This is a genomic window from Microbulbifer sp. TYP-18 (assembly GCF_040932045.1).
Classification (GTDB): Bacteria; Pseudomonadota; Gammaproteobacteria; order Pseudomonadales; family Cellvibrionaceae; genus Microbulbifer.
This window is the reverse complement of sequence record NZ_JBFRBC010000005.1, coordinates 115343-173013: the sequence shown is the minus strand read 5'-3', so window position 1 is coordinate 173013 and position 57671 is coordinate 115343. Positions and strand designations below refer to the sequence as shown.

The following is a 57671-nucleotide window of genomic DNA, read 5'->3' as shown; positions in this document are numbered from 1 at the left end:
GGTCATTTGTGTACAGTGCACGTCTGGATGGCCGTACCGAAATTGAAACACAAGGAGATGTAGGCCTAAGTATAGTTTCTCCGGAGCAATACCGCTATGAAATCCTCGGTAAAATAGCAGAGGAAAATAACAAAATAACAGAGGTTGTTGGCGGTACTTGTAAGATAACAGTTGCCGGTCTTGAAGGCCGTGTGGAGTGGGAGAGATCAGATGTTTCTGAGCTGACACTATATATTCCATATGCAACCGAGATAACTTGTTAACCATTAAAAAAGCTGAGGGCTATATCTTATGCTCAGTTCAATGCCATTATTCCTGATTATGACCTGCTCTCCACTTTCTAGTCTACCGCGATCCTAGTAATGTTCGTCACCAACGAGGAAGGTGAACATGAAGAAACGATTCGCCGAAGAGTAGTTCATCCCAATCCTAAAGAGGGCCGAGGCCTGCGTTCTGGTCAGAGAGATTTGCCGCGAGTACAGCATCCCAAATGCCACCTTCCTCACCTGGCGGAAGAAGTACGGTGGCCTGGAGGTGCCTGAATCCCGACGTCTCAAGGCTCTTGGGGAAGAGAATACCCATATTGGTTCGGCCACCAGCGGTAGGCTGCCGACTCGAAGTGCGATATCGAAGCGCAGCTGTTCGTGGTCATTCAGGTCTTCGTAGCCAGTAGCGATGACCAGCAATCGCCGGCGCATCAGTTGTTCACTGGGGTACTCGACACAAGCTTGGCGACGCGAGTCATTCTCGACTTCGGCCAAAGGGCGAGACATATTAAGCCGCTGGTCGCACTCACACAACAGCAGCGGGTCGGTATTGGAGGTCAAATCACCACCTGTGAAATCTACGGTGAGCTTACGGCGGGAAAAAGATGAAAAAAGGAGTTCAGGCTGGTAGTATTCTGTCACGGCGGAATTTCTTATCGGGCTGACTTATACACCGATAATGCTAAAACTTTCCGCCGCTTTTGTGCCTGGGATCATGCAAACTTCGAACTAGAGGAGTTCAGAAAAAATCAGGTTATAAAATGCTATTACCTGAATAGAACCCAATCGCTGAAAATTATTGGCATTGCGGACACATATCGTCCCACTCAACCTCTTTATATAGCTGCAATGAAAGCCGACCGCGCGTTAATAACGGAGACTCGATATTAAAGGTAATCTTCGGCTCTATACTGTTGTAGTGATCATAGCCAAACCACAGTTGAAGAAATCCAAAGTTTGTGATGTTCTCCCATTCACTTTTGAGTTTGTCTTCAAGCTCGATTCTGATATCCGCTGGTACCCAATCGGGTAAATAATCAATAATTTCATGGATGCCAAACACAGAGTACTCAGGCTGAGGTAAATCGTCGATCGCAGTCAGGATAATTTCGTTAATGTTATCCTCGTAATAGTCAATGAAGTTTTCCATTTGTGAAGAAAAATTTTGTGTTTCCAAGGTCAGCACATCGAGAATATCTATAAACAGGCTGGTGTACCATGGAACGTCGATGTCGAGGTTGAATCGAAGATCATCATTGACTCGGAAATTGCTAATTTCTCCCGTATAGGTATTGTAACTACCAATCAACCAAAATTTATTTAGCGTTCTAAAGTGTACATTAGCCTCCAGAATGCCATATTTTTCCACCTCGCCTTTTACGGTGAAATCAAATCCGCCAACTCTAATATCGATAATACTTCCACCAACAGTGCCGTCTAATTCAACACCGATATAGTTGGTCATAGTAAATCTATAGCGTTTAAAATCTACACCACTGTCATCGGCCGCTTCATCAATGGTTGCTTTGATCGCAGCGGATAATTTTTTCTTGATTTCGTAGTGCTCGTGGTAGGGTTTATCCAGTATTCCTGTGTCGCTAACGAAGCCCAAATTTAAATCCCAATAATCGTTAAGGTAGTCGTCGCGTTCTAGAACCAATCGATTAATGGATGAGTCGCCGTAATTAAACGTTAACAAATATCGCTCTTCAACAGGCACCTCATCCCGTGGCCCAGCGAGTGTATAGTTGTTAAGTGTCGTTAAGATAATTAAAAAAGTGAATGACTTAAACAGTCGCATAATCCCTCCTGATCTTGCGAATGTATTTGTGTGGCGCGTACATTATAATACAAACGGTGAAATTTGGTTGGTTAAAAAGAAAGAAATACTTTGGCGGATTATTTTGTTATCGTCGGTGGAAATTGGTGATTATAAAAATGTCGAAATTGTAATTGGTTGTTTTCGACAAAACTGTCGTATAGATACAGTAGCGGAATCTGGATTAGCGCCGCGGGTCGTTCACGAGTTTAGCCAAACAGTGAGACAAACCAAGCCGTTGGCCGTACTCACGCAGCAGCAGAAGACCGGCATTGGATATCAAATAATCACTAGTGAAATCTGCCGTGATTTTGCGGCGAGAAAAAGATGAAAATTGGAGTTTAGATTGGTAGCATTCTGTTACGGCGAAATTTCGAATTGGGCTGTCTTATATATCGGTAATTGTAAGATTCTCTAGCGTCGTGGGTCTGGGACCATATAAAATCTGGGATAAAGGATCAAATGATAGATTCTGAATTGAATCGGTTGCTCCCATGCCATTACAAAGTTGCTAGGGAACGTCTGAATAACTCAACAATCGCTACGGCAGTATCAGTATTTTCTGGTGCGGGCCTGAATTTGACCAAAACAACCCTGAGATTGTTTGTTTTTTCACCTGGAATCTACTTCTCAGCAGATTCCAGGTGCACTGGCCCTAAGCCAGAAGATATTTTTGACTGCGAAGCAGGTTTGACAGACCAGCTAGTACATACAACCGGTTGGTGTTCTTTGCCAACCCACGATANGCATGTTCTACCTTCGCGCGTACGCTTGCCTTGGTCGTTTCAGCTCGCTCAATGTCTGCAAATTTTAGCTGCTTTCGCCTACCAGGCCGCATCGCAATATGCCAATCCAAATTCCTTGATGAGAGTGCCTTCCGGCTTTGTGCACCTGTGTAACCCGCATCCGCCCAGACGCGTTTTTCTTCTCCATGAAGTAGCTTGTCCGCCACATTCAGATCATGCTCGCTAGCTGGTGTGGTTTCGATACTATGAATCAGGCCGAGCGATTCATCGACGCCAATGTGCATCTTCATACCAAAGTGCCATTCGTTGCCCTTCTTTGTCTGGCGCATTTCCGGGTCGCGCTTACCGTCTTTGTTCTTTGTCGAACTCGGGGCTGAAATGATACTGGCATCCACTATACTGCCTTCTCGCAAAATCAGACCGTGCCGGTCTAAGTGCTTATTGACCTTATTAAACAGTTTTTTGCCAAGTTGGTGCTCTTCAAGCAGGTGACGGAAGTTCAGGATCGTTGTCTCATCCGGCACGCGATCCAATCGAATACCGGCAAAGCGACGCATTGACTCTATTTCATACAGAGCGTCTTCCATGGCTGGATCACTCAAGTTGTAGGCCAACTGCATAATATGAATACGCAACATAGCGGGCAGCGGATAAGGTGGCCGACCCATGCCGCCACGGGCATAATACTTGGCGATGGATGACTCCAACTGTCTCCACGGCAACAATTGATCCAGCTTTTCGAGGAACAGTTCACGCCGTGTTTTGCGTTTCTTGATAGTGTATTCGGCTTCAGCGAAGGTCAGTTGGCTCATGATTGAATCTGTGTATGTTGGAAATGGGGTAAATTATGCCAGACTGGAGCAGTTTTTCAGAGGTTCCCTAAGGCTCTACCCTTGTCTGATTACGGTTACCATCCTGCTCTAGTAAATTAATCATTTCCTTTGCCACCAGTGCCGCGGAAGGTAGAAACATTGTTGAGACAATGCGCTGGTCAGAAACAATATCGTGCTTGTCAGGAATATTACTCTTATTGATTACAATGGCTCCGCTTTTTCGCAGTTGAGATTCCACCAGAAATGGCAACAAAGTGCCCTGCTTTGCCCAGGATTTTTCTTTTTCTGTCGAATCAGGGAATCCTGCAATACGCTTTCCCTGCACGAGAAATTTTTCCTTAGCAAGCTTCACCTTGGCAAACACACCGGCTCCATGCCCACAACTTCCTATTACGCCATCCGCCTTGTATATTTCTGCGATAAGATCAAGTAGCTCTTTATTCGACGCCACATCAAACAAGGTGCCATAACCGCCACCAACATATACTGCCTTATATTCCCCCGGATCAACTAAATCTGGAGACAAAGAAGAGTTCGCTTTCTCCAGGAACCCCTCGTACTTTATGGTGTAACTGCTGATACCCAGAGGATCCATCATAAATGGCACCGCACCCCCGGAGGGCGATACAAAATCCACATCATACCCATGAGATATAAAGATATGATACGGTGGAGCATACTCCCAGAGATTATTTCTCGCATCATGCTTTTCCGGGTCTCCCATAGCTTTAATATTTGATGCAACAATTAAAATTTTGTTAGCATCCTCCCCATACACAGGGTAGGCGATAATGCAAAATAGAAGCATGATTGGCACTGCGGTTATTTTTCTCATTATGACTTTAAATCCTCTTCTTTAAGTTAAATTGAATTCAATCCACTTTTGCTCTAGCGAGTTGAATCCAAGATACGTAAATCTGGTATCTTTCTTCTTCGGTCAGCTGGTGGTAACTCATCAGTGCTTCGTCTCTTGGTCGGGAGAAGCGCAGAGTCTACCAGCTGGCTCCTCTCCTTATCCAATTGCACTTATTATCCGAAACCGCGAGTTATGTGGTTCTCAGAAATACAGAATATCCTTCATCTCGCATATCCCGCTCTTTATTTTATTGGTTTAACCCAGAACATAAAATAGTTATTCAATACTCACACTTTTGATTGCGCTTTAATAAAGCATGGTCGGTTTTGCGCTGACCTAAATCGTTCTACACTCCATTTCTTTTACCGGCATCCAGGATTTCGGAAAAATTTCTTTCAGAGATAAAATGGTTTTATCTAGTTCGGCAACCTGCTTTGGATCTTCCCGATCAACTTGAGCTATATGCATCAGGACCAAATTATCAAACTCCCATGCTTTTTTAATAGCGTCGGCAAAGTCGGGGTTATTTACGGAAAAATAGGGGACCAGCAAATAATTGGTCTTGGTGTTTGCAATACCTGCCAGTGAAAGGAGCCCAACCGTTGTCTTTGCATCACCAAGGTGGGTAAAGCTGGCGCCATCTATCTCCACATTATAAATGGAATGATTCTTTTCGGCCTGCGCTACCCCTTGGGCCTCTCTGCCACCATGGTTAACACTGTAGATGGTTATATCAACCCCATTGATCCGGCGCTTAACAGCTTTGCCATTGTGAGTGGGGACCTCCGTCACCAAGCGGTCTGCCAGACCATGGTCTGCCGCGGCAGCATCGATATCAGCCTTGGCCTTGGGTGGCAATACATAAACCGTTTTGTTCCGTCGAGCATGCTCCAGCAAAACATCTGCCTGGAAGTGATCCAAGTGATTATGGGTAGTTAAGGCAACATCGATATCATCAAAGGGGGCGCTTCCCTCTATAAATAGCTCGTAAGCGTCACTGCTTAATGCCGGATAGCCATACATGGCTTTTTTAACCATTGCATCCAAGACTACTGATTTATTTTTTCCTTTAATCAAGAAACCATTATTTGCCAACAGGCAAAGCTCTGTGGCTGAAACGGCAGACGATAGAAAGATGGCCCCGGCCGCAAACAACTGTTTTTTGTTCATAATTTCTCCGTATTGTGATACCGCGAAAGACGGTACACTTTTTCGAAGTAAACACTATAAATTTGCGATCAGCGCCCGCCTGTGATCGATAAAATGCCCAGGTTTACAAAGATAAGAGGCTTTCGCGATAGATAAAACAACGGAACAGTTCGCAGCAGTATTAAGCTATGACGCGTATTTCATTCTTGAAACCAACCTATCAGCAGCTGACCGACGTTATTGGCAGTACCCGAGTAGTCTGTCGGTGGTTCGTCCTTGTGCCATATTAAGCTGGCAATTTTGTGATCTACCGGAATAATATTTACCAAAGTATCAGATTCAGAAAGTAGATGGTGCAGAATTGCCAATATCTGTGACCTTGAGCGCCGCATAGCTGCGGTAATGCTGTTCCTTATTGGAGGAGCCAACTGTGCAAACGCTATGAGCTATTTTTCTCGGATATCGAATTGCTGTTCGCGGCAGATCTGTTTTACTTCCTGTTTGCTCATAACTGCGCCAGTCAAACCACACTGGCACAGAAAGCTTCTTAAACCCTTTGTGCCGCGCTTTGTACAGCCTATGCGAGTTGGCAGTATTTGCTTTTGACGGAGTAACCTCTGGTTTACGTGTCAATGAAAGCGCTCCCGCGCCCTTGCTATGTGTCGGGGATGCTTTTGACGTGGCTTCGAGTGACCTGTCCCTGCCCGGAAAAATGTAGTAATGGCAAAGCCCAAACCCTCTGTCCGGCATTCCGGGCGGAGGATCCTAGGAGCAAAGTAGTCATGGCGGAACTGACAAAAGCACCTGAACTCTGCGTGCAAACCTGGCTGAATACGGATACTGCTCTGTCACTGGATGATTTCCGTGAAAAAGTTGTCGCTCTTTTTGTATTTCAAATGTTGTGCCCAGGCTGTGTGCAACACTCTATACCCCAGGCCGGCCGTGTTCACTCCCTGTTTGATCAAAACGATGTGGTCGTTATCGGTTTGCATTCGGTATTTGAACATCATGCGGCCATGACGGAAGTTTCTCTAAAAGCTTTTTTACATGAATTCCAGATTGAATTTCCAGTGGCTATTGATATGCCATCAGGCAGCGTAGGGGATCCCATTCCAAAGACCATGCGCGCCTATGGTATGGGGGGCACTCCAACACTGATACTGATTGACCGGCAGGGGTATTTGCGCAAACAAAAAATGGGTTATGAGCAGGACCTGACCGTTGGTGCCGAGTTAATGGCCCTGATACGGGAACCATAAGGTAGGCGGGCGACGTGGCTGCAATTGAATATCCACGCTACAAACAATTGCGGCTGGTCCGACAGCCTCTACCGAGCCAATCCTATGGGGTCGATGAACGCCGGGACAAAAGCCCCGGCGCACAGTACTCTGTATGAGCGGAGTTAAAAACTCTCAGCTTGCATCCGGCCCATAGATCACACGGCTGTTCACCTTGACCGTGAGTGGGTGATAGCCGGCCTTGGCCTCTTCAAAAATCCGTACCGCCATCTCCTGTTTGCCACTGTCCACCAGATTGCGGTAGAGGGGGCGCAGGAATTTATTGCGGCCGATGCTGGTGAGGAAGTCTTCCAGGCGCGCAAACGCTGGCTGATAGTCATTGCGCACCGCGATCATCAACCAGCTAAAGGCGATCTCGTTATTTTTTGAATCGGTTAGACCGAAAGCGCCATCCAATTCCCGGAGCTGGGATTCGCTCAGTTTTTCCGGCATACCATCGAGAAAGTATTTCCACTGGTGGAAGGTCCAGTCACTGGTGTCTATATCGGCAGCGGCGATTTCACCGCTGAGCCACTGATCGCGAAGGGGGTCGAGTTTGGTAAATGCATCGGAACGAGGGTGCGGGGCGCCCTCAGGAATCCCCGGCTCGTAAATCCACTGGCGAATGCGCGCTTCGTTCAGCTGTTGCGGGTACTGCTGCAATAGCGTCTGCTGCAGATAGGCTAGAAAATCTTCGGTGGTAATGCTTTCGAATGAGAAGTGGTTGAAGTAATCCAGCAAAAACTGATCGAAGGCTTCGCGGCCTATCTTTTGCTCCAGTTCGTAGAGAAACAGGGAGCCCTTCTCATAGGGGATATTGGAAAATACATCGTCGGGGTCGCGGCCACGGAGGTCGATGGCCATGATCTCATCGCGGTCCTCACGGTCGGCAAGGTCGGCTTCCAGGTCGTCGTAACCCAGTGCCATTTCCATCCGGTAGCGCTCGTCGCCGTAAATGTTCTGCATGATGCGGTTGGTGAGGTAAGTGGTAAAACCTTCGTTCAACCACAAATCACGCCAGCTGGCGTTGGTCACCAGGTTGCCGGACCAGGAGTGGGCGAGTTCGTGGGCAATCAGCGCCACCAGGCTTTTGTCGCCGGCGATGACGGTGGGCGTGATAAAGCTCAAGCGGGGATTTTCCATTCCACCAAACGGGAAGCTGGGCGGCAGGATCAGGAGATCGTAGCGGTCCCAGCGGTAGGGACCATAGACTTTTTCAGTGGCCTCCAGCATGGACTCTGTATCCTCGAATTCTGCCGCTGCGGCATCGAGCAATTCCGGCTCGGCGTAGACGCCAGTGCGCTCGCCCATGGGCTTGAAGTCGAGATCACCCACCGCCAGCGCGATAAGGTAGGAGGGAATCGGCTGCGGCATGGAAAATTCATAGACACCGTCTTTCGCCGCCTGCGGGTCATTGTTGGCGCTCATAACGGCGCGCAGTTCCGGTGGTGTGCGAATAGTGGCGTTGTAGGTCATGCGCACTTTGGGGGAGTCCTGCAAGGGTATGAAGCTGCGCGCGTGGATCGCCTGCGCCTGGGTGAACAGGAAGGGGAAGTCGCCACCGGCCGTTTGTTGCGGCTCCAGCCACTGTACGCCGGAGGCATCGGGGGAGGTGCTGTAGCGAATCGCCACTGTGGTGGCGTTTTGTGGCAATTCGATCGACAGCGGCGTGCCCAGGTGAGGGTCGGTCTTACCCAGGGTGAATTTGACCGGCTGCAGTTGGCTGCCATGCCCGGCCCGCACCGACTCTATATGGAGATCGCGGGTATCCAGGATCAGGGGTTTCTTCTGGTCAGTCAGGCGCTCAAGCTGCAGTTTCGCCTCCCCTTCGATCACTTTGCGATCAAAATGAACCTCCAGATCGAGATCCACATGTTTCACCAGGAAGTCGTCGGTATTGGCGAAGGAGTGGTAGTCCACGCCGGATTCGGGGGCGGCCTGGGCCTGCTGTTGGTCGCCCGGTGATTTGCCCTGTACCGCATCGGCGACTTGGGCAGAACTGGACTCAGGTTCGGATTTTGTACAGCCGCCCGCGAAAGCGAGGGCGCCAATCAACAGGGTGGTATATAGAATTCGGGGCGACATGAGCTGGCTCCAGAAAAGTGTGCTTGTTGACAGGCGCTACAGCATACCCAAAGCGGCGCACCGGGGGAAAGATATCCAGTTCACCGAGCCGCCGCCCCGCGCCGCAGGGCCGCTATTGGGAATCAGTCGAGGCTGAAATCGAAGTCCATTTTTTCGGCGGGGGCCTGGACGTAATAGCCCTGAATATAGTCGGTGCCGGTCTGCCACAGGGTCGGCAGCATACTGGCCTGCTCCACGTGCGGCACTATGACCTTGGTATTGGCGGCGGCCAGCTGCTTGACCAAACCGGCCAGAGTATCACTGCTCTCCCCTTCGTCCTGCACTTCACGGACGAAAGACGGGTCCACCTTGGCGATATCCACCCGCACATGCTCAAGCATCTTGAAAGGATTGAGCCCAGTGCCAAAATGGCAAACCGCTACGCGGCAACCCAGCTCCTGTACCTGCTTGGTAAAATCCCGCGCAGCGTGCAGATGGCTGTCGATATCCTCCTGGCGCAGCTGGAACGACACCAGCTTGGGCGGCACCTTGGCAGCCCTGAAAGCCACCCCCAGCCAGGGTGGCAGCCCGGTGTCTACCAGCGAAGCGACGCTGATGTGCAACAGCAGGGAAACCTCCCGGCCGGCCGCACGCTGGGCGGCGGCGGCCTTGATAGCGGCGAGAATCACCCAGCGGTCCAGCTTGCTGGAGAGGCCGGCGTCGCCCAGGGTCTGCAGGAAGGCTACCGGCGACAGTTCTTCGCTGTTGGCGTCAATCAGTCGCACCAGCACTTCGTAAAGCTGTTCACCGCTGCCCTGCAGGCTGAGTACCGGCTGATACAGCAATTTCATGCTGCCGGATTCCAACGCCTGAATCACGCGGGCCCGGTGATAGGTGTCCGCATCCCCGGCCTGCTCGATGTCCGGCTCGTACAGGGCGCAGCCATTGCCCTCGGTGTGCTTTTTCAGCACCTGGTGATGGGCCTGCAATGCCTGCTCGAGCACTTTTTCCACGCCGGCGGACGCTTCGCTCAGGAGTGAAATACCCACAGAGACAGTTGCCCGCACTGTTTTGCCGGCCGCGTCGAAGATGGTATCGGCTATTTTGCCCAGCAATTCCACCGCGCGCTGCTCGGCGTTGTCCGGTGTGGTCTCCGCCAGCATGAGACTGAAACTCTGCTCGCCGTAGCGCGCCAGTTGGTCACCCCGGCGCAGGGTGGATTGCAGAATCTCCGCCATTTTTTTCAGCACCGCATCGGCCCCCGCCACACCGACGGCTTTTTGCACTGCCTCCTCAAAGCGGTCCACCTCGATGTACATGAGACCGCCGGTGCGGCGCGACCCGGCATTGGATTTAATTGCCGAGTCCAGCATGTGCAGGAAATACTGGCGGTTGTAGAGGCCGGTCAGGGGGTCGCGGTTTTTGATGTCGCTGAGCTGCGCCTCCAGCTGCCCAGTGTCAGCCCCTTTGGCGGCGATGCGTATTTGTATACAGGGTTCATCCTCGTAAACGGTGGCGAGCACCTGGGCGCGAACAGGCAGTGGTTTGCCGGATGCGGTTTTTGCACTGAATTGCCACTCCCGCACTTCCACTTCATTGTGGTCCATCGCACACTGCCGGAGAAATTCGCGCGCCCCTTCCTGCTCGCCGCTGGGGAGCATATCGATCAGCGGCTGATACTCGATCTCGTCGTTGGAATCATAACCAAATCGCTCGGCAAAGGATTCGTTGGCGTAAACGATAAGACCGTCCGAGACATAGGCAATGCCGTCTTTGGAGCTGTCGAGCAGCTCCTTGGCGCGCTGCAGTGTCGCATGGTAACGGCGGTCGTGCAGGCGAGCCTGGCGGCGGTTATCGAGCGCTCCCATCTCGCGCTGAATGACCAGCAACAGGTGTTGATCTTCATCCACGGTAACCACTTCGCGGGCGCCCAGTTTTAATCCCTCGACCACCGGCTGCGCACCGTTGCGCTCGGTCAGCAGCACCACGGGAATGTCCTTTTGCAGTTTATTGATGGTGCGCAGTGCCACCGCGGCAGGAAGCTCCTGACTGTGTTCGGCAGCAATCAGCAGATCCCAGCTTTTGTCCTGCAACAATTTCACCAGGGCCGGTTCGCTGGCCACACGCTGGGCGCGGTTGGGCCGGCCGGCGTTGTTCAGCATGCTTACCAGCCGCTGGGCCTCGGACGGTGTATCGTGAATCAGGAGGAGTCGGATAGTATCGCTGCTGCTCATTATTTTTGCTCTCGCTGCCCACTGCCACAGCGGCGGGGCCGCCACCGACGGTACCGGCCGGAAAAACCCTAAGTTTAGGTCGCCGCCTCGGTCACTTACAAGAGCCCGGTCGCTGCCGGTAGGAGACGGATGTCACAAGCGGGCGAGGAGAAGTAAACAGGATTGGGGGAGCAGCAAAGGTTTTCACCGGCGCACAAGCCCCGAGCAACAATGCCCTCTCGGGAATGGACCCAAGGGCTGCCGGCGGGGCAAGGGATGGTTGAGCGTTAAGTTTAGTGACCGGCATTCATTAAGATGATTTTTGCGCCAATCCTCTTTAGGCTTTAGGTGTAACCACCCGCATTGTGCACGGGGAAGTCTGCCCTCCCGGTGAGATTATTAACCCGGCGACCCAAAATAAGTTGCCAGATTGGTAACCCCTGCATGATCAATCACAGAGGGGTCTTGGACGCTTTTGCGGGAATCTCCCGCACCAGCCTTGGCACCAGATAGCCAGGCAGACACCCGCGCAACTGCTCCAGTAACTCCACCGCCCGGCGGTCCGGAACCTCGAAGTGGGCAGCGCCCTCCACGCGGTCCAGTTGATGGAGGTAGTAGGGTAGAACGCCGGCATCAAACAACGTCTCGCTGAGTCTGGCCAGTACTTCCGCTGAGTCATTGACACCCTTGAGCAACACGGCCTGGTTCAGGAGCGTCACATTACCCCTGCGCAGTCTCTCCAGGGCGGCCCGAACCTCACTGTCGATCTCGTTGGGATGGTTGCAGTGCAGGACCAGCACCGGTTTCAGCCGGGTACCCGCAAACCACTCCAGGAGTCCGCCGGTGACCCGACTGGGTATGACCACCGGCAGGCGCGTGTGCACCCGCAGGGTGCTCAACTGGGGAATAGCGGCCAGTTCGTCAGCCAGCCAGCGAAGCTGTCGGTCGCCGAGCACCAGTGGGTCGCCACCGCTCAGAATGACTTCACGCAACTCGGGCCGGGCGCGGATATAGTCCAACGCCGCCCGCCACTGGGTGCGGTCTGGATGATTCTGGGCGTAGGGAAAGCGGCGCCGAAAACAGTAACGGCAGTTGACTGCACACTGCCCCGCGGCAATCAGCAGCAGGCGGCCGTGGTACTTGTGCACCAGGCCGGGAATCGGGTTAGCGGCCATTTCCGCCAGGGGGTCGGCACTGAAGCCGGGGGTCTGCTCCAGCTCCGCCGCACCGGGCAGCACCTGCAACAGCAGCGGATCGCGGGGGTCTCCGGGCTTTATCCGCTTCAGCAAAGGGCGCGGAACCCGCAACTGGAAATCGCCGCTGGCCCGCAGGGCATCAGGCAGGCTGGCTGGGTTCAGCTGCAGCAACCGGATCAGCTCAGCCGGGTCGGTGACAAGGTCGGCCAGCTGGTCCTGCCAGCGGGGTATATCGGCTGCGGCAGACGATTCGCGGGCGACTATTTCACCGGAAGCTGGAGCGTGCGGTATCATTAAGGACTATTTCCGTTGCGCGAAACGCGCGATTTTTAACCAGCTAGGCAAAAATTGAAAGGGCCGCCAACAGTTCCGGCCCCGCATTTTGTTTGAATTAGAGGATTCCATGGCAAGTTACTCCACCAACGAATTCAGGGGCGGTCTCAAGGTAATGCTGGACGGAGACCCATGCTCCATCGTCGAAAATGAATTCGTCAAACCCGGCAAGGGGCAGGCATTCAACCGCGTCAAGCTGCGCAACCTGAAGACCGGCCGCGTGTGGGAACGCACCTTCCGCTCCGGCGAGAGCCTGGAGGCCGCGGACGTGATGGATCGCGATATGGAGTATCTGTACAACGATGGCGACTTCTACCACTTCATGGAGCCGGAGACCTTTGAACAGCACCAGGCCAGCGCCGACGTAGTGGGCGACTCCGCCAAGTGGCTCAAGGAGCAGGATGTCTGCACGGTTACCCTCTACAACGGGGCACCACTGGCAGTGACCCCACCCAATCATGTAATCCTGGAAATCAGCGATACGGACCCCGGCGTGCGCGGCGACACCGCCCAGGGCGGCACCAAGCCCGCCACCCTGTCCACCGGCGCCGTGGTCAAGGTGCCTCTGTTTCTGGAAATCGGCGAGACCATCAAAGTGGATACCAGGACCGGGGAGTATCTCGGTCGCGCCAAGGAAGACTAAAGCCTGCCGCACCGCTGCTTACGGAGGGCGGCAACCGCGGCCAGCCAGCCCGCTGAGATCAACGCCGGATACACTATGTGGCAACCCACCGCCGGACCGGAAAGCCTGCGCAAGCGCGGGGCATTATTGGGGGGCATCCGCCGCTTCTTCAGCGACCGGTCCCTGTTGGAGGTGGACGTGCCGCTGTTGTCGCGCCGCGCTACCAGCGACCCCCATATCGCGTCGATCACCGCCCAGTGCAACGGCGCGCCCGCCTTTCTCGCCACCAGCCCGGAGTTCGGCATGAAACGACTGCTGGCCGCCGGCGTCGGCGATTGCTACTACCTGGGCAAGGCGTTCCGCGAGGGGGAGTCCGGCGGACGCCACAATCCCGAATTCACCATGCTGGAGTGGTACCGCTGCGGCTGGGATGACCGCCGCCTGATGACGGAAGTGGGGGAGCTACTCTGCAGTTTACTGCACATAACCGATGTGCATGCGCTGAGCTATAGGGATCTGTTCGCGCGGGAACTGGGTCTGGACCCCCACAGCGCCAGCACCGCCGAACTGTGCCACTGTGTGCAGCGAGAAGTGGATGCGGACTATGAGCCAGCCAGCCGCGACGAGTGTCTCGATCTGCTGCTCAGTCACCGGCTGGAGCCCTCCATGGGTGAGGGTATCACCCTGGTGTACGACTTCCCCGCCAGCCAGGCGGCCCTGGCCCGGCTGTCCGAAGACGACCGCGGCACCTTGGTTGCACGCCGTTTTGAGGCCTATGCGGGCGGGATGGAGCTGGCCAACGGCTACTGGGAACTGACCGATGCGGAGGAACAGCAGCGCCGCTTGCGGGCAGACCACAAGTACCGCAGGGCTCACCAGTTGCCGCTTTACCCCTTCGAGGAGCGCCTGGTGCAGGCGCTCCGGGCCGGTATGCCGGAGTGTGCCGGAGTGGCATTGGGGGTCGACCGGATGCTGATGCTGGCGGGGGGTTACGATTCCATCGAGGAGGTCATCGCCTTCCCCATAGAGCGGGCCTGAAACCGGCGCATCCCAATCGAGATGGGGCCCCTAGCGGGCTGTCAGGGCTCGAAACGATACTGGGCAACTTCCCCCACGGCGAAAAAACCGGCTTCCAGCAGCAGCTCCTGTTTATCCGGCGCGGTGAGTGCCACCGCGTGCTTTTGATGGCTGTGGGATGCCTGCTCCAGCAGATGGCAGAAGAGCGCCTTACCGATCCCCCGTTCGCGGTAGGCCTCCAGAGTCAGCAGGTCGTAAAAGCCGAGCGCGTCCGCTGAGGCAAACAGGCAGCCACCGGCTACAGGCTCACTCCCGAGGCGGGCGAGAAACAACTTGAGGCGGCTGCGCTTGGACTCCGGCAGACCGTGCAGGTGATGGTAAAACTTCTTTAGCTGCGGGCCCTCCCGCTCACCGGCAAACTGCGCCGCCTGCAAATCGCCGTACTCCATCAGGTTATCGGCGGTCACCGGCGCTATCTCCAGCCCTCCCCGAAGGTCCTCCGTCAGGCTCTCTTCCATCGCCAGCCGCTGTACCTCCGCCACCATGGCCACCATCGGCTCCCGGCGCGTAAACCCCAGCTCCTCCATCTCGGCATCATCCAGCGGTTTGTTCGCGCAGTGCCAGAGGGTGAAGGGGCTGTGGCGTTCGGCAAAGTATTCCACCACGAAGCGCCGCAAAATCCGCGCCGGCATCACCGTGTTGGTGACTGTGCGGTTCAAGCTGTAGGAGAGCAATCCACTGTCAACGCGCAGTATCCCGGTAATCTCTCTGGTGTGATCCGGGTTGAGCAGACCCGCACAATAGCTGGCATGGGTTTCCAGATTGCGGCAGACCAGATTCTTGGCACTGAGACTGTACTTCATACCCATAAGAATAGCGGCTGTGGGAGAGCGCGACACCCGGGGATGGCTATCACGGCAGCTGCCGATCCACCTGGGTCAGGGCGCAGTGATCCATGGACAGCGCCGGCTCGGCACAGGTCGCCCGGCCTATTTCCCGTGCGGGCACTCCCGCCACCAGTTTCCTGGCCGGCACCGACTTGAGCACAACGCTGCCGGAGGCGATCTGGGCACAACTGCCAATTTCAATGTTGCCCAGCACCTTGCTGCCGGCCCCGATCAACACACCGCAGCGCACCTTGGGGTGACGGTCACCGCTCTCCTTGCCAGTGCCACCGAGGGTGACCGACTGCATGATCGACACATTGTCCTCCACCACCGCAGTCTCACCTATCACGATGCCGGTGGCATGATCCAGCAGTATGCCCCTCCCCAACTGTGCCGCCGGGTGGATGTCGACACTGAACACCATCGAAATCCGGTGTTGCAGGAACAGCGCCAGCGAGCGGCGACCTTCCCGCCACAGCCAGTGGGCCACCCGCCAGGCCTGCAGAGCGTGGTATCCCTTAAAATAGAGAAATGGCTCGTACAGGGATTTACAGGCGGAATCCCGCTGGTAAACGGCTGAGAGATCGGTGCGGGCCGCGGCGCCAATGGCGGGATCCCCCGCCAGTGCCCCGTCGATCACTTCGCGAATCAACAGCGCCGGTGCTACCGGGCTGTCCAGTTTGTTGGCCAGGTGAAAGCTCAGCGCCGCTTCCAGCGTCGAGTGATTGAGAATGGTGGCGTGGAGAAAGCTCGCCAGGATCGGCTCCCGTTCCACCTGAAGGGTCACTTCCGCGCGAATTCTCTGCCACAAGGCCTCCTCCGCAGCAGCCGGTGTGTGCGCCTGCATCAATACCCCTCCCTATCAAACTGCGCCCAGCACCAGGGGCGGCTCCTGCAGTGCCGCCTGTTGCTCGCGCAGAGCCAGAATGTGTTCCGCCCAATAGCGCGGCGAGTTGAACCAGGGAAATGCCAGCGGAAACGCCGGATCCTGCCAGCGGCGCGCCAACCAGGCAGCGTGGTGTATCTGCCGCAGGCAGCGCAGGGGCTCAATCAGTTGCAATTGTTGCGGATTGAATTCGGTAAAGGTTTCATAGCCCTCCACCACGGTATCCAGACAGGCGGTCTGCTCCGCGCGGCTGCCGGAAATCAGCATCCAGATATCCTGGATCGCCGGGCCGCTGAGACAGTCGTCCATATCCACAAACCAGGGAGTGCCGTCACGCCATAGAAAATTGCCACTGTGGCAGTCACCGTGCAATCGCAGATTTTGCCACTCGCGCTCAAACAGTGGCCTGATGGTATCGATAATATCCGCGCTGATGGAGGCGTAAGCATCGCGGTTCTCCCGCGGCAGGAAATCCCCCTGCAGAATAAACGCGCGGCTGTCCACGGCAAAGTGCTGCAGGGTGAGTCCCGGGCGACAGCTGAAGGAGCGTGCCGCACCGACGGCGTGAAGGCGACCGAGCATGGTGCCCACCTGCTCCAGGTGCTCCAGATTGTCCAGTTCCAGCTGGCGCCCGCCGCGGCGCGGGAAAAGAGCAAAACGGAAGCCGTTGAATTCCATCAGTGTCCGCCCCTCAAACTGCAGCGGGGCCACCACGGGGATCTCGGCTGCCGCCAGCTCCAGGGAGAATTCGTGCTCTTCCAGTATTTGCGCATCCGTCCAGCGGCCGGGACGATAGAATTTGGCGATCAGCGGCTCGCCCCCCTCGATCCCCACCTGGTAGACGCGGTTTTCATAGCTGTTAAGGGGAAATATTCGCGCGTCTGACAGCAGTCCCAGGGACTCCACACTGTCGATCACTACATCGGGTGTCAGCGTTTCATAGGGGTGATGACTTTGGGACATTGCGGCTACCGACGGGGTTGCGGCTCGCTATGCTACGCCTTTCCCCCCGCGGGAACAAACAGAACCCGAAACTGCCGGGTGCTCACCCCACCGGCTGCGCCTCCTGGCTCTCTAGCAGGTTGTTGAAAAAGGCATCCTGCCTGTTTCAAAATACGAAAAGCGAAAAATGTGATTTTCACTTTTCGCCCAAAATCAACGACTTAGGCGTCGTCGATTTTGCCGGAACATCCATATTCCGGTAGCAGGGCTATCTCAGTTAGTGTCAACAGACCCTAGCAAGCGGGCAATTTTGTCGCGGCCGAAAACCTGCGCGAAACCGGCAGCGGAGTTGCCGGCCTTGTTGCGGTGCTGCAGGTCGCAATCCCGCTGAATCAAGGTGCGGGCCAGAGCGAACTCACCGCGAAAGATCGCCGCCATCAGAGCGGTATTGCCCCGGTTGTCCTCGGCGCAGGCGTCGGCGCCCTGGGCCAGCAGATAGTTCGCCGCTTCGCTATTGCCGTGGTAGGTGGCGATCATCAGTGCCGTGTAGCCCTTGGGGTTCCTGACATCCAGGGGAAAGCCCGCCTCGGCGAACTCACTCAATACTTCGATATTGTCGCTGCGCGCCGCGGCGAAATAATAGGGCAGCAGGTCCTCAAATCGGGACTCTGACCCCCCCTCAGCGGCATGGCTGCTCAGGGTCAGCAACAACAGTGTGACTAATAGGCTTCTCATCGCTACATCTCCTTAAACAGCCGGGCGGGCCCGCCGCCCGGCCTCGGCATCAGGTATTGCTGAGCCGTTCAACTTTTTTCAGATCGGCACCGACTGCCTTGGTCAGGCGCTCACCGAAACCCTTGTCCGCGCGATAAAAGAAACTGAGCATAATGTGCTTGGTATCGCTGTCGCGTACCCTGCTCAGATCACTGGCCAGGTTTTCGATCAGGTGCTGTTGCTGCTGGCTGTCGAAGCTGCGGTAGAGCACACCGGCCTGGGCGAAAGGCTGCTGCTTGGCAATCGCCTGCTGTTGAGTGCTGCCCGACAGCGCCGTGGGAGTGTAAAGTCCGCGGCGATCCTCCAGGCGCGGCTCCAGACGGCTCGGCTGATAGTTGACATCGGATTTCTGATGCCCGTGGTTACCCGCACCATCCTGATTCCAGTTGGCCACCGCTACCCGCGGGCGATTGATCGGCAACTGCTGATGATTCGGCCCCAAGCGATACATCTGGGTATCGGCATAGGAAAATATACGACCCTGCAGCAGGCGATCTTCCGAAGGTTCAATACCGGGCACGAGATTGGCCGGGGCGAAAGCCGACTGCTCTGTTTCCTGAAAGAAATTGTCCGGTGTGCGGTTCAAGGTCATGGTGCCGACTTTCATTTCTTCCACATCGAGCCACATTTTGGTCGCGTCCAGCGGATTGTAATCAAAGTCATCCAGTTGCGACGGCTTCAGCACCTTGATATACAGGTCCCACTGTGGGTAATCGCCCCGCGCAACCGCATCGTACATATCCCGTGTGGCATGGCTGAAATCCCGCCCCTGAATGTCCGTCGCCTCTGCTGCGGTCAGGTTGTTGATGCCCTGGCGGCTCTTCCAGTGAAACTTCACGTAGTGTGTCTCGCCCTTGCGGTTGATCAGCTTGTAGGCGTGCACACCGAAACCGTCCATCTGGCGCAGGTTGGCGGGGGTACCAAAGTCCGAGTAAACCCAGGTGAGCATATGGGTGGATTCCGGCACATGGCTGAAAAAGTCAAAGAAGCGGTTGGGATCCTGCTGATTGGTGACCGGCGACGGCTTCAGGGAATGAACCATGTCGGGAAATTTGATCGCATCGCGAATAAAGAAGACCGGCAGATTGTTTCCCACCAGGTCCCAGTTGCCTTCGCGAGTGTAAAACTTGGTGGCAAAACCCCGCGGATCGCGCAGGGTTTCCGGTGAACCCTTGGAATGAATCACGGTGGAGAAGCGCACGAAAACCGGGGTCTTTTCACCGCGCTTAAATACCTCTGCACTGGTGAGATCGCGTATATTCCTGGTCGCCACGAATTCGCCGTGAACACCGGTACCACGCGCGTGCACCACCCGCTCCGGAATCCGTTCGCGGGCAAAGCGCTGTAATTTTTGGATAAGCTGCACATCCTGCAACAGGGTGGGCCCATTAGCTCCCGCAGTCTGGGAGTTCTGATTGTCCCCCACCGGTGCCCCGTTGTCGCGGGTCAGGGTTTGCGCATTGACACTGCCTATCAGGCCAATAGAAAAAAAAAATATAAGAGTTTTTTTCATCAAAGTTACCGCCTCTGGTGTTCTGTCCGACTAAATGTCCGAGCCCAGTAAATCTTATGCAGACTGATTAAGGAAATTGTTCATGGTTATAGTTTTGATAGAGCACGGCTATTCTGTTGGGCAGAGTGCAGACGCGGTGAGCCGATCGGGAGAAAGCTGGACCCTCAGCTGTTGATCCGGCAGTGTTGATTGGCGGTTTAAATTCTGCCGGCATTGGGGTTCGCCGACGGTGAACAATGGAAGCGAGAACCTTGCTCCCAGTGCTACAGATTCATCAGTATTGTCTTCAGCGCTATACCCACGCGGTCGAAGAAACCCGGAGAATGGGGCGCTGCCCGGTTGGGGGCTGGGTACAGAGGCCCCACGGCATAGCTGTTGCAGTCAAAATTGAATTGCCGGACGAATAACTTCAGGCTGGAACAAAACGGGGAGAAAACTGAAAATCACATTTTCCGCTTTTCGTGTTTTGAAACAGGCAGGATGCCTTTTTCAACAACCTGCCAGGGACCGGAAATATCAGTTACCCCCCGACGCGGCCGGTCTGTTGGCGTTGCACCATTCACGACTCAGTAATCCCAGCATCAGGGAATCCTGAAAACCCTCTTCATCGGTAAACCGCTCCCGCAACAACCCCTCGCGGCGAAAGCCAAGTTTCTCCAGCAGTACCAGTGACGCTTTGTTGCGGGGGTCCACATCGGCTTCAACCCGATGCAGCGCCAATTGTTTGAAGGCAAAATCCAACACCAGCGGCACCGCCTCCGCCATCAGCCCCCGCCCCTGAAACCGGCGCGCCAGTGCGAATCCAATTTCAGCCCGGCGGTGACTGCGGTCTATTGCGGCGAGGGTGCAGGAACCGATGATCCGGCCCCGATACTCCAGCCCCCATTGGTAAAGGGTGCCGCTGGCAAACCCCTGCAGAATGGAGTTCAAAAACCGCTGCGCCTGCTTCCGGTTGGTCAGGCGGGTCAGCGCCATAAAGCGCACCACATCCGCATCGCCAAAGATTTCCTGAAGCTCGGGTAAATCGGCCTCCCCCAGCCAGCGAAAGCAAAAAGCACGTCCTGGGAGTGTTGGAAGACTCTGGCCGAGGCCGTCCGGGTTCATCCCTGTATCCACCGCCAAACACCGAACATCGCCACACCGAGGCCAAATACAAACTGCGCTGCCAGCAGCGCACGGATGGCAAAACTGTATCGGATCAGACGACCGCGCTTCGCTTCATCGTGACAGAAGATTCGCGCCTGCGGCGGCAGCTCCTGTTCCAGTCGCCGCAATCCCGGTACCGCCAGTTTGAGCAATTGGCGACTGCGCATATCCACCAGCCAGAACACTGTGGACAGTATCAGCACAAAGCCGCCCAGCAACGCCAACGTCAGAGGGTGAAAATCTTTTTCTACCGCGGTAAAGATGCCGCCTTCGACAAACATGCTGAGCACCACAAACAGATTGAAGGCCTTTAGCCTCTGCTCCGCATTGAAGCGATAGTGCTGACAGAGATATTCGTGCTGTACCAATCCCCCGGGTACCGCAAGCTGCTCCTCAATGGTAACGTCCATGAATCAGATCCAAGGTAAGCAAAACTGCGAGAGCTTAAAACAAAATGCCGGGCCCTGCCCGGCTTTTATGCGAAACTGGGGAACCTAAGCTGCCTGCGCGCCCGCTATGTTTTGCGCAATTCAGAGTTGCGGGGCGGCAGCACTGGGTTCTGCCGGATATTTCCCCGCGTCCTCCCACTATTGATTGGCGCGCTCCTCAATCAGGTGCTCAACTACCGACGGGTCCGCCAGGGTTGAGATATCACCCAGGCTGTCCAGTTCGTTACAGGCAATCTTACGCAGTATACGGCGCATGATTTTACCGGAACGGGTTTTCGGCAGGCTGGGCGCCCACTGGATAATGTCCGGCTTGGCGATGGGACCTATTTCCTGCACACACAGGTCGATCAACTGCCGGCGCAGTGCATCCGAGGGTTGGTGGCCCGCTTTCAGGGTTACATAGGCATAGATCCCCTGCCCCTTTATGTCGTGTGGATAACCCACCACTGCGGCCTCCGCCGTGTCTTCATGCAACACTATCGCACTTTCGATTTCCGCGGTTCCCAGGCGGTGACCGGATACGTTGAGCACATCGTCGATACGGCCGGTGATCCAGTAATAGCCGTCGGCATCCCGGCGCGCGCCATCGCCGGTAAAGTAGTAGCCGGGAAACGCAGAGAAATAGGTATCGATCATGCGTTGGTGGTTGCCGAACACAGTGCGAATCATTCCCGGCCAACTGGCTTTCATTACCAGCGCGCCCTCGCCTTCACCCTCGATCTCCCGCCCCTGTTCATCGAGCAGCGCCGGCTGCACTCCAAAGAACGGCAGGGTTGCGGAACCCGGCTTGAGGGCCACTGCCCCGGGCAGGGGTGTGATCATGTGCGCGCCGGTCTCCGTCTGCCACCAGGTGTCGACGATGGGGCAGCTCCCATTTCCCACCACTGAGTAGTACCACTCCCAGGCCTCTGGATTAATGGGCTCACCTACTGTGCCAAGTAACTTGAGCGAGCTGCGGTCCGTGTTGGTCACGTATTCGTCGCCGGCCCCCATGAGTGCGCGGATGGCCGTGGGTGCAGTGTAAAAAATATTGACCTGGTGTTTGTCCACCACCTGCCAGCAGCGGGACGCATCGGGATAGGTGGGCACACCCTCAAACATCAGAGTGGTACCGCCAGCGCTCAGGGGGCCGTACACAATATAGCTGTGCCCAGTGATCCAGCCCACATCGGCGGTGCACCAGAATACATCCCCCTCCTTGTAGTCAAAGGTGTACTTAAAAGTCATCGAGGCCATCAGCAGATAGCCGGCGGTCGTGTGCAGAACACCCTTGGGTTTGCCGGTGGAGCCAGAGGTGTAGAGGATAAACAAGGGGTCCTCCGCCCCCATTACCTCCGGCTCGCAGTCAGCGCTCTGCGCGGCAACCGATTCCGCATACCAGATATCCCGGCTGCTGTCCCAGTCCACATTGGCCCCGGTGCGCTTTACCACTATGGCCGTGTGCACCTTGGGGCATTCGGCTAGCGCCAGGTCCACATTGGCCTTGAGCGGCACCTTCCTGCCACCGCGCACACCCTCGTCGGCGGTAATCACCAGGCGGCAATCGGAATCGAGAATACGGTCCTTGAGAGATTCCGGAGAGAATCCGCCGAACACCACTGAGTGAACAGCCCCGATACGGGCACAGGCGAGCATCGCATAGGCAGCTTCGGGAATCATCGGCATGTAGATACAGACGCGATCCCCCTTTTTTACCCCCCGCTGCTTGAGCAGGTTGGCGAAGCGACACACATGCGCGTGCAACTCCGCGTAGGTAATGCGGCAGCTCTGTGCGGGATCATCGCCCTCCCAGATGATGGCGGTCTGCTCCGCCCTTGAGGGCAGATGGCGGTCGATACAGTTGACGGTGACATTGAGTTCACCGTCCGGGAACCACGCACAGTGGCCGCGGTTCAGATCTTCCTCGACAACCCGGGTAAAGGGTTTTTGCCACTGCAGAAAATCTTTCGCCTGCTGCGCCCAGAAAGCCTCGGCGTCCGCTACCGACTGGCGGTACATCCGGTGGTAATCATCGGCGCGGATATGGGCCTCGGCAGCGTAATCATCAGGTACAGAGCGGGTGTGGACTTCTGACATCGGTTTCTCCCGTGAGCATTATGGGACTCCGCCAGCGCGGTCATTGGATCTGGGTGGAGGGCCTGTTATAGCATTGACGAAACAAAGATGACAACGCTGTCAGCCAGTTTTCTCCACCATCTTAACGCGCCCGCCAAAATCATTCCGCGTAGCCTAATGGAATGGCGCGCAATTTTTCTTATGTCGCGACGCAAAATGTCCAGGTTCGCGCAGTTTAAGTCAGCAAATAGAGTTGGCCCAGGGTGAGAGAACAGACCCTCTGCCTCTCAGTGCGGGACACGGCGATACAGGCAGTGCGGCGGCAACTGATCAACAGATGCTGGCGAATGGTCGGACCGGCACTTCAAGCAATGGGCTCAGGGCGATTGCACCGGCGGGCGCTACAGCTCCAGGGAGACATTGTCGATCAGGCGCGCGGCGCTGGTGTAAATGGCACCCAGGACGGTAATCTCGGTGTCGTCGTGGGCGGCCGGCGCGAGGCTGTGGCTGTTGCGGACAGAAAAGTAGTCCACCCGGAAGCCGGCATCCTCGATACACCGCACGCCCTCTTCTTCCAGCGCGGCAAAATCGCGCCGGCCGGACTGCAGCTGCTCCCGTGTCCGGTTCAAGGCCTGACTGAGTATCGCTGCCCGCGGCCGCTCATCGGCGGTGATATAGCTGTTGCGGGAACTCATGGCCAGTCCGTCGGGCTCGCGGTGGACCGGAGCGGCGACGATCTCGACGGGAATACACAGGTCCTGCACCATCCGGCGGATCACCGCCAACTGCTGGAAATCCTTGATGCCGAATATTGCCTTGTGGGGCTGTACGATATTGAACAGCTTGGCCACCACCGTAGTCACCCCCTCGAAGTGGCCGGGCCGACTGGCACCACAAAGCACATCTGTCATAGCGGGACAAACCACCCGGGTCTGCTGATCCATACCGTTGGGATAAATCTCGCTCTCTTCCGGGTGAAACAGAAAATCGCAGTTGGCGGCACTCAGCCGCGCCATATCCCGCTCCAGGGTTCGCGGATACTTGTCCCAGTCTTCATTGAGCCCGAATTGCAGCCGGTTGACGAAGATGGAAACCACCACCAGATCACAAAGCTGGCGCGCCAGACTGACCAGCTCGATATGGGCATCGTGCAGGTTGCCCATAGTGGGGACAAACCCGATGGTCTTGCCGGCGGTGCGGGCCTCTGCCAGCGCCCCGCGCAGGCTTGCCACATGGTGAAATACTTGCATCACACTCATTTTCAGGCGGAATTTAGCTGCGCGGCATCATACTCGCTGGGACCGACAGCGACAATTCCGCCAGTAGGACGGCCCCATTCATCGCTGATAAATATATGAATACCGGACTTTTGCCGCAATCTTCGCATAAATGAAAGTATCGCCCAGTATCCCCCTAGCGCCATCCACACCTCAGATCCAACCTCCGATGCAGTTGCCGGCTGAGTGTAAGTGAAGACATCCACTCCCGGTTCAGGAAAGATTCAGCCCCACCAGCGCACACTGGCACCCAAATCCATGCTAGGCCGCTGGGCGGCACCGGAGAGAACCATGAAAGCACCAACCGTCGTAATACTCACTGCCAGCCTGCTGGCAGTGGCGCAACCGGTACTCGCCGACCGCTATCACCCCACCACGGGTTCCGCGCTCAAGGATGCATACCGCAAAGAATATAGCCACCAGCAGAACAACCGCGACGAGCGGCGGGCTGGCCGGCACCGGGCGCGCGGCAGTGAGAAGCAGGGCAGCAGGAAAGAACGAAAGCATAGGGCACGAGGTAAGGATCATCACTACCGGGGAAAATCCGTTCGCCACGCCCCCAGGCATCGCCCCTACTACAAGCGGCACTACAAAAAGCGTTATCGAAACCATTATCCCGCGCGGCCTTACTACGCAAAGCGCCACTTTCGCCGGGGACATTACCGCTGGCGGCCAGCCCATTACCACTATGGTTACCGCTGGGGGCAGTTGCCGCGCAGCTTCGTGCCTATCCGTTGCGGAGGCCTCAGGTTTTTCTATAGTGACGGCATCTTTTACCGCCCGCGGGATTATGGCTATATAGTGGTAAAGCCTCCCACCGGAGCTATAGTGCAGAGCCTGCCGGGCACAGCGATCACGCTGACATTTGGCGGCAGCCACTATTACGTCGCCTACGATACCTACTATATCTGGGATAATTCTGCACGCGCCTACCGGGTTGTCGCAGATCCGGGCTTTCAGTATTGAAAAGTCAGCTATCCCGGCCGGCAGTTTGTCGGTCGACCTGCAAGGATTGCAGAAAAAGGGCGATAGCCGGGTGTTCCGCGGCGCTGCGCTTGAAAGTGGCGGCATTCTGGATCTGGTAGTGAAAACGCTGCGGACACAGAGCCACCAAGTCGCCGCACTCCAGATAACGCCGGGCCAGGTAGTCCGGCAAGAAACCGATAAATCGGCCGGACAGGATCATCGCCAATCGCGCCGCCATATGGTTGGCGGTGCTCTTGTGGGGGAACAAGCGGTACAAGTGCGTCGCTCCAGAGAGAATCGCATGGCTGGGGGCGGCAAGCTCCTGCTCCGTCAGCAACTCCTCAGTTACCGAACGCTCACCGGCCAGAGGGTGCCGGCTGCCACAGTAGAGCCTGGAGCAATGGCTGAACAGAGGCCGGTAGTCGAGCCCCGGGCGTTTCGCATGCAGAGGGTTGATCCCTACCTCGGCCCTGCCGGCGAGGATCTCCAACTCCAACTCCTGGGGGGCGGCCAGTTGTAGGTCCAGTTGCAGTTGCGGTGCCAGCTGACGCAGATGGCGGATAGTGGACGGCAGGTCCAACTGGGGAATCTCGAGCACATCGTCCGGCAATACTATGCGCAGACTGCCGGTGAGCTGGGACTGAATGGCGTTGACCCGGCTCTTGAAGGCGGCCAGGTGCCCATCCAGGTCGTCGATGGCTCGATATAGCTCCTCCCCCTCCGGGGTCAGCTTGAAATCGGCGCGGCCCCGGGAGCGCAAACACAGCTGCATACCCAGGCGAGCCTCCAGGTCCGACAGGTGCAGGCTGATGGTGGAGCGACTGATATTCAGCGCCACCTCAGCCGGTGCCAGACCACCGGCCCGCACCACCTCTCGAAACACCCGCAGCAGGCGCAGGTCCATATCCGTGAAGCGCCCGCTCAGGGAGCTTTTACCACTCATCTGCTCAGCCTCGTTGCGCCTGTAGGCCCCTTTATGGAGTTAACCGATACCATCCTAAGACAAAGTTTGAAAAAACCAAATTTTAGTTAGAAAGAATTGACTATGCATTTGGGCGGGTACTCACGAAAATTTCCGCAAATACAGTATTAGCCGTCAGCACAAGGAGTTTGACAATGGAGCTGGCCAATAAACATTTGTTGAAAACTCGGAATTTTATTGGGGGTCAGTGGCGTGACAGCCCGGCAAAGCTCCCGGTATACGACCCGGCCAACGGCGGTCTGCTGGCCGAGGTGGCGGATGCCGGCCCCACGGATGCCGAAGCGGCGATTGCTGAGGCCCACACCGCCTTTCCGGTGTGGAAAAAACGCACTGCTGGTGAACGCGCCGCGGTGCTGAAGCGCTGGTACCAGCTGATCCTGGATAATGCCAGTGATCTCGCACGCCTGTTGACCCTGGAGCAGGGCAAGCCACTGGCAGAGGCCAGAGGCGAGATCATTCACGGCGCCTCCTATATAGAATGGTACGCGGAGGAGTGCCGCCGCGCCTATGGCCAGACTATCCCCACCCACAACCCGGGTATGCGCCTGCAGACCATCCGCCAGCCGGTGGGGGTTGTGAGCTGCATCACCCCCTGGAACTTCCCCAATGCCATGATCACCCGCAAGGTGGCGCCGGCCCTGGCCGCCGGCTGTACCCTGGTGGTCAAGCCGGCAGCGGAGACGCCCCTGTCCGCCCTGGCCCTGTGCCAGCTGGCCCAGGACGCGGGGTTGCCGGACGGAACCCTGAATATGCTGGTCGGCTCCGACGCCGCCGGCATCGGCCGGGTACTGACTCAGGATACACGGGTGGCCAAGTTCACCTTTACCGGCTCCACCGCAGTGGGCAAGATTCTGATGGCCCAATGCGCCACCGGGGTGAAGAAAGTGTCCATGGAACTGGGTGGCAATGCCCCGTTTATCGTATGTAACGATGCGGACCTGGACACAGCGGTGGATGCCTGCATGGCCACTAAATTCCGCAACGCCGGCCAGACTTGTGTGTCCACCAACCGCATCTACGTGCACGAATCGGTGCATGACGAGTTTGTAGCCCGGCTGCGCACGGCAATGACGGCCCTTCAGGTGGGGCACGGCTGTGAGGACGGCGTGACCCTGGGACCGCTGATTCACCGGCGCGCCGTCGAGCGGGTGGCACAACTGGTGGAGGACACCGCCGCCGCCGGCGCGGCTATAGAAGTGGGCGGCGATTTTCTGCCGACAGGGGTAAACTACTATGCCCCCACCCTGATCGCCGGCGTGACCGATGGCATGCGCATTGCGCGGGAGGAGATTTTCGGCCCTGTGGCCCCGGTGCAGAAATTCGCCCGCGAGGAAGAGGTGATCCACCGTGCGAACGATACACCCTACGGTCTGGCAGCCTACGTCATGAGCGAGAATATCCGCCGTGCCAACCGCCTGGTGGAGGCCCTGGACTACGGCATGGTCGCCTGCAATGCCGGTGTCTTTTCCACCGCCGTGGCTCCCTTCGGCGGCAACAAGGAATCCGGCATCGGCCGCGAGGGAGGTATCGAGGGAATGACTGAATTTTATGATACCAAGTACTGTTGCTACGGCACCTGATGCGGGTAAGGTAGCGGTGGTACAGGCCCATTGTGATTGTGAGAATATTGACGAGGATTGCGGAGACCGACCCATGTCCGAAATGAAAACCGATGCGTTCTGGATGCCGTTCACACCGAACCGCAGCTTCAAGGCCGCCCCGCGCATCGTAGAGCGCGCTGAGGGCATCTACCTGATGGAAAAGTCCGGCCGTCAGATTATCGACGCTACCGCCGGTCTCTGGTGCTCCAACGCCGGCCACTGCCGTGCGGAAATCGCCGACGCGATTCACCAGCAGGCAAAAAAGCTGGATTACAGCTCCATTTTCAACTTTGGTCACGATCTGGGTTTCGAGTATTCCGAGCGCCTGGTGGGGTACACCCCGGACGGCCTCAACAGAGTATTTTTTGGCAACTCCGGCTCGGAGGCAGTGGAGAGTGCGCTGAAAATCGCACTGCAATACCAGCGCGCCCGCGGCAAGGGCACCCGCACCATGTTTATCGGGCGCGAGAAGGGATACCACGGGGTCAATTTCGGCGGTATTTCCGTAGGGGGCATAGCACCCAATTACCAGTCGTTCGGCCAGCCGGTGAAGGCCAACCATATGCGCCACACCCTGGATATAGAACGCAACGCATTTAGCCGCGGCTTGCCGGAACACGGGGTGGAACTGGCGGAAGATCTGCAGCGGCTGGTGGCCTTTCACGGTGCCGATCAGATAGCGGCGGTTATCATTGAGCCCTTCGCCGGCGCAGGCGGCGTGGTGCTGCCGCCCAAAGGCTACCTGAAACGCATTCGCGAAATCTGTGACCAGCATGACCTGCTGCTGATATTCGACGAAGTGATTTCCGGCTGGGGTCGCACCGGCTCCCCCTTTGCCTCCATCGAGTGGGACGTGACTCCGGATATGATCACTTCTGCCAAGGGCATCACCAACGCGACAGTACCGCTAGGGGCGGTGTTCGTACACGACCACATTTACAACACCGTTATGGATGCGGCCCCGGAGGGTATGGTTGAAATTTTCCACGGCTACACCTACTCCGCCCATCCGGTCGCCTGCGCCGCGGGTATGGCGACCCTCGATATATACGAGCGGGAAGGTCTGCTGACCCGCGCCGCGGGCGATATCGGCAGTCACTGGGAGGCAGCACTACACAGCCTCGCCGACCTAGACAAGGTTATCGACGTGCGCAACTACGGCCTTGTAGGGGCCGTGGAACTCAACGCACCAGCAGAACTGAAAGGCAAGTACGGAGCCAAGGTTTCAGCAGCGGCCTGGGAAGCGGGCGTCATGGCGCGTGGTATCGGCGACGCCCTGTGTATGTCCCCGCCGCTGATTATCGAAGCGCACGAAATAGACGCGATCGTCGACAAGCTGCGCGGAGTTATCTCCTCTCTGGCGTAATCCTGTGCGGCCGCGTCCTGCGGCCGCCAAATACCTCCACACTCCCACAGCAGCCCTTGGGCCAGTAGATCACCCCCGTGGAGGCCGCCGCGGTAAACAGCTGCCAAGGCCCCATCTGGTGGAAGCTTTTCCGTCGGCAACTACACTAGTGGCATATCGTTCTATCCTGCGAGAGTGGATTATGTCCGACGAAACAAGCGCCCTCAGCGGCAAACCGGTAATACAGGTACTTTCCGAAAACTGGTGGTTGATGTTACTGCGCGGTGTCTGCGCCGTGATCTTCGGCATCCTTACCTTTATCTGGCCCGGCCTTTCCCTGTTGACGCTGGTTATTCTATTCGGTGTCTACGCACTGCTGGACGGGATCCTCGGCTTGGTAGCGGCCGCCATGGGACGCCACAAAGCGACACCACTCTGGTGGTTGATTGTCGTTGGCCTGATCAGTGTGGCGGCGGGGGTGGTGACTTTTCTCTACCCACAAATCACCGCACTGGCACTGGTGCTCATTATCGGTGCCTGGGCGCTGGTGCGCGGAATTTTTGAAATAGTCGGCGCGATTCGCCTGCGCAAGGAGCTGGAGAACGAGTGGCTGCTGATCCTTGCCGGCGTGCTGTCGGTGATATTCGGCCTGCTGATTCTGTTCCGTCCCGGCGCCGGCGCCCTGGCATTGGTGTGGTTGATAGGTGCTTACGCCATCATTTTTGGCCTGCCGATGATCTGGCTGGCATTCAAGCTGCGCAAGCAGAACAGGGCCCTTACAAGCGAATAGCCGAGGGGAGTATTCACAGACTCTCCCCTCGGCACTGCGCCCCTGCGGAGGAAAAGCCTCGTACTCTGCAGCCGCCGGCCGTTATCAGACAGGAATCAAGTGGATGGTTTAATCTCCGGCGCCAGCTGGGATCGACATTCCCACACCAGATTCGGCGTCGCCTGCCGGTGGATCCTTCACATCCAGTTCCTTCAGCTTGCGCGTGAGGGTATTGCGTCCCCACCCCAGTAAATCGGCGGCATCGCGTTTGCGCCCACCGGTGTGTTTGAGGGCAATTTCGATCAGTGTCCGCTCAAAGGTGGGAACCGCTTCATTGAGAATCTCACGCCGCCCCGCCGCCAGTGCCTGATCCGCCCAGAGGCACAGGGCCTGCCGCCAGTCCGGCAACACCTCCACCGCGGCGCTCTGCTGGCGCAGCTGCTGAGGCAGGTCCTCTATGTGCACCTCGCGACCGGAGGCCATCACTGTGATCCAGTGGCAGGTGTTTTCCAGCTGACGCACATTGCCGGGCCAGTCGAGACCGGAGAGATGGTCTTCGGTTTCCCCAAGCAGAACTTTCGTTTCCACCCCCAGTTCCCTGGCGGCACTCTCGAGGAAATGGCGCGCCAGACGCGGAATATCCTCGCGGCGATCCGCCAGTCGCGGAATCTGTATCCGGATGACATTCAGGCGGTGGAATAGATCCTCGCGGAATTTGTGCTCCTCCACCAGTTTTTCCAGATCCTGGTGGGTAGCGGCAATGATGCGCACGTCCACGGTTACCGGGGTATGGCCCCCGACCCGGTAAAACTCCCCGTCCGCCAGCACCCGCAACAGGCGCGTCTGGGTGTCCGCGGGCATATCGCCGATCTCATCCAGGAACAAGGTACCGCCATCCGCCTGCTCAAAATGGCCCGGGCGCCGGACTGTGGCCCCCGTGAAAGCGCCTTTTTCGTGGCCGAACAATTCCGACTCCATCAGGTCCCTGGGAATTGCGGCCATATTCAGTGCGACAAAGGGCTTGGCACTGCGGGGACTGTGGTTGTGCAGCGCCTGTGCCACCAGTTCTTTTCCAGTACCGGATTCACCGTTGATCAGCACGGTGATATTAGAGTGGGACAAGCGACCAATGGCCCGAAACACTTCCTGCATCGCCGGCGCTTCACCGATAATCGCCTCCCCGCCCAGGGCCCGCTCGCCGGTATCACCACCGGCGGACAGCCCCTCCCGCCCATGGGCGAGTGCGCGGCGGGCAACCGCAACCACCTCGTCCACGTCAAAAGGTTTGGGCAGATACTCGAAGGCACCGCCCTGATAGGCGGCCACGGCACTGTCCAGGTCCGAGTGCGCCGTCATTATGATGATGGGCAGGGTGGGACGCTCCACCTGGAAACGCTGCAACAACCTGAAACCATCGGTGCCCGGCATGCGGATATCACACAACACCGCGTCGGGGGTTTCGCGATAAAAATCGTCCAGAGCGCGATCGCCGCTGTCATAACACCGGGTTTCAATTCCGGCGCGGCCCAGCGCGCGCTCCAACACCCAGCGTATTGATCGGTCGTCGTCAATAATCCACACGCGATTGCTCACAGCCATGGTCACTCCCACCAGTCACTCGTAACCTGACAACCCAACAGGTGATCCCTCATCGATTGGATTGTCGCCCTCAAAAAGCTGCGCAATTTCGCCGCAGCGGTTGCGCCGGTCTCCGCTCGTTGGCGGCGCATCCCAGTGCCGCATTAACCCGGCAATGTATCCAGTTGCCGGGTTAATAATTCCATATCCAGGGGTAGGCAGACCTGAAACACACTCCGCCCAGGGTCGCTGTCGCACTTGATCAGTCCCGCATGCTGATTGATGATGTTCTGTGCAATCGACAGACCCAGCCCGGAACCCTCCGCGCGCCCGGAGATCATGGGATAGAAAATGCGCTCGCGGATTTCCTCTGCAATACCGGGGCCATTGTCTTCAATTTCAATACAACAGATCAGCGGCCAACACCGCTTGCCAATGGTGATCCGGCGCTGTACCCGGGTGCGCAGCACCAGCTCTCCGGCGGCAAGCCCGATACTGTCCCCAATTGCCTCCATCGCATTGCGGCCAATATTCAGCAGCGCCTGAATCAGTTGTTCACGGTCGGCGGGCACCTCCGGTATGGAGGGGTCATAGTCGCGGCGGATGGCCAGCTCTCCACCGCATTCCGCCTCCACCAGGTGGGCCACCCGCTCCAATACTTCATGCACATTGGTGGCTTGCCGGTGGACGGGCCTGTTAGGCCCCAGCAGGTGATCCACCAGGTTTCTCAGCCGGTCGGCCTCGTCGATGATGATCTGGGTGTACTCGGCAAGGCCCGGATCCGGCAACTCTCTGCCCAGTAACTGCGCGGCCCCGCGAATACCACCGAGGGGGTTTTTCACTTCGTGGGCCATGCCCCGGACAAGATTGCGGGTCGTTTCCTGAGCGCTGATCAATGCATCCTCCCGGGCAATGCGCAACAGCCGGTCCATGGGCTGCACCTCCACCAGCAACACCCCCAACTCCACCAGCGGACTTACGGAATAGTCCACGGTGCGCGCCTCCTGGTTGTGCAAATGCCAGCGGGCACGGCGCACCGTGTACTTTTCCCCCTGTATCAGCGCCTCCCGCAGCGCCTGAACGGCCTCGTCGGATTCGCGCACAAGGCTCTCCAGGGGCAGGCCAAAGACCCGCACTCTGGACGCAGCCAGCAGATCCTCGGCGGCGGCGTTCAGATAGCGCAGCCGCAGACACCCATCCAGTACCACTACGGCGGAGTTCAGGTTGTCTAAAAGCTGGCGCAGCTGGGAATCGTCGAGCATAGGAGAATTTCCAGGTCGCGGGCGGACCGCCCCATATGGCCACCCGCGAGTATCACTTTAAATCGAACCACCCCAAGTGCCTTTGCAAGAAACCAACCAAAATGGCGCATAGTGGCTAACGGCGGATTGTTGGGGGGCAGCGCGGCTGTGCCCGGCCACCGAACGCACCATTATGGTGCGTCGGACAAAAAAAATACAGTGCATGGTAGTGGGAGTTGATTGCCACAGCGACCGGCGGCAATCGGTAACGGCTAGCGGGGACCCCAAGCAGCGATTAGCGACCGTCTCTGCGGGATGGCTTCTTGGGCACCAGGCCCGGTGCGGCAGGGGCCTGCGGAGCCGGGGTGGCCTGAGGGGCGCCGAACTCCGGTACCTGGTCACCGGGCCGCTTGACGTAGATCATGATCGTCTGCGAGCGCGCCAGCAACTTGCCTGAGGGGTCCGTGAGCAGTGCCTGGACGCTGTGACTACCGCGCTCCAGCGCGGAGATATCCAGGCTGGTGCCGGAGGAACTGCCGCGCCAACGCTGGCCATCCACCACAGCATAGAAGCGGTGCCCCTGAGGCAGCGGCGGATCAATAGCCACCTGCAGGACAATGAAGCGCTGGCCCGGCGGGATGGTGGCACCGCTGGCGGGGCTCACTATAGTGACATTGACCGGGCCGGAGTATGCCGCGCCCGGATCGCGTTTATCCTTTGGGGAGAGCTTGCGGGTGGGGATGGGTTTCGGCAGGGAGATAGGCTGCACATTGATGGGCCCCAGCTGTACCCGCTCGGATTTACCATCCACAGGCGGGGTATCTGTGAACACCACCTCTCCATTGGGACCGACGGTTTTATAAATAGCCCCAGCTGATGTGTCCCCGCCATCACTCTCATCGAGGCCCGAACCACCGGCCAGCGCGCAACTGCAGGCTGCCGCAAGTAACCACGCGGGAAAAGATGAGAGCTTCTTCATAGACACTCCTCAGTGCGGTAATCGACCATCCCAAGGCCCCTTATTAACCCGGCAATATTGCGTTGCCGGGTTAAAAAAGCCTAGCAGGTTGTTGAAAAACGCTTTTTCAACAACCTGCTAGTTTACCTGCAAAGAAAAAGCCCGTGCCAGACGGCACGGGCTAAGGAAAAGTCTCCGAGATTCCCTAAACGGAGTAGTACATATCGAACTCCACCGGGTGGGTGGTCATGTTCAGGCGCTCTACCTCTTCGCGCTTCAGTTCGATGTAGGCGTCGATGGCATCATCGGTAAACACGCCGCCCTCGGTCAGGAAAGCGCGATCCCGGTCCAGGGCATCCAGCGCCTGCTCCAGGCTGGCAGCAACCGTGGGGAACTCCGCAACTTGCTCCGGTGGCAGATCGTACAGATCCTTGTCCGCCGCATCGCCCGGGTGGATCTTGTTCCTGACACCATCCAGGCCCGCCATCAGCAGCCCGGCGAAGGCCAGGTAGGGGTTGGCGGTGGGATCCGGAAAGCGGGTTTCGATACGCTTGCCTTTTGGCGAGGATACAAACGGAATCCGGATCGAAGCCGAGCGGTTGCGCGCGGAATAGGCCAGGATCACCGGTGCCTCGAAGCCCGGTACCAGGCGCTTGTAGGAATTGGTGGAGGCGTTGCACAGCGCATTGAGGGCGCGCGCATGCTTCACAATGCCGCCGATATAGAACAGGGCTGTTTCCGACAGGCCGGCGTAGGCATCGCCGGCAAACTGGTTCACGCCGTCCTTGCTAAAGGACTGATGTACATGCATGCCGGAGCCATTGTCGCCCACCAGGGGCTTGGGCATAAAGGTGGCGGTCTTGCCGTAGGCATGGGCCACGTTGTGTACGGCGTACTTGAGGATCTGCACTTCGTCCGCCTTCCTGGTCAGGGTGTTGGCGGCAACGCCGATTTCACACTGTCCGGCGGTGCCCACCTCGTGGTGGTGCACCTCTACCCGCAGACCCATTTGCTCCATGGCGGAACACATGGCGGCGCGCACGTCGTGCAGCGAGTCAACCGGCGGCACCGGGAAGTATCCGCCCTTGACGCCCGGGCGGTGCCCGATATTGCCCTCCGCATAGTGGTGACCGGAAGACCAAGCCGCCTCTTCGGAGTTTATCTTGTAGAAGGCGCCGCCCATTTCGGCACCCCAGGTAATGTCGTCGAAGACGAAAAACTCCGGCTCCGGACCGAACAGCACTGTGTCCCCCAGACCCGTGGATTTCAGATACTCCTCGGCCCGCAGCGCGATGGAGCGCGGGTCCCGCTCATAGCCCTGCGCAGTGATCGGATCCACGATGTTGCAGCGGATGATCACTGTGCTTTCATCGGTGAAGGGGTCCAGGAAAGCGGTTTCGTCAACCGGCAGCAGGATCATGTCGGACTCGTTGATACCCTTCCAGCCAGCAATGGAGGAGCCGTCGAACATCTTACCCTCTTCAAAGAAGTCGTCGTTGACTTCCGTCGCGGGGATGGAAACATGCTGCTCCTTGCCCTTGGTATCCGTGAAGCGCAGGTCTACCCACTTAACCTCATTCTCATTAATCAAACCGAGCGTTTTCGCTGACATTACTGTCCTCCGGGTTTTGAAAATTTGTCCGACCGCTACAGCGCTTCGACTGGCGCCGGCTCCGTAACTGTTCTAGTGTGCCTATTCCCTGTGCAGATAAGAGCAAAAAGTGTGCCAAGCTGGGGCGGAGACATAACACCTCTCTAACACCCCCGCCATCACCCACCAGCGCGCAATGATTTGGGCAGAATAGGTGCAAAGTCCACAGGCGACCACCGGCCAGCGCACCAAAATGGCGCTCTTTGTCCCACGGATGCACAAGAAGAGGGCACCGCCCGATTCCACCACTCTGGTTTATAATGGGACGCTTACCCAGTAACCGCGGTATCCGGCCAGACCCCATGCACTTTGTCGTTAAGTTTTTCCCCGAAATCACCATCAAGAGCAACCCGGTGCGCAAACGCATGTCGCGCCAGCTCAAGGACAACCTGCAGCGTTTGCTGCGGCGCCTGGACGACCGCATCCAGGTGCGCAAGGACTGGGAGAAGATCGACGTCATCGCCCCGGAAGCCGTGGCGCACCTGGGCGACCGTATAGAGGCTGTGCTCTCCCACACCCCCGGCATCGCCAACTATTCCCGCGTGCGCCAGTTCCCCCTGGGCGACCTGCAGGATATCTACCGCAAGACCCTCTCGGTGTGGGGCCCGGCCCTGAAAGACAAGACTTTCTGCGTGCGTGTCAAACGCACCGGCCAACACGACTTCAAATCCCTGGACGTGGAGCAGTATGTGGGCGGCGGCCTCAACGTGAACACAGAGGCGGCCGGGGTGAAGCTGCGCAACCCGGATATCACCGTGAAGCTGGAAATTCGCCACGACAAGCTCAACGTGGTGGAAGAGCAGCACCCCGGGCTCGGCGGCTTTCCCCTGGGCACTCAGGACCCGGTGTTATCCCTGATATCGGGCGGCTTCGACTCCACCGTAGCCAGCTACCTGACCATGAAACGCGGTATCCGCACCCATTTCCTGTTTTTCAATCTGGGGGGCCGTCAGCATGAGCTGGGGGTCAAGGAGGTAGCCTACTACCTGTGGAACAAATACGGGGCCTCCCACCGGGTGCGTTTCGTCACAGTACCTTTCGACCAGGTGGTGGCGGAGATTCTGGAGCGGGTGGACGACTCCCATATGGGCGTGATCCTCAAGCGCATGATGCTGCGGGCCGCCAGTGTCATCGCCCGGGAGCTGGAGGTGGACGCCGTGGTAACCGGCGAAGCCATCGCCCAGGTATCCAGCCAGACCCTCAAGAATCTGGCGGTGATCGACAGGGTCACCGACACACTGGTACTGCGACCGCTGGTCACCAGTGACAAATCCGACATCATCAAAACCTCCCGGGCAATTGGCACCGAAGAGTTCACCGCACAGATTCCCGAATATTGTGGCGTTATCTCCATAAAGCCCACCACCCGCGCCAAGATTGAAAAGGTGGAAGCGGAGGAAAACCGTTTCGATTTTGCGATTCTCGACCGCGCCATCGCCAACCGCAACATCCAGAATATCGACCAGGTGATCGAGGAAGTGGACGGTCAGGCGCCGGAAGTGGAGATCCGCTCGGAGCCGGGCGACGCCGTGGTGATCGATATCCGCCACCCGGAGGAAGAGGAACTGGACCCACTGGAGCTGGAGCATCGCCAGGTGCAGGTGATCCCCTTCTACCGCCTCAACCGCAGCTTCGCCCAGTTGGACCCTGAACGGGAATACCTGCTGTATTGCGCACGCGGCGTGATGAGTCGCCTGCACGCCTCCCATCTACTGGACGAGGGCTACCGCAATGTGGGGGTCTACCGACCGGAGAAAAGCGTCCCCGGGTCAGATCGGGAGCAAACCTGAGGTGCCTGCCCACAATCCACGGCGTACCTTCCCCACCACACTATAGGGGATAGGGGTCAGCTGGATTGGCCGTCGCAGTTAACCCCCAGCCGCTTCGCCAATACAGGCTGCAACTTTTCCCCAGGCACAAAACCCCGCAACCAACCAGCGGGCAGGCCGTCGCGGTTGACCAGCAGCATGAAAGGTGTGGCGGGGATGGAGCCCACTTTATCTAACAGTTCGCCACTTATCTGGAAAGCGGGGAAGTTGGGGCGCAGCCTGCGATATTCTGCCAGCAGCGCCCGGCGGGCACCGTTGGTACCCACCGCCAGGGGCTGGAACTGACCGGGGCAACGGGCCAAAAGCCGATTGAGGGCCCTGACCTGACGAAAGCACCAGGGGCACTCGGGTTCAAAGAACACCATCAGCACCGGTAGATCCCGATACTGCGCGAGACTGGCCCGCGCGGGGCCGGCCAGGCTCCTCAACTCCATATCCAGTAACCTAGCTTCACTCGCCACACCCGGGAGAGCGGTCGGGAGCAGCATCAGCGACACCAACAGCGCGCGCACTGTTACAGGCTCCAGTCGAGACCCATGTATATCTCGCGCCCGCGCAGTGGGCCGTAGATATAAGCCACGTCGTAAGCGCCACCGGCGTCCCAGAACAGTGGGGTTTCAGCATCGTTCACCTGGGTGTAATCGGTGATGTTATTGCCACCGACATAGACATTCAGGTTTTCACTAACGTCGTAGCCCACCTTTATGTCCAGGGTCCAGTAGGCCTCCGCCCTCTGGCTCTTCAACGCGCCACCCAGGCGGTTGTAACCCTCATAGCCATAGTCGCGCAGGTTTCGCGCACCTATCCAGCTGGCGCTGGCATACACCATCCAGGGACCACTGCCATAGTCCAGGCTCAAGAGTGCGCGCTGTTCGATGGGGGCAATGGCATAGGACTCTTTGAATACCCGGTCGTAGACGTAGTTTTCCAGCGTGGTACTGACCTTTAGGGTGTCGCTCAGCGTATAGCCGAGACTGATATCGCCGGCGGAGACGACGGCGGTTTCCGCCATTTGCGTCAGCAGCGGTACGCCTCTTTCGGTCTCGCCCAGGGCCGCCAGGTGCTCCACCTCGGTGCGCGCCAGGGACAGGGTGCCATTGAGGCGCTCACCCGCGTAGCTCAACGCGTAGGTGGTGGAGAGGGATTTTTCTAACTCTTCGATGTCGATGGCAAAACCATCGCCGGCATCGAGGATACCGTGGTCCGTCTCAAAGAAAGACAGAGGTGCGCGATAGCCGCGACCCAAAGCCAAACGCGATATCCATTGGTCGCTGTGCAGATAGCGCATATCGATCCGCGGTGCTAGCAGCGTCTCTTCAATCTCAGTACCGGGTTTTTCCTCAGCCACAAAGTCAGCGCTGACCCTGTCGAGGCGCACAGCTACGGATACCTCAAGTTTCTGCGACGCCTGCCAAGTGTCCTGTAGGTAGAGGCCACCGGTGCGATAGTCGAAGCTGTCCTCCACATAGTCGGCGCTCAGGCTACCCGCGATGGAATCGGAGCGCATTGCCTCATCGCGTAAATCCGCACCGAAGGTAAGCGTGTGGGCCCCGTTGAGTATCAGGTTGTTGCGCGAATCCAGGAAAAACAGGCGATCCCTGGCGATATAGTCAAACCCTTCGTAAAAGGAATCCTGTCGGTGTTCAGACCAGGCCAGAGTGACACTGGTATTGAAGTATTCATTAAGCTCCCGCAGCCAGTTGGCGGAGACTTCGGTGCGCTGTGTATCTATCCACTCAGTGGTTTCCCAGGGCTTACCTGTGTACTGGGCCTGGACATCGTCGTTTGCGAATAGGTGTTCGGATTCCACCCCATCGAACCCCCGCAGCACCGCACCGATGGAATAGCCCTGGGGGCCACCGAAGATAGTGGAGTCAGTGTATCCCAGGCGCAGCACCAGATTGTCTCGCTCGCTGAAATCATGGGAGACGCGTCCCACATAACTAGTGTTTTCCTGCAGCGGGGCCTCACTGACACCATTGCCATCATTGTCCATCTGGTGGTGCCTGTCGCCCTGATATACCAGGCTTGTACGGGTGCGATCGTCATCGCTGACATGGCCGCCCATGATACCGACGAAGAAGCTGTCGTTATCCTCCCGGGACGCGTTGACGTTCAGACCGGTTTCCTGCGGCTCCTTGGAGATCACATTGATGGTGCCGCCTATGGCCTCCGGTGCCAGCAGCGAGGCACCGGCACCGCGAGCCACCTCTATGCGCTCCACACCGGTGGTGGCGAGGGCATCCACCGCATAGTAGCCGGCCATCATGGTGTGCAGGGGAATACCATCGGTGAGGATAGTGGAATGCTCGCCGCGCATGCCGTTCAGCATAATGCGCTTGACGCCGCACATGGAACACTCGTTTGAAACCCGCACGCCGGGGGATTTTTCAATGGCCTGGGTGAGGTTGACCGCCTGCATGGCCTTGATCAAGGTTTCATCCACCACTTCGGTTTTCTGGATGGCATTCAACAGGGTACCGGCCTCGTAAAGGCGCTGGCGTACACCCACCACCACTGTTTCTTCCATTTTTTCGTTCGGCGGCACACTAACCGGGGACTCAGAGGCGACACTGGGTTGCAGGGTGGCGGTGAGGATCACTGGCAACAGGGAGCGATAATAAAAAGCCATGGGGGGTTTGAGATCTCCTTTTTTGATATTTTTCTTACCTGCAAATGATAATAGTTTGTATTTGCTATTACAATCAATAAGCCATCGCCCTCTGTGGCCAGGCCGGCCAAGGGCCCGAAACTCCTCCCAATTGCTATATATCCTCACTATAATCGCGCGCTTTGGCCGCGCCACCGGCTCGCTTCCGCCTTTAACGGCGGTCCGGGGCCCGGCCGGGCTTCACCCTCTAGAGGTTCCCCCTGTGATAGACAATCTGCGCAACATCGCGATCATCGCCCACGTCGACCACGGCAAAACCACCCTGGTAGACAGACTGCTGCAACAGTCCGGCACTCTGGACCGCCGCAACGCGGACGCGGAGAGGGTGATGGATTCGAACGACCAGGAGCGCGAGCGGGGTATTACCATCCTGGCCAAGAACACTGCCATCCGCTGGCGCGACTACCGTATCAATATCGTCGACACGCCGGGACATGCCGACTTTGGCGGCGAGGTGGAACGGGTCCTGTCCATGGTGGACTCGGTACTGCTGCTGGTGGATGCCGTGGACGGACCAATGCCTCAGACCCGTTTCGTAACCCAGAAAGCCTTTGAGCAGGGCCTCAATCCCATAGTGGTGATCAACAAAATCGATCGCCCCGGAGCCCGCCCCGACTGGGTCATGGATCAGGTATTCGACCTGTTCGACAGCCTCGGCGCCACGGATGAACAGCTGGATTTTCCGGTCATCTACGCCTCTGCCCTGAACGGCATCGCCGGTCTCGACGATACGGATATGGCGGATGACATGACGCCACTGTTCCAGATGATCGTGGACAAGGTGGCGCCCCCCAGAGTGGACCCCAACGGCGCCTTCCAGATGCAGATCTCCGCCCTGGACTACTCCAGTTATGTGGGCGTTATCGGTGTGGGCCGCATCACCCGCGGAACCCTCAAGCCCAACCAGCCGGTGGTGGTACTGGACCGGGAGGGCGACTCGCGCAAAGCCCGGGTGTTGCAGGTGATGGGTTACCTGGGCCTGGAGCGCACCGAGGTGGAGCAGGCCAGTGCGGGTGACATAGTGTGTATCACCGGTGTGGGCGAGCTGAATATCTCCGACACCCTGTGCGATCCGGACAGGCCAGAGGCGCTGCCCGCCCTGAGTGTGGACGAGCCCACCGTGAGCATGACCTTCCAGGTCAACGACTCCCCCTTTGCCGGCCAGGACGGTAAATTCGTCACCTCGCGCAACATCAAGGAGCGCCTGGACCAGGAATTGATTCACAATGTGGCACTGCGTGTCGAGCAGGGAGACTCTCCGGATAAATTCAAGGTTTCCGGTCGTGGCGAGCTGCATCTTTCCGTTTTAATCGAAAATATGCGCCGTGAAGGATTCGAACTGGGCGTATCCCGCCCGGAAGTAGTGCAGAAGATGGTCGATGGCGAGATCCTCGAACCTTACGAAGAGGTGGTGATCGACCTCGAGGAGCAGCACCAGGGCCCGATCATGGAGGAGCTGGGCCTGCGCAAGGCGGAACTCAAGAATATGGAACCGGATGGCAAGGGCCGGGTGCGCCTGACCTTTATGGTGCCCTCCCGCGGCATGATCGGCTTTCGCAGCCAGTTCCTGACCCTCACCAGTGGCTCCGGCATCATGACCAGCATCTTCGACCACTATGATCCGGTGAAGCAGGGCGAGGTTGCAAAGCGTGTCAACGGCGTATTGGTCTCCATGGTGAAGGGCAAAACCCTCGCCTACGCTCTCTACGCCCTGCAGGACCGCGGCCGCCTGTTTCTGGGTCACGGCGAAGACATCTACGAGGGCCAGATAGTGGGCATTCACTCTCGCGGCAACGACCTGGTGGTGAACCCTACCAAGGCCAAGCAGCTGACCAACATCCGCGCCGCTGGTACAGACGAGGCCCTGACCCTGACTCCCCCTATCCGCCACACCCTGGAACAGGCACTGGAGTTCATTGAGGATGATGAACTGGTGGAGGTCACCCCCAATCATCTGCGCCTGCGCAAGAAGATCCTGCAGGAAAATATGCGCAAGCGGGCGAAGAAATAAGCAAGCCTCCACAGCCGCGGGGACGCAGAGCGGGTGCCGCCGCTCAACCGGCGGTGTAGAAACGCCGCTCAACCCGGCGCCAGTCTCCCAGCGCCGCCGGCGTGTGCAGACAGACGGTGAGCCGCTCGAACTCCGCGCCGGCTTCTTTCAGTGCAGCCAGCGCCTGGTGGGCGGCAACGGGGTGGGGAAAACGGTTGGTACCCGCGCCAAGGGCCGGAAACAATAAAGAGCGCAGGTTTCTCGCCTGCGCCAGCGCCAGCACACTCTCGTAACAGCGGCGCAACAGCGTTATGCCCTGCTCCCCCCACTGATCGCCGCTGCTCCACTGGGGCGTCACTGTATGCAGCAGGAAAGCCACCGGCAGGTCGAAACCGGGGGTCAGGCGGGCCTCGCCCACGCCGCAGGGCGACAGGCCGGCACAGGCAGCCGCCAGTCCGGCGCCGGCACGATCGAAAATCTGTGCCGACAGGCCGCGCCCGCGAATCAGGTGTTTGTGTGCCGGGCATACCAGCGCATCTGCCCCGTGTGTCAGAATATCGCCGCAAATTAGCTGGATGTTGCTCACTGCACCGCAGATTCCCTTTAGGGGGTAGTTTCCCGCTGGCGTGGATTGCCGGCGAACGCTTTGGCACCCCGTTGATTGCACCTATACTGGCTGGCGGCCGTTATCATAACGTCAAACAAAAGCCCCATGGGGTTATAACAGCGCCTTCAGTACCGCTGGGCTGCAATGCCTGGCGGCCCCACGTCCACAGGATGGCGGGGGTGGCGATAAAACGCCGCCGTTTGGCACCACAACGATAAAAATACCACCGCAAGAGGTGACAGAGTGACTGCAATAGGGGTGCAGAGTGTCGGTTAGCGGGCCTTTTTCAAGCGGTGCGGAGAACCCCATCGAAGAGGCGCGGCAACTGGAGTTGCGCCGGCGCATCCAGGCTTCCGGCTATATGCTGATCTTTTCTTTCGCCATCACCGGTGCCATGGGGGTTATAGCACTCACCCGGGGCGAGATAGTGGTCGCAGGCGCCCTGTTCGCCGTGACAACCGTTATTCTCTCCGCCTATTTCACTATCCATCTGGCCGGGTCGAGCCCGAAAACCCCCACCCTGGTCGGCGTACTTTTACTGGTACTGTACTTTTACTTGCTGCTGTCCGGAGGCGTGAATAACAGCGGGCTGATGTGGGCGGTGATGCTGGTGCCCGGCTTTATCAACCTCTATGGCTACAAATTGGGCACCAGTACCCTGGTAGCGGTCGGGGCGGTTACCGTGGCGGTGCTGTTCACACCGGATTTTCCGCTGCTGGCGGCGGACTACGACACCGCCTACCGGGTGCGTTTTATCGCCGTCTTCGGCGCGCTCACCGCGCTCACGGCACTGCTGGACAGCAGCCGTCACCAGACCCAGCAGCTGCTACACCGCCTGACCCGGCAACTGGAACGCAATGCCAATACCGATGCACTCACCGGCCTGCCCAATCGCCGCCAGGCCTATAAGTCCCTGTCGAACATGGAGCGGCGCAACCGGGAACTGTCGGGGCGCTACACGGTACTGATCGGTGATCTGGATAACTTCAAGACCATCAACGACCGCTTCGGCCACCCCTTCGGCGACCGGGTATTGCGGGATGTGGCGGAGATCCTGCGCAGAAACACACGCAAAGGCGACGTCGTAGCCCGTTGGGGCGGGGAGGAATTCCTGGTGCTACTGCCAAACACCAATCTTGGCGGAGGTCGTATTCTGGCGGAAAAACTGCGCGCCAGGGTGGAGGCCCTGAGCAGCAGGTATCCACAGCCGGTTTGTGTATCCATCAGTTTTGGCGTGGCCGAAGGGCACTGCAGCCACTCCACCCACGGCAAACTACTGGCGGCCGCGGACGCGCGGATGTATCGGGCCAAGAAAAGCGGCCGCAACCGCGTTATGGCGACCTGATCCGGGCCGGCGCAACAAAAAAGCCACGGTGAACCGTGGCTTTTTCGCTTCTGGCGGCAAGGCGTGGTCAGAAGACGTACTTTACGCCGAGAGTGGCGGTGCGCGGCCTGTTGGCCCTGGCCCCCTCGGGGCTGCGGCTGATGATCTCCTGCTCGTCCAGCAGGTTGTCGATCTTCACATAGCCATTCAGGCTTTGACTGAAGCTGTAGTGCGCAGCGGCATCCAGGATCCAGAGGGCATCGGTGCGGTCAAACGCGTCCGATCCCGCCCGATTGCAGCGGGTATTCACACACATATCGTCCTGGTAGGCGGCGGTGAGATCCAGCCTCCAGGCGGCACCACTGTCGATACCGGTGGTGATCGCAAATACATTTTCCGGCAGATAGGCCAGATTGTCGCCAGCGAGAATGTCCCTCGCATCACTGGTCTGGCTGATCTCGGCATCCGTGTAGGTATATGTGGCTCGCAACGGCATTATCCAGTTGTTGGCCAGCTCCCACTGATGTTGCAGCGACGCCTCTATACCCAGGATTTCCGCCTCACCCAGGCTGAAGGTACCGCTTTCGGCACCGTCGGGACAGGGGACTGCCACAGAACAATTCTGCACCGTGTTTTCATAGTCACTGAAGAATGCGATGAGTTCGCCACTGACGACGTCGCCATCGAAACGCGTGCCCCATTCATAGTTGGTGGAGAGTTCGGCACCAACGCCATCCCTGGAGCCCGCACCCGGAGGTGCAAACCCCCGGTGCACACCGGCGATCAGGCTCCACTGATCACTGATGCTGTAAACCACACCGAGACCCGGCAGCCACTCGGAAACCTCGTTCGAACGGCTGCTGCCAGCCACTGTGCGGGCCGGGTCATCGTAGCGCTGCTGGCTGGTGCTGACATCCTCGTATCGCAGTACGGCGGTCACTGCCAGCCGCTCTGCCAACTGGATCTCATCATAGATAAACAGGGAATTGGCTTCGGCGTATTCCACCCGGTTGTTGCTGCCGGTGGGCTCCTTGGTCTCCACAAATACCAGCTCGCCATCCACCTGGTTGTGGATTTCCACCGGCTGGAAGCGGTCCACCTCGTCCTCGTGGCGGCGCAGGCCCAGGGTCAGATCGTGACTGAAGCCCCCCGCCGTAAAATTCCAGTCGCCACTGACCTGCAGGCCCTTGGCGGTATAGCTGCGATTATTGTGCTTCAACTCGAAGCCGGGGCTGTCTTCCGAATTGGGATCGTAGATATAGTCGAGACTCCCATCCAGTATCCCCTGGGCATCAGTATCGCCCAGGTTGGCAGACTCCAGCAGATCAAGGGCATTGTCGACCTTGAACCAGTCCCGTTTGAATTTGTTGTAATACGCCTGGGTATGCAGGCTAAAACCCTCACTGAGGGCAATGCTGTGATTCAGCTGCACTGTGCTGTGGCGGTTCTGCATCTCATCCAGGGCGGTGAGGCCGTAGCGGCGGTTGGGGTTGGCGGCAAGATCGGCGTCGGTGAGACCCACGTAGCTCATCCCGGACTTTTCCTCCGAGTACTGCAGCTTGACGTCCAACTGCTGCTGGTACCTGGCGCCGGCATCCGAACGCAGCCGGCCTTTCGCCACATAGTCCTCTAACTGGATATCGGCACTGCCGGCACCATCGATCTCGCGGAAACCGTCCGCATACTGCTGGTGGGTCTCCAGCAGCCAGCCAGTGGTCTCGGTACTATCGCCATAGTAGGCGTGCAGGCGACGCTCCGCATTCTCACCAGCTTCGGCCTGGATCACTCCCGTTGCTGTCGAGGGAATCGGGGTGCTCAACAGATTGACTGCACCGCCCACGGTGAAGGGCCCATACTGCAGTGTCGAGGGCCCCTTGAGCACCTCTATACCCACCATGCGGCCAGCCGTGGGAAAATAGTAGGCTTCCGGCGCCGCATAGGGTGCCGGAGCAATGAGCACACCGTCCTCCATTAGGGAGATCTTGCCGGAGCGTCCACTGCCGGATCCGCGGATACCCAGGTTTGGCCGCAGGCCGTAACCGTCCTCCTCCCGCAGATAGACACCCGGTACTGAACGCACTATGCGATTGATATCGGTGAACTCGAACCTGGCCAGTTCCTCTTCATCAATCAGATGCGCCGAGCCCGGCAAAGTGTCGATATTTTCGGCATCCCCTATCACCGTGACGGCTTCCAGCCTGGTAGGGCCCTGTTCAGCGGCAAGGGATACAGAAGCGGACAGCGCCACAGCCAGCGGCGCCAGGGTGAAACGGTTCATCAATCCTCCAAGGTGGGTCAGTGCGGGTTTTATTTGTGACTTTATATGTTAATGAGAACGATTGCATTTTACCGTTACACTTAGCATAACACCAAGGGTTAGGGGCCAATTAGCCGACATTCTTTTGTTCAGGGACTAGCAGGCTGTTGAAAAAGTGTTTTTCAACAGCCTGCTAGTCCCACACATGGATGAGGCATCGGCTACCGGATCGCCGGATTCATAGATGCGGGGGGCCAGGCGCAGGCGGCCAAAATCGTGAAGGCGGAGAGAGAGGAGCTATAGCGCAGCCTGGGCCCAGCGCCGCCGCTGTTTTGGGGAAGCTGTCCTATCGCAGGTAGCGCGCGGAGAGGCTTTAGCCGGCCAGCTCCGGACGCTTACCCTGAAACCGGCGAAAGTAACGCTTGAATTCCGCCAGGTCGGCCACCTGGTCTCCGGTGGGGTGGAAGGGTGGCCCTATCTCGAAACTGCGCGAACGGTAGTCGATACCGATTGGAATAATGGCCACACCCGCCTGGGCGGCAATGCGGAGGAAGCCGGTCTTCCAATTATTCACCCGCGCGCGGGTGCCCTCGGGTGCCAGGGCGATTACCGTGTGTGGATCCTCCTGCAACTTCGCAGCTGCCTGGCCCACCACACCGGTGGCCACACTGCGGTCTACTGCTATACCTCCCAGCCGGGACAGCAGGGAGCGGAATGGCCAGACAAAAATCGTGTGTTTGCCCAGCCAACTGATACGAACCCCCATCGCCAGAATGGCCGCCATGGCAAACACGAAATCCCAGTTGGAGGTGTGTGGCGCCCCGGCTATCAGGCACGGAGGGTGGGGCGGCAATTGCCCGTGAATCTTCCAACCAAACAGTCGTAAAACACTGCGCCCGACGAATCGGGTTACCGCGTTGCCCATACGGGGCCAGGCGGCCGGTATTGCAGGAACTGATGCAGCCATAAATCTCGCGGCTCTCCACCGGTCGTTTTTATTACTTTTGTCCACGCAAAATACCAGGAGAGCAATTTAGCGCCAAAACCTTTGGCGACTAAATGGCTTCAAGTAGTCACAAGCCGAGAAGTGCCGGGATCAGTAACCGTGCTGCCAGGCCCAATCGCCCAGAATAATTTGCCCGGGGAAATAGGGGGATTCCTCCGTTCCCAATCATAAGTGATGGCGCCGTTATAACCTTTTGTTTGATTCTATTTCACTATTATTATTTTTAAGCCATGGCGCGGCGAAGTAGCATTCCCAGCGTCATCCCCTGGACAGACCGGTAGTAGTCATGGCAGTCAAATGCGATATAGCCCCTGTCGAAACCCGACAGGCGCCTTTTTTTCATCACGGCATGGATCTCGCTTCGCTGAATGAACAGCTGCAGGAAGCCAAACCCAGCGAGGTCATGCGCTTCACCATGGAACATGCCCAAAATCCGGTGGTATTCACCAATTTTCGCCCGCTGGCGGTCGCTTTTTTGCACCTGGTGACACAGGCCAAGCCCGATATTCCGGTAATCTGGGTGGATCATGGCTATAACACACCGGAAACCTACCGGCATGTGGAACGGCTCATCGAAGCCCTCAACCTCAACATAAGGGTTTACGCACCCAAGATGTCCGCCGCCCACTACAATGCGGTTCATGGGGGGATTCCCGCACTGGACACACCGGAACACGATTTCTTTTCACGGACGGTAAAGCTCGAGCCGTTTAACAGGGCTATGCAGGAGCTGCAGCCGGATGTCTGGCTCAACGGCATCCGCCACGACCAGAACGCCTTTCGCAAGAAGCTCGACATCTTCACCGAGGGCAACCACGGCACCATTCGCGTCGCACCTATGTTTCACCTGAACGAGCTGGACGTGGAAGAGTATGTTTACGAGCACCATTTGCCCGATAACCACATCTATTTCGATCCCACCAAGGGAGAGGAACACCGGGAGTGTGGCCTGCTACTCGAGAAGTGACGCGCCACTATCCTGAACCAAGGGGGTTTGGGCTGCAAATTGGTCTGCGGCTATAGGGCCTGTTGACACTAACGGCCGCCCTCCAGTACCACCCGATAGCGCACTTCGCCACTGGCCAATTTTTCCAGCGCCCTGTTCACCTCACTCATGGGAAACTGCTCCACCACCGGCAGAATCCGGTGGCGCGCCGCGAACTCCAGCATCCGGGCCATGGTATCCGGGCTGCCCACCGGCGAGCCCGAAACCTGGCGCTGGCCGAATATCAGTTGAAAGGCGCTGATATCCAGTGAGTCTGTAGTGGCGCCCACCAGATGCAGTCGCCCCCTGGCCCGCAGGGTGGAGAGATACTGGTTCCAGTCCAGCCTGACGTTGACCGTTGACAGAATCACATCGAAACGCCCGGCGGCCTCCTCCAGTGCAGCTGGGTCGCGGGAATTCAATGTATAGTGAGCGCCCAGATCCATGGCTTCCTTTCGCTTGGATTCGCTGCTGGTAAAGGCGGTGACCTCGCAACCCCAGGCCCGGAGGAACTGCAGCGCCAGGTGCCCCAGCCCTCCGATACCGATCACAGCCACCCGGCTGTCGGGATTCACCGCAAACTGAACCAGTGGATTGAACACGGTAATACCGGCGCAGAACATGGGCCCGGCGGTGGCCAGGTCGATCGAGTCCTGAATTGGCACTACGCTGGTGGCTGCGGCGCGCACCTTATCGGCAAAGCCTCCGTGGTGGCCGATAATGGTCGCCTGCGCCTGGGCACAGAGATTTTGGTCGCCGGAGTTGCAGCAGTGACAGTGGTTGCAATAGCCGCAATGCCAACCCAGGCCCACCGCCTGGCCAACTGCCAGATGGCTAACCTGGGATCCCAACCGACCGATTCTGCCCACCACCTCGTGTCCGGGAACCACCGGGTACTGGGACAGGCCCCAGTCGTCGTTGATGACGCTCAAATCGCTGTGGCACAGACCGCAATAGAGCACATCAATCTCCACCTGGTCCGCGGGCAGTTCGCCTGGATCGTATGTGAAGGGCTTGAGTTCACCACCCGGCTCGAAAGCGGCATAGGCGTTAATCATCATGGACTCCCATTGCTGGCGGCCGATACTGTTGACCCGTCAATCCGGTAGACAGTCCCTCATCGGTCTGAGCGTCGCCGTTGAAACCCTGCGCAATCATGCGGAGGGATTCGCGCAGGGCCCCGCCCGGCGGCGGTATATCCTTGTGCAACGTTAGCCTGGCTGGGACTGATTCGGGCGGCTTGTAGCAAGTCTAGGACCTGCACCGGGGGCCGCCAGCTGCCAGTCACCGGAGCAGGCCAGAGAAAGTCTAACGAATTTTGAAATCCGCCCCCTGTGAATATTTGCCCGCTGGCATCCCTGTGGCAAAGTTCCGGCATTCGAAGTTTTAACCATGAAAATACCGAGGTAACTGTGAGTCTCGTCACCCTGGCCATCCCGTTTTTTCTCCTGGCAGTGTTGGTGGAACTGGCGCTGGACCGCAAATTTGGCTGGGGCCTGTACCGGCTGAACGACGCCATTGGCAGCCTCAGCACCGGGATACTCAGCCGCCTGGCTGGCCTGGTGCGCAAGGGCCTTCTGCTGTTGATTTACATTCCACTGTACGAGCTGCTGACTCCCTACTACCAGGCGGTGGGGTTCAATTGGTCGCTGGACAGTGTCTGGCACCTGCTGCTGGCGGTGGTGGCGTACGACTTTTGCTACTACTGGAAGCACCGCATGGCCCACGAGATCAATATCTTCTGGGCGGACCATCTGGTGCACCATCAGAGCGAGGACTACAACCTCACCACGGCGCTGCGCCAGCCATGCGGCGGACTGCCGATCGGTTGGATTTTCTATATCCCTCTTCTGCTCATCGGCCTGCCGGCGGAACTGCTGGTCACTGCCGGTGCCATCGACCTGATCTACCAGTTCTGGGTGCATACCCAGAAGTTTCCCAAGGTCCGCTGGATGGAGTGGATTTTCGTCACACCCTCCAATCACCGGGTACATCATGCGCAGAACCGGATCTATGTGGACAAAAACTATGGGGGTGTCTTTATCATCTGGGACCGCCTGTTCGGGAGCTACCAGGAAGAGCTGCAACAGGAACCCTGCATTTACGGTGTGCGCAAACCGCTCAACAGCTTCGACCCCTTGGCGGCGAACCTGCAGCACTATAAACGCATGGCCCTGGACGCCTGGCACACCCGCAGCTGGTGGGACAAACTGACCCTCTGGTTCCGCCGTACCGGCTATAGACCCGCTGATGCCGAGGCGGCGATGCCGGTAGCCTCCACCGATCTGGAGCACTTTCGGCGCTTCGACCCAGTACTCAGCCGTGGGCAACGCTACTATGCCCTGGCACAGCACCTGTGTTTTTCCGCCGCGACCCTGCCACTGCTGTGGTATGCGCAGCAGCTCAGGCTGTCGCAACTGTGGCTGGGTGTCGCCCTGCTGGCGCTGGGACTCATAGTCAACGGCCGCATTCTCGACCGATATCCCACCGCTCGCTACTGGGAATTGGCACGGCTTGGTCTGCTGCTCACCCTTTCAGTACTCCTGCCCGGGCCGCTGGCGCCGGCAATCGCCGGCTACTCACTGATCAGTGCACTGACCTGGTGGCGGTTGGCTTTTGTGGGTAAAGCAGATAGAGTCGCCCTGGTTAGCGACTAGCAACATAGAGCGGAACCCGGCTACCGGAAAGTTCTCTGGTGAAGGCGAATGCTCTGCCTGGCGGTCCCGGCCGGTGTCGGCGGCGCGGTAACGCGGCGCCGCAAATCCCAACACTCCCCCCAACCCGGTCGGGACTCGGCCTCGCCACAGCGAGGCAACCGTACGCCCGCCCATTTTCCGCCGCTTCGCGGCTATAATGCCGGCTGAATCACCCAGGCAGGACCCGTTGTGCAGGCAGGAACCCTCTTCACCGTATCGGCACCATCCGGTGCAGGCAAAACCAGTTTGGTCAAGGCACTGGCGGAAGCCGATGACCTGGTCACAGTGTCGGTCTCCCACACTACGCGAAAAAAGCGCCCCGGTGAGCAAGACGGTGTCAACTATCACTTCGTCTCCCGCGCGGAGTTTCTGCGCATGCTGGATGAGAATGCGTTTCTTGAACACGCCCAGGTGTTCGACAACTTCTACGGCACTGCGCGGCATTGGGTGGAGGAGACACTGCGCGACGGCCGCGACGTGGTCCTGGAAATAGACTGGCAGGGAGCCGCCCAGGTGCGGCGCCTCATGCCGGACACTGTGGGCATCTTCATACTGCCGCCCTCTCAGGCGGCGCTGTGCGAACGCCTGACCGGTCGCGGCCAGGACGAGCGCAGCGTGATCGACCGGCGCATGGACCAGGCGATCGATGAAATGTCACATTTTGACGAGGCGGATTACCTGATCGTCAACGATGACTTCAACTCGGCCCTCGCCGACCTGGGTGCAGTAGTGCGCGCCCAGCGCCAGCGGCTGCAGCGCCAGCGACTGCAACACCCCGAGCTGCTGCGGGCGCTACTGCACCGCGGCTGAGGCCGCCCAGTTGATCGATTTACGCACAGCAGTCACTGGGCTACAATAACCGGTCCAGTGGGCGCTTCCCGTCCCCCGAACCCGCCCAGCGCGGCACATTGCAATGGAACCGAAAGTTTATGGCACGTATCACCGTTGAAGATTGCCTCGAACACGTCGACAACCGCTTCGAACTCGTCATAGTGGGCAGCAAGCGCGCCCGCCAAATTGCCTCTGGCGTCAAAGACCCTCTGATTCAGGAGGAGAACGACAAGCCGACGGTGATCGCTCTGCGGGAAATCGAGGAGGGCCTAATCGACGCGGCCATTCTCGACGAGCCGGAAGAGGAACAGTCCCCCATGCAGGCGGTTGCCGCCCCGGTCTATCTATCCGACCAGGACCTGTAACTTTTCTCAACTGAGCGGTTTACCGAGAGAGGCGCGCACGGCTTTGCACACCATCGACAGTCTGGCCCACCGCCTCTCCTCCTACCTGCCACCCGATCAGATCCAAATAGTCCGCCGCGCCTACTTCTATGCTGAGCAGGCCCACGACGGTCAGCAGCGCCGCTCCGGCGAACCCTACATTACCCACCCCCTGGCCGTGGCCACCATCCTCGCCGGCATGCACATGGACCACCAGAGTCTGGCTGCGGCCATGCTGCACGACGTCATCGAGGATACCGGTATTCCAAAGACGGCCCTGGCGGAGCAGTTCGGCGAAGAAGTGGCGGAACTGGTGGACGGCGTCTCCAAGCTGACCCAGTTTGAAACCGACAGCCCGGTGGAGAAACAGGCCGAAAACTTCCAGAAGATGGCCCTGGCCATGGCGCGGGATATCCGCGTGATTCTGGTCAAGCTGGCCGACCGGCTGCACAATATGCGTACCCTGGGCGCCCTGAAACCGGACAAGCGGGTGCGCATCGCCCGCGAGACGCTGGAGATTTACGCACCTATCGCCCACCGCCTGGGTATGAACGATGTCCGCATTGAATTCGAAGACCGGGCTTTTTTCGCCATCTATCCTCTGCGCGCCAGCCGCCTGCGCGCCGCCCTGGTGGCCGCGCGGGGCAATCGCAAGGAGCTGCTGGAAAAAATCCAGAACGCCATTGAGGTACGCCTGCAGCGGGAGGGGATAGACGCCCTGGTGATAGGCCGGGAAAAGCACCTGCACAGTATTTACCAGAAGATGCGCGCCAAGAAGAAGTCGTTCAGGGAAATCATGGACGTCTATGCGTTTCGCATCATCGTCGACAGCGTGGACACCAGCTACCGGGCACTGGGTGTTATGCACAATCTGTACAAGCCGGTGATTTCCGAGTTCAAGGACTATATCGCCATTCCCAAATCCAACGGTTATCAGTCGCTGCACACGGTGCTGCTGGGCATGCACGGGGTGCCCATCGAGGTACAGATCCGCACCAAGGAAATGGACGAAATGGCCAACAGCGGTATCGCCGCACACTGGCTGTACAAGGCCTCCGGCGACGAGGTGGTCAACACCGGCGGCACCAGCCAGGTGCGCGCGCGGCGCTGGGTGCAGGGTTTACTGGAAATGCAACAGCGCGCCGGCGATTCGCTGGAATTCATCGAGAATGTGAAGATAGACCTGTTCCCCGACGAGGTTTACGTCTTCACCCCCAAAGGCGAAATCATCGATCTACCCGCCGGGGCCACGGCGGTGGACTTTGCCTATTCGGTGCATACGGATGTGGGCAACTCCTGTGTGGCGGTGCGCATCAACCAGCGCCTGGCGCCCCTGTCGCAGCCGCTGCAGAGCGGCCAGAAGCTGGAGATACTGACCAGCAAGAATGCCCAGCCCAATCCCAACTGGCTCAATTTTGTGGTCACCGCCAAAGCGCGCAGCGCCATCCGCCACTATCTCAAACACCAGCGCCACCACGACTCCGTTGCGCTGGGACGGCGGCTGCTGCAAAAGGCGCTGGGCAAGTTTGATACCAGCCTGGAGCAACTGGGGGAGTCGCAGCTGCAGCAGGGTCTGCAGGAAACCAAGTGCGCAACTCTGGAGAAGCTGCTGGAGGAAATCGGCCTCGGTAACAAAGTGGCGTTTTCCGCGGCCAAACTGCTGGTACCTGTGGACAGCCGCGAAAGCGAGGCCAGCAACATTTCCTCGCCGCTCACCATCGATGAGCAGGAGGGCATGCTGGTCAGCTTCGCCCGCTGTTGCCGGCCCATTCCCGGCGACACCATCATCGGCCATATCAGCTCCGGCAAGGGGGTGGTGATTCACCGGGACACCTGCCGCAACACCATTGATTTCCGCGAACACCCGGAAAACATCATGGCGGTGAACTGGTCGCCGGACGTGAAAGGGGAGTTTCTCGGCGACGTGCGTGTGGAAGTGGAGTCGGAGCGCGGCATCATCGCCCGGCTCGCCACCCGCATCACCGAAGAGGGGGCAAGTATTGAGCAGATTCACGTGGATGAGAAGGACGCGCACAACAGTGTCATCGCCATGACTCTGGAAGTGAGAAACCGCGTTCATCTGGCCCGGGTGATGAAACGACTGCGCAACCTGCCGGCGGTGATACGTATCGCGCGCCCCTGAGCATTTTGGGGCGAGCACCGCAACAGGCCCCACCCAGACAAAATCACTACATTCGGGGCAATCTCTCTTTCTTGATCTCCCCAACACCGCCCGAACGCGCTATATTGACCCGCTTTCCCTGCCACCAAGCATCGGAGTCAACCATGCCTAATCGCGCTGTGATTAAAACCGACCTGGCACCGGCCGCAATCGGTAGCTACTCGCAAGCCGTTAAAGTGCATAACACCGTCTATCTCTCCGGGCAGATTCCCCTGGACCCCCAGACCATGGAAATGGTATCCAGCGACTTCACCGAGCAGGCGCGCCAGGCGTTTCGCAACCTGGAAGCCGTTTGCGTAGCGGCCAACGGCTCCCTGTCCCGTGTCGTCAAACTCAATCTTTATCTCACCGACCTGAAGAATTTCTCGGCGGTAAATGAAGTTATGAAGGAGTTCTTTGAGGAGCCGTTTCCTGCGCGCGCCGCCGTTGGTGTCAATGAGCTGCCCAAAGGTGCCCTGTTTGAAGTGGAAGGGGTCCTGGTGATCTGACCTGGGGCCACCCTGCTTTGTGCCTCCGAAGCACAATTTATCCCCAGCCCGGATCATCACCGTCTGCAATAGCCGCACTGCCAAAGGCAGGGCAGCTCAGCCAGACACATCTTTTCTGCAGCCTTTACAGTGGCTGTAGCTTTGCCATGGTCACCACCAGCCATTTACTGCCGGCATCGTCAAAATTAACCTGCACCCGCGCGCGCGGGCCATTGCCCTCGAACTGTACCACAGTACCCTCGCCAAACTTGGGGTGCTCCACACGCCCCCCCAGGGCCAGTGGCGGCAGGTCGTCGAAGTCCGGCGGCGGATCGGACAAGCGTCCCACTTTGCCGTAATCCGGATTGAACAGTGGCCTGGAAATCTCGGTTTTCAGCCGCACTTCACAAACCAGGTCCGGCGGTATCTCACCGATAAAACGAGACGGGCTATTGTGGCTTTCGCTGCCGAACAGGCGCCGGTTTTCGGCGTAGGTGATATAGAGCTTCTGCATGGCGCGGGTGATGCCCACGTAACAGAGGCGCCGCTCCTCCTCCATCCGGCCCGGCTCCTGCGCCGACATCTTGTGTGGAAACAGGTTCTCCTCCACCCCGGCCATAAACACCAGGGGGAACTCCAGTCCCTTGGCGGAGTGCAGGGTCATCAGCTGCACCGCATCCTCAAACTCATCCGCCTGCCCCTCTCCCGCATCCAGCGCCGCACTGTCCAGAAACTGGTCCAGCAGCGGGCGCTCCTCGTCATTTTCCGCCAGGTCCAGGCCATCGAATGCCCGGCAGGCACTGATCAGTTCCTGCAGGTTTTCCACACGGGTCTGGCCTTTCTCCCCCTTTTCCCTGCGGTGAAAATCCAGCAGGCCGCTGGTTTCGATCACATCCTCGGCGATGGCATCGAGGGACTTGTCTTGCGCATTGGCCGCCAACTGATTGATCAGATCGAGGAATGCCTGCAGGGCGCCAGCGGCGCGGGCCGCCAGCAGGCGCTGCTGCAACATCAGGTTGGCGGCCCGCCAGAGGGAGCAGCCCTGCTCGCGGGCAGAGGCGCGCACCATTTCCACGGTGCGCACACCGATACCCCGGGTAGGTGTGTTTACCACCCGCTCGAAAGCCGTATCGTCGTCGCGATTGGCGATCAGGCGCAGGTAGGACAGCGCATTCTTGATTTCCATACGATCATAGAATCGTTGGCCGCCATAGATGCGGTAGGGCATCTGCTCCCGCAGCAGCGCCTCTTCCAGTACCCGCGACTGGGCATTGGAACGGTAGAGAATGGCGATGCTATCGCGGCGGTGGCCAGCCCCCAGCCAATCGTTGATATGCTCGACGATAAAACGCGCTTCGTCCTGTTCGTTATAGGCGGCGTAAACCGCGATAGGCTCACCGTCCTCCCCCCGGGTCCAAAGCTCCTTGCCCAGGCGGCCGGCGTTGTGTTCTATAACCGCGTTGGCGGCCTTGAGGATGGTACCGGTGGACCGGTAATTCTGCTCCAGGCGCACCGTCTGCACATCGCGCAGATCCCTGCCAAAGTGCTGGATATTCTCGATCTTGGCACCGCGCCAGCCATAGATGGACTGGTCGTCGTCACCCACGGCGGTGATATGGCACTGGTCCCCGGCCAGCAACCGCAGCCAGGCGTACTGGATGGTGTTGGTATCCTGAAATTCATCCACCAGGATAAACGGAAAGCGGCGCCGGTAGTGGGCCAGTACCGCATCGTTGTTCAGCCACAATTCGTGGGCGCGCAGCAACAACTCGCCGAAATCCACCAGTCCCCCACGCTGACAGGCCTCCTCATAGGCAATGTAGATATCCACCATGGTCCGCAGCCAGGGATCTGCGCCGGGCTGGATATACTGCGGGCGCCGTCCCTCATCCTTCTGCGTACCTATCCACCACTGGGTCTCCCGCGGCGGCCACTTCTTTTCGTCCAGACCCAGGCCGTCCTGTACCCGTTTGATCAGTCGCAGCTGGTCGTCGGAATCCAGGATCTGGAAATTCTGCGGCAGCTTTGCCTCCTGCCAGTGGGCTTTCAACAAGCGGTGCGCCAGACCGTGAAAAGTCCCCACCCACATGCCAAAAGTGTTCACCCCCAACAGTTCTTCGATGCGCGCGCGCATTTCCCGCGCCGCCTTATTGGTAAAGGTGACCGCCAGCAAGGAGAAAGGCGAGGCGCCCTCTACTTGCATCAGCCAGGCGATACGGTGCACCAGCACACGGGTTTTGCCGGACCCGGCACCGGCCAATACCAGCTGGTTGCCGGGCGGGGCCGCCACCGCCTCGCGCTGGGCGTCGTTGAGAGGGCCGAGAATCTGAGATACGTCCATGGGCGGCGATTGTAACAGAGCCCGCAGCGGATACCTGTGCAAATAAACAGGTAACTCTCACTGCCGGCTCAATCCTGGAAGCTTCGTCTCCCGCCGCCCGCCCAGGGCCTGGCACCACGGCTCGCCAGCCGGGTTGGCAGCAGCTACACTGCGCCGTCAGGAGTTCAGAAGGAAGTATCGTGAAACCGGCAGAAGTCACGCAGAAAATCAGTGAACAGCTGTCCTCCATGCGCAAATCGGAACGCAAGGTGGCGGAGTACATCCTCGCCAACCCCAATGAAATCATCCATATGCGCATCGTGGACCTGGCCACCGAGGCCCAGGTGAGCGAACCCACCGTAGTGCGGTTCTGCCGCGCAGTGGGCTGCTCCGGATTTCAGGAGTTCAAGCTGAACCTGGCCCAGCAGCTGGCATCCAGCCCCAGTTTCGGCCAGATAGCGGTGACCGAGACCGACACCATCGCTGAGTACAAGCGCAAGGTGTTTGATTCCACCGTCGACACCCTGCTCAATGTGCGTGACACCCTGGACAATCGCGCACTGGAGGCCGCAGTGGCCGCAATCGCAGCCACCAAGCGGGTGGAGTTCTTCGGATTCGGCGCCTCCGGGGCGGTGGCGGCGGATGCCCAGCACAAGTTCTTCCGCCTGCAACTGGCCACAGCGGCTTACTCGGACCACCATATGCAGAATAT

Annotated in this window: 47 protein-coding genes and 3 pseudogenes (2 of these 50 running past the window's edge); 20 read left to right on the top strand and 30 right to left on the bottom strand. The window is 58.2% G+C overall.

Annotated features, from left to right (window positions below):
* Together ABVT36_RS07335 and ABVT36_RS07330 are read left to right on the top strand one after the other, a co-directional pair.
* Nucleotides 1-263: the 3' portion of a hypothetical protein gene (locus ABVT36_RS07335; RefSeq protein WP_368455978.1), read on the top strand. The gene continues 427 nt to the left of window position 1, outside the view; the window shows 263 of its 690 coding nt (coding positions 428-690); the start codon falls outside the window, past its left edge; the stop codon is at nt 261-263.
* Between the two features lie 157 nt (nt 264-420).
* A pseudogene (locus ABVT36_RS07330) lies at nt 421-576 on the top strand (transposase); the annotation flags it as partial.
* Between the two features lie 50 nt (nt 577-626).
* Here ABVT36_RS07330 and ABVT36_RS07325 read toward each other — a convergent pair.
* Together ABVT36_RS07325 and ABVT36_RS07320 are read right to left on the bottom strand one after the other, a co-directional pair.
* Nucleotides 627-908, bottom strand: a pseudogene (locus ABVT36_RS07325) (transposase); the annotation flags it as partial.
* Nucleotides 909-1062: 154 nt separating this feature from the next.
* Complete coding sequence (locus ABVT36_RS07320) at nt 1063-2067, bottom strand: hypothetical protein (protein WP_368455977.1); 1005 nt, start codon at nt 2065-2067, stop codon at nt 1063-1065.
* On the opposite strand from ABVT36_RS07320, the gene ABVT36_RS07315 reads away from it, so the two are divergent.
* Nucleotides 2045-2416, top strand: a complete 372-nt coding sequence (locus tag ABVT36_RS07315; RefSeq protein ID WP_368455976.1) for a hypothetical protein — start codon at nt 2045-2047, stop codon at nt 2414-2416. The two genes, ABVT36_RS07320 and ABVT36_RS07315, sit on opposite strands and share 23 nt — an antisense overlap.
* 292 nt (nt 2417-2708) lie before the next feature.
* Here ABVT36_RS07315 and ABVT36_RS07310 read toward each other — a convergent pair.
* The 4 genes and pseudogenes from ABVT36_RS07310 to ABVT36_RS07295 all read right to left on the bottom strand — a co-directional run bounded on the left by ABVT36_RS07310 (nt 2709) and on the right by ABVT36_RS07295 (nt 6302).
* Nucleotides 2709-3643 (bottom strand): annotated as a pseudogene (locus tag ABVT36_RS07310) (IS5 family transposase).
* 67 nt (nt 3644-3710) lie between these two features.
* A complete protein-coding gene (locus tag ABVT36_RS07305) occupies nt 3711-4499 on the bottom strand; it encodes a type 1 glutamine amidotransferase domain-containing protein (RefSeq protein WP_368455975.1) in 789 nt (262 codons plus the stop codon).
* Nucleotides 4500-4856: 357 nt separating this feature from the next.
* On the bottom strand, nt 4857-5690 hold the full coding sequence (locus ABVT36_RS07300) for an MBL fold metallo-hydrolase (RefSeq protein WP_368455974.1): 834 nt from the start codon (nt 5688-5690) through the stop codon (nt 4857-4859).
* A gap of 318 nt (nt 5691-6008) precedes the next feature.
* Nucleotides 6009-6302, bottom strand: coding sequence for a hypothetical protein (locus ABVT36_RS07295; protein ID WP_368455972.1), 294 nt, complete (start codon nt 6300-6302; stop codon nt 6009-6011).
* Between the two features lie 149 nt (nt 6303-6451).
* Here ABVT36_RS07295 and ABVT36_RS07290 point away from each other — a divergent pair, with 149 nt between their 5' ends.
* Complete coding sequence (locus ABVT36_RS07290; RefSeq protein WP_368455971.1) at nt 6452-6928, top strand: redoxin domain-containing protein; 477 nt, start codon at nt 6452-6454, stop codon at nt 6926-6928.
* A 153-nt stretch (nt 6929-7081) separates the two neighbouring features.
* Here the strand turns inward: ABVT36_RS07290 and ABVT36_RS07285 are convergent, their stop codons facing one another.
* The 3 genes from ABVT36_RS07285 to epmB form a co-directional block, all read right to left on the bottom strand.
* Nucleotides 7082-9031, bottom strand: coding sequence for a M1 family metallopeptidase (locus ABVT36_RS07285; protein WP_368455970.1), 1950 nt, complete (start codon nt 9029-9031; stop codon nt 7082-7084).
* 122 nt (nt 9032-9153) lie between these two features.
* Nucleotides 9154-11244, bottom strand: coding sequence for an EAL domain-containing protein (locus ABVT36_RS07280; RefSeq protein WP_368455969.1), 2091 nt, complete (start codon nt 11242-11244; stop codon nt 9154-9156).
* A gap of 431 nt (nt 11245-11675) precedes the next feature.
* Entirely contained in the window at nt 11676-12713 is a 1038-nt protein-coding gene (gene epmB / locus ABVT36_RS07275; RefSeq protein ID WP_368455968.1) for an EF-P beta-lysylation protein EpmB, read from the bottom strand.
* Between the two features lie 109 nt (nt 12714-12822).
* Between epmB and efp the strand changes: the two genes are divergently transcribed.
* On the top strand, nt 12823-13395 hold the full coding sequence (gene efp, locus ABVT36_RS07270) for an elongation factor P (protein ID WP_367150125.1): 573 nt from the start codon (nt 12823-12825) through the stop codon (nt 13393-13395).
* A 75-nt stretch (nt 13396-13470) separates the two neighbouring features.
* Nucleotides 13471-14412 carry an EF-P lysine aminoacylase EpmA gene (gene epmA / locus ABVT36_RS07265; RefSeq protein ID WP_368455967.1) on the top strand — a complete coding sequence of 314 codons (942 nt, stop codon included), beginning with the start codon at nt 13471-13473 and terminating at the stop codon, nt 14410-14412.
* Nucleotides 14413-14453: 41 nt separating this feature from the next.
* Here epmA and ABVT36_RS07260 read toward each other — a convergent pair whose 3' ends face one another.
* The 9 genes from ABVT36_RS07260 to panC form a co-directional block, all read right to left on the bottom strand.
* The gene (locus ABVT36_RS07260) at nt 14454-15260 is read right to left on the bottom strand and encodes a GNAT family N-acetyltransferase (RefSeq protein ID WP_368455966.1); all 807 of its coding nucleotides are present in this window, start codon (nt 15258-15260) and stop codon (nt 14454-14456) included.
* 43 nt (nt 15261-15303) lie between these two features.
* A complete protein-coding gene (gene cysE, locus ABVT36_RS07255) occupies nt 15304-16125 on the bottom strand; it encodes a serine O-acetyltransferase (RefSeq protein ID WP_368455964.1) in 822 nt (273 codons plus the stop codon).
* 15 nt (nt 16126-16140) lie between these two features.
* Entirely contained in the window at nt 16141-17127 is a 987-nt protein-coding gene (locus tag ABVT36_RS07250; protein WP_367150120.1) for a serine/threonine protein kinase, read from the bottom strand.
* Between the two features lie 252 nt (nt 17128-17379).
* On the bottom strand, nt 17380-17841 hold the full coding sequence (locus ABVT36_RS07245) for an ankyrin repeat domain-containing protein (RefSeq protein ID WP_368455963.1): 462 nt from the start codon (nt 17839-17841) through the stop codon (nt 17380-17382).
* A gap of 49 nt (nt 17842-17890) precedes the next feature.
* The gene (locus tag ABVT36_RS07240; RefSeq protein WP_368455962.1) at nt 17891-19393 is read right to left on the bottom strand and encodes a catalase; all 1503 of its coding nucleotides are present in this window, start codon (nt 19391-19393) and stop codon (nt 17891-17893) included.
* A 516-nt stretch (nt 19394-19909) separates the two neighbouring features.
* The gene (locus tag ABVT36_RS07235) at nt 19910-20497 is read right to left on the bottom strand and encodes a GNAT family N-acetyltransferase (RefSeq protein WP_368455961.1); all 588 of its coding nucleotides are present in this window, start codon (nt 20495-20497) and stop codon (nt 19910-19912) included.
* Nucleotides 20494-20949 (bottom strand): hypothetical protein, encoded by a 456-nt coding sequence (locus ABVT36_RS07230; protein WP_368455960.1) that lies wholly within the window; start codon nt 20947-20949, stop codon nt 20494-20496. The genes ABVT36_RS07235 and ABVT36_RS07230 overlap by 4 nt, the downstream gene beginning before the upstream one ends.
* Before the next feature lie 177 nt (nt 20950-21126).
* Nucleotides 21127-23064: an acetate--CoA ligase gene (acs, locus tag ABVT36_RS07225; protein WP_368455959.1), complete on the bottom strand. Its 1938-nt coding sequence runs from the start codon at nt 23062-23064 to the stop codon at nt 21127-21129.
* 380 nt (nt 23065-23444) lie between these two features.
* Nucleotides 23445-24293 carry a pantoate--beta-alanine ligase gene (panC, locus tag ABVT36_RS07220; RefSeq protein ID WP_368455985.1) on the bottom strand — a complete coding sequence of 283 codons (849 nt, stop codon included), beginning with the start codon at nt 24291-24293 and terminating at the stop codon, nt 23445-23447.
* Nucleotides 24294-24611: 318 nt separating this feature from the next.
* Here panC and ABVT36_RS07215 point away from each other — a divergent pair, with 318 nt between their 5' ends.
* Nucleotides 24612-25286 (top strand): DUF6515 family protein, encoded by a 675-nt coding sequence (locus tag ABVT36_RS07215; protein ID WP_368455958.1) that lies wholly within the window; start codon nt 24612-24614, stop codon nt 25284-25286.
* Between the two features lie 4 nt (nt 25287-25290).
* On the opposite strand, the gene ABVT36_RS07210 is transcribed toward ABVT36_RS07215, so the two are convergent.
* On the bottom strand, nt 25291-26229 hold the full coding sequence (locus ABVT36_RS07210; RefSeq protein ID WP_368455957.1) for a LysR family transcriptional regulator: 939 nt from the start codon (nt 26227-26229) through the stop codon (nt 25291-25293).
* 173 nt (nt 26230-26402) lie between these two features.
* Here ABVT36_RS07210 and ABVT36_RS07205 point away from each other — a divergent pair, with 173 nt between their 5' ends.
* From ABVT36_RS07205 to ABVT36_RS07195, 3 genes are all read left to right on the top strand, one after another.
* Entirely contained in the window at nt 26403-27848 is a 1446-nt protein-coding gene (locus ABVT36_RS07205) for an NAD-dependent succinate-semialdehyde dehydrogenase (RefSeq protein WP_368455956.1), read from the top strand.
* A 73-nt stretch (nt 27849-27921) separates the two neighbouring features.
* Nucleotides 27922-29235 carry an aminotransferase class III-fold pyridoxal phosphate-dependent enzyme gene (locus tag ABVT36_RS07200; protein WP_368455955.1) on the top strand — a complete coding sequence of 438 codons (1314 nt, stop codon included), beginning with the start codon at nt 27922-27924 and terminating at the stop codon, nt 29233-29235.
* A 181-nt stretch (nt 29236-29416) separates the two neighbouring features.
* Entirely contained in the window at nt 29417-30004 is a 588-nt protein-coding gene (locus ABVT36_RS07195) for an HdeD family acid-resistance protein (RefSeq protein WP_368455954.1), read from the top strand.
* A 108-nt stretch (nt 30005-30112) separates the two neighbouring features.
* Here the strand turns inward: ABVT36_RS07195 and ntrC are convergent, their stop codons facing one another.
* The 4 genes from ntrC to glnA all read right to left on the bottom strand — a co-directional run bounded on the left by ntrC (nt 30113) and on the right by glnA (nt 35372).
* A complete protein-coding gene (gene ntrC, locus ABVT36_RS07190) occupies nt 30113-31582 on the bottom strand; it encodes a nitrogen regulation protein NR(I) (protein ID WP_368455953.1) in 1470 nt (489 codons plus the stop codon).
* A gap of 143 nt (nt 31583-31725) precedes the next feature.
* Nucleotides 31726-32823, bottom strand: a complete 1098-nt coding sequence (glnL, locus tag ABVT36_RS07185) for a nitrogen regulation protein NR(II) (protein WP_368455952.1) — start codon at nt 32821-32823, stop codon at nt 31726-31728.
* A 274-nt stretch (nt 32824-33097) separates the two neighbouring features.
* Nucleotides 33098-33781 (bottom strand): DUF4124 domain-containing protein, encoded by a 684-nt coding sequence (locus ABVT36_RS07180; RefSeq protein WP_367150103.1) that lies wholly within the window; start codon nt 33779-33781, stop codon nt 33098-33100.
* A gap of 184 nt (nt 33782-33965) precedes the next feature.
* The gene (gene glnA / locus ABVT36_RS07175) at nt 33966-35372 is read right to left on the bottom strand and encodes a glutamate--ammonia ligase (RefSeq protein WP_368455951.1); all 1407 of its coding nucleotides are present in this window, start codon (nt 35370-35372) and stop codon (nt 33966-33968) included.
* A gap of 341 nt (nt 35373-35713) precedes the next feature.
* Between glnA and thiI the strand changes: the two genes are divergently transcribed.
* Nucleotides 35714-37201, top strand: a complete 1488-nt coding sequence (thiI, locus tag ABVT36_RS07170) for a tRNA uracil 4-sulfurtransferase ThiI (protein ID WP_368455950.1) — start codon at nt 35714-35716, stop codon at nt 37199-37201.
* Between the two features lie 56 nt (nt 37202-37257).
* Here the strand turns inward: thiI and ABVT36_RS07165 are convergent, their stop codons facing one another.
* Nucleotides 37258-37752, bottom strand: coding sequence for a TlpA family protein disulfide reductase (locus tag ABVT36_RS07165; protein ID WP_368455949.1), 495 nt, complete (start codon nt 37750-37752; stop codon nt 37258-37260).
* Between the two features lie 2 nt (nt 37753-37754).
* Nucleotides 37755-39872, bottom strand: a complete 2118-nt coding sequence (locus ABVT36_RS07160) for a TonB-dependent receptor plug domain-containing protein (RefSeq protein WP_368455948.1) — start codon at nt 39870-39872, stop codon at nt 37755-37757.
* A gap of 241 nt (nt 39873-40113) precedes the next feature.
* Here ABVT36_RS07160 and typA point away from each other — a divergent pair, with 241 nt between their 5' ends.
* The gene (gene typA / locus ABVT36_RS07155; protein ID WP_368455947.1) at nt 40114-41922 is read left to right on the top strand and encodes a translational GTPase TypA; all 1809 of its coding nucleotides are present in this window, start codon (nt 40114-40116) and stop codon (nt 41920-41922) included.
* Nucleotides 41923-41965: 43 nt separating this feature from the next.
* On the opposite strand, the gene ABVT36_RS07150 is transcribed toward typA, so the two are convergent.
* Entirely contained in the window at nt 41966-42487 is a 522-nt protein-coding gene (locus ABVT36_RS07150; protein WP_368455946.1) for a macro domain-containing protein, read from the bottom strand.
* Nucleotides 42488-42773: 286 nt separating this feature from the next.
* Here ABVT36_RS07150 and ABVT36_RS07145 point away from each other — a divergent pair, with 286 nt between their 5' ends.
* Nucleotides 42774-43853, top strand: coding sequence for a GGDEF domain-containing protein (locus ABVT36_RS07145; protein WP_368455945.1), 1080 nt, complete (start codon nt 42774-42776; stop codon nt 43851-43853).
* A 67-nt stretch (nt 43854-43920) separates the two neighbouring features.
* Here ABVT36_RS07145 and ABVT36_RS07140 read toward each other — a convergent pair whose 3' ends face one another.
* Both ABVT36_RS07140 and ABVT36_RS07135 read right to left on the bottom strand, forming a co-directional pair.
* Entirely contained in the window at nt 43921-46110 is a 2190-nt protein-coding gene (locus tag ABVT36_RS07140) for a TonB-dependent receptor family protein (protein ID WP_368455944.1), read from the bottom strand.
* A gap of 352 nt (nt 46111-46462) precedes the next feature.
* The gene (locus tag ABVT36_RS07135; protein ID WP_368455942.1) at nt 46463-47056 is read right to left on the bottom strand and encodes a 1-acyl-sn-glycerol-3-phosphate acyltransferase; all 594 of its coding nucleotides are present in this window, start codon (nt 47054-47056) and stop codon (nt 46463-46465) included.
* 325 nt (nt 47057-47381) lie between these two features.
* Between ABVT36_RS07135 and ABVT36_RS07130 the strand changes: the two genes are divergently transcribed.
* A complete protein-coding gene (locus tag ABVT36_RS07130) occupies nt 47382-48062 on the top strand; it encodes a phosphoadenosine phosphosulfate reductase family protein (RefSeq protein ID WP_368455941.1) in 681 nt (226 codons plus the stop codon).
* Nucleotides 48063-48130: 68 nt separating this feature from the next.
* Here ABVT36_RS07130 and ABVT36_RS07125 read toward each other — a convergent pair whose 3' ends face one another.
* A complete protein-coding gene (locus tag ABVT36_RS07125) occupies nt 48131-49141 on the bottom strand; it encodes an NAD(P)-dependent alcohol dehydrogenase (RefSeq protein WP_368455939.1) in 1011 nt (336 codons plus the stop codon).
* Between the two features lie 351 nt (nt 49142-49492).
* Here ABVT36_RS07125 and ABVT36_RS07120 point away from each other — a divergent pair, with 351 nt between their 5' ends.
* From ABVT36_RS07120 to ABVT36_RS07100, 5 genes are all read left to right on the top strand, one after another.
* On the top strand, nt 49493-50737 hold the full coding sequence (locus tag ABVT36_RS07120) for a sterol desaturase family protein (protein ID WP_368455938.1): 1245 nt from the start codon (nt 49493-49495) through the stop codon (nt 50735-50737).
* A gap of 228 nt (nt 50738-50965) precedes the next feature.
* Nucleotides 50966-51586, top strand: a complete 621-nt coding sequence (gmk, locus tag ABVT36_RS07115; RefSeq protein WP_368455937.1) for a guanylate kinase — start codon at nt 50966-50968, stop codon at nt 51584-51586.
* Between the two features lie 119 nt (nt 51587-51705).
* Nucleotides 51706-51972 carry a DNA-directed RNA polymerase subunit omega gene (gene rpoZ / locus ABVT36_RS07110; RefSeq protein WP_367150085.1) on the top strand — a complete coding sequence of 89 codons (267 nt, stop codon included), beginning with the start codon at nt 51706-51708 and terminating at the stop codon, nt 51970-51972.
* A 43-nt stretch (nt 51973-52015) separates the two neighbouring features.
* On the top strand, nt 52016-54133 hold the full coding sequence (gene spoT / locus ABVT36_RS07105; RefSeq protein WP_368455936.1) for a bifunctional GTP diphosphokinase/guanosine-3',5'-bis pyrophosphate 3'-pyrophosphohydrolase: 2118 nt from the start codon (nt 52016-52018) through the stop codon (nt 54131-54133).
* A 143-nt stretch (nt 54134-54276) separates the two neighbouring features.
* Nucleotides 54277-54660 (top strand): RidA family protein, encoded by a 384-nt coding sequence (locus ABVT36_RS07100; RefSeq protein WP_367150083.1) that lies wholly within the window; start codon nt 54277-54279, stop codon nt 54658-54660.
* Between the two features lie 124 nt (nt 54661-54784).
* Here ABVT36_RS07100 and uvrD read toward each other — a convergent pair whose 3' ends face one another.
* Nucleotides 54785-56980, bottom strand: a complete 2196-nt coding sequence (gene uvrD / locus ABVT36_RS07095; RefSeq protein ID WP_368455935.1) for a DNA helicase II — start codon at nt 56978-56980, stop codon at nt 54785-54787.
* 179 nt (nt 56981-57159) lie between these two features.
* Here uvrD and hexR point away from each other — a divergent pair, with 179 nt between their 5' ends.
* On the top strand, nt 57160-57671 hold the 5' portion of the coding sequence (gene hexR, locus ABVT36_RS07090) for a transcriptional regulator HexR (RefSeq protein WP_367150081.1). The gene runs 340 nt beyond the window's last position; the window shows 512 of its 852 coding nt (coding positions 1-512); its start codon is at nt 57160-57162; its stop codon lies off the right edge, out of view.

Coding starts and splice junctions, on each gene's coding strand:
- ABVT36_RS07250 (WP_367150120.1), bottom strand. CDS start 17,127: ATGTCCCAAAGTCATCACCCCTATGAAACGCTGACACCCGATGTAGTG.
- ABVT36_RS07245 (WP_368455963.1), bottom strand. CDS start 17,841: ATGAGAAGCCTATTAGTCACACTGTTGTTGCTGACCCTGAGCAGCCAT.
- ABVT36_RS07290 (WP_368455971.1), top strand. CDS start 6,452: ATGGCGGAACTGACAAAAGCACCTGAACTCTGCGTGCAAACCTGGCTG.
- ABVT36_RS07125 (WP_368455939.1), bottom strand. CDS start 49,141: ATGATGATTAACGCCTATGCCGCTTTCGAGCCGGGTGGTGAACTCAAG.
- ABVT36_RS07235 (WP_368455961.1), bottom strand. CDS start 20,497: ATGAACCCGGACGGCCTCGGCCAGAGTCTTCCAACACTCCCAGGACGT.
- ABVT36_RS07205 (WP_368455956.1), top strand. CDS start 26,403: ATGGAGCTGGCCAATAAACATTTGTTGAAAACTCGGAATTTTATTGGG.
- ABVT36_RS07200 (WP_368455955.1), top strand. CDS start 27,922: ATGTCCGAAATGAAAACCGATGCGTTCTGGATGCCGTTCACACCGAAC.
- rpoZ (WP_367150085.1), top strand. CDS start 51,706: ATGGCACGTATCACCGTTGAAGATTGCCTCGAACACGTCGACAACCGC.
- ABVT36_RS07210 (WP_368455957.1), bottom strand. CDS start 26,229: ATGAGTGGTAAAAGCTCCCTGAGCGGGCGCTTCACGGATATGGACCTG.
- ABVT36_RS07305 (WP_368455975.1), bottom strand. CDS start 4,499: ATGAGAAAAATAACCGCAGTGCCAATCATGCTTCTATTTTGCATTATC.
- ABVT36_RS07160 (WP_368455948.1), bottom strand. CDS start 39,872: ATGGCTTTTTATTATCGCTCCCTGTTGCCAGTGATCCTCACCGCCACC.
- ABVT36_RS07215 (WP_368455958.1), top strand. CDS start 24,612: ATGAAAGCACCAACCGTCGTAATACTCACTGCCAGCCTGCTGGCAGTG.
- ABVT36_RS07320 (WP_368455977.1), bottom strand. CDS start 2,067: ATGCGACTGTTTAAGTCATTCACTTTTTTAATTATCTTAACGACACTT.
- ABVT36_RS07300 (WP_368455974.1), bottom strand. CDS start 5,690: ATGAACAAAAAACAGTTGTTTGCGGCCGGGGCCATCTTTCTATCGTCT.
- thiI (WP_368455950.1), top strand. CDS start 35,714: ATGCACTTTGTCGTTAAGTTTTTCCCCGAAATCACCATCAAGAGCAAC.
- ABVT36_RS07135 (WP_368455942.1), bottom strand. CDS start 47,056: ATGGCTGCATCAGTTCCTGCAATACCGGCCGCCTGGCCCCGTATGGGC.
- glnL (WP_368455952.1), bottom strand. CDS start 32,823: ATGCTCGACGATTCCCAGCTGCGCCAGCTTTTAGACAACCTGAACTCC.
- ABVT36_RS07230 (WP_368455960.1), bottom strand. CDS start 20,949: ATGGACGTTACCATTGAGGAGCAGCTTGCGGTACCCGGGGGATTGGTA.
- ABVT36_RS07240 (WP_368455962.1), bottom strand. CDS start 19,393: ATGAAAAAAACTCTTATATTTTTTTTTTCTATTGGCCTGATAGGCAGT.
- ABVT36_RS07285 (WP_368455970.1), bottom strand. CDS start 9,031: ATGTCGCCCCGAATTCTATATACCACCCTGTTGATTGGCGCCCTCGCT.
- ABVT36_RS07280 (WP_368455969.1), bottom strand. CDS start 11,244: ATGAGCAGCAGCGATACTATCCGACTCCTCCTGATTCACGATACACCG.
- ABVT36_RS07180 (WP_367150103.1), bottom strand. CDS start 33,781: ATGAAGAAGCTCTCATCTTTTCCCGCGTGGTTACTTGCGGCAGCCTGC.
- panC (WP_368455985.1), bottom strand. CDS start 24,293: ATGCAAGTATTTCACCATGTGGCAAGCCTGCGCGGGGCGCTGGCAGAG.
- ABVT36_RS07140 (WP_368455944.1), bottom strand. CDS start 46,110: ATGAACCGTTTCACCCTGGCGCCGCTGGCTGTGGCGCTGTCCGCTTCT.
- ntrC (WP_368455953.1), bottom strand. CDS start 31,582: ATGGCTGTGAGCAATCGCGTGTGGATTATTGACGACGACCGATCAATA.
- ABVT36_RS07130 (WP_368455941.1), top strand. CDS start 47,382: ATGGCAGTCAAATGCGATATAGCCCCTGTCGAAACCCGACAGGCGCCT.
- ABVT36_RS07100 (WP_367150083.1), top strand. CDS start 54,277: ATGCCTAATCGCGCTGTGATTAAAACCGACCTGGCACCGGCCGCAATC.
- cysE (WP_368455964.1), bottom strand. CDS start 16,125: ATGCAGGCGCACACACCGGCTGCTGCGGAGGAGGCCTTGTGGCAGAGA.
- uvrD (WP_368455935.1), bottom strand. CDS start 56,980: ATGGACGTATCTCAGATTCTCGGCCCTCTCAACGACGCCCAGCGCGAG.
- ABVT36_RS07260 (WP_368455966.1), bottom strand. CDS start 15,260: ATGGGTATGAAGTACAGTCTCAGTGCCAAGAATCTGGTCTGCCGCAAT.
- epmA (WP_368455967.1), top strand. CDS start 13,471: ATGTGGCAACCCACCGCCGGACCGGAAAGCCTGCGCAAGCGCGGGGCA.
- ABVT36_RS07195 (WP_368455954.1), top strand. CDS start 29,417: ATGTCCGACGAAACAAGCGCCCTCAGCGGCAAACCGGTAATACAGGTA.
- acs (WP_368455959.1), bottom strand. CDS start 23,064: ATGTCAGAAGTCCACACCCGCTCTGTACCTGATGATTACGCTGCCGAG.
- epmB (WP_368455968.1), bottom strand. CDS start 12,713: ATGATACCGCACGCTCCAGCTTCCGGTGAAATAGTCGCCCGCGAATCG.
- glnA (WP_368455951.1), bottom strand. CDS start 35,372: ATGTCAGCGAAAACGCTCGGTTTGATTAATGAGAATGAGGTTAAGTGG.
- efp (WP_367150125.1), top strand. CDS start 12,823: ATGGCAAGTTACTCCACCAACGAATTCAGGGGCGGTCTCAAGGTAATG.